The organism is Acidiferrobacterales bacterium (assembly GCA_028820695.1).
Lineage (GTDB): Bacteria > Pseudomonadota > Gammaproteobacteria > Arenicellales > JAJDZL01 > JAJDZL01.
Genome location: JAPPIB010000012.1, coordinates 1 through 41,989, shown reverse-complemented (window position 1 = coordinate 41,989; position 41,989 = coordinate 1). Strand labels below are relative to the sequence as shown.

The window sequence follows — 41,989 nt, the reverse complement described above, 5'->3', positions numbered from 1 at the left end:
AACTTTTGTAAAGTATTCATCGGAACTTTTGTAAAGTTTGTCGTCGGAAGTGACACCTGCCATGTTTTTTGAATCAACAACAAATTCATGGCCGTGATTCATCATTATTTCTGCGATTTCTGGGCATCTACCAGTCGCCCCTGATGACAATAGCTCACGAACAGTAATGTCAACAAACTTTACTACTTCTAACCTCAAATTTGTTTTTGGCTTTTCGCCAAACAACTCCGGGAAAATAACGGTAGCATTTGCCAGTCCATATGCATGCAGAAATAGGCTTTACACACAATCATCTCCTAGAGTTGTTGGTGAAATCCCAGCTTTTTTCAATTTTTTCCGAAGATAAAAACGACCAGTGACTTTAGGGGAAACAATAGTTCCAATAGTAAACTGCAAAAGGAACAAACTCAGAAAGAAAAGTACAACTCCGCAAACTACCCAAAAGAGAATGTCCATCACAAATTCCCCACTGTTTGAATCAAGATTTCATTACTTGATTGGATGATCGCTAACAACTTCGCCATGGTGGAGACGCCAACAACGAAGAAACTGCAATTGATGAATCAAACAATCAATAAGTTTAACCCAAAAAATTTGACTCGTGCTATTTCGCCGATGCAAAATCATATTAGCGATTGCGGTTGCATCCCACGCGTGAACTCCTATATAAAATCAACATTCCCCTCGAATTCTTCCATATACTTTTTCCAGCCTTCTTCAGGTTCAAATTTCTTGTCGAAAGGAAGAAGTGTTTCCATTGATGAAAATCCAGCCTTCCTCGCAGCTTTTTGTCCTTTCAAAAATTCGGTATATCCTAAGCGGTTAAATCTGTTCACTTTTAGAACTCTGTCAAATATATCGGACGGCAGGTGTTTTTGTGATTTCAATATTGCGATGTCTTCTATGGCCATGGTTTTGTTGTGTTCCAAGGAATCTCTTGCCATTTCGGATGAGGCACCATCAGTACCGAAACCTAATTTTGAATTGATGTCATGCAGTCTTAACAAATGTTCCGTGCACATAAGGTTTTGCTTGCTTATTTTGATATGTTCTCGTCTTAGTCTTTTTTGTATTTGGCCTTTGAACAACATCTTCACCTCCGACAATAGTGAGACTTGATAACGGACATGTAATTACAAAGCTGAATCGGGAAGAAATTCCAATTTGAACTCCGAAACTCGGAATCGCAATAAAAGCAAACCCTCATCATTTAGCACCTAAGACTTGTGGGTCCGCGATAGATATCTTATTCTACACGATCATGATTGGCGTCAGTCACTTTCCCCCCCCCCCTAATCGGCAGGGCTATTCGTTTATCTGATTGAGCCCATTATCTCCGTGTGAGTTGCGTTCTGGGAGAATTCGTGTAAAAAAGTTCACTCGGGACTGGACATTCGTTTGTCGTTCTGGCGAAATAAGGCTCATGAACCTTGTTTTGCCGGACAACCCACCTCAGCCTGAGCATGCGGGCATTGAGCTTATGCGGGTTGAGGTGCGTCCGACGGCGGATTTCGCCGAGCGCCGGCGGTGGGATGCGGTAAATTTCCCGACAAATCAGTAATAATCAACAATTCTCATTGACTTACTCAGATAATAAAATCGCCCTGGGAACCGCGTCAGTTGCTGTTAAAATTCCGCTGGAATCAAAAATTTTCGCCGCAACCGTCGGCATCCGCCAACTTCTGACCATGAGGACTTCGGTATGAGTATCGATTTTCGCAGCGACACCGTCACCAAACCGACTGAAGCAATGCGCAAGGCAATGTACCGCGCAGAGGTGGGCGATGATGTTTACGGCGAGGACTCGACGATCAACCGGCTGGAGGAGACCATGGCGGAGAGGTTTGGCATGGAAGCCGGGGTGTTCGTCACCAGCGGAACACAAGGGAATCTGCTTGCACTGATGGCGCATTGCTCCCGCGGAGACGAATACATTGTCGGGCAGTTGGCTCATACCTACAAATATGAAGGCGGCGGCGGTGCTGTGCTGGGAAGTATTCAGCCGCAACCGCTCGACTTTGCCGAGGACGGATCGATCGATCTGGAACTGGCGCGTCGCGCAATCAAGCCCGATGACGATCACTTTGCCAATACACGACTGTTCTGTCTTGAGAATACCCAGGCAGGCCGGGCGTTATCGATGGCGTATCTTGATGCTGCACAACAGTTTGTCCAATCGACCCGACTCGCTTTCCACCTGGACGGTGCGCGGGTCTTCAATGCCGCGATTTTTCACGACGTAGAGGTCGACAGGATCACGGGCAGATTTGATTCGGTTTCGTGCTGTTTCTCAAAGGGTCTCGGCGCACCGGTCGGCTCGATACTGTGTGGTGATCGGGAAACAATTCGGGCGGCACGACGATGGCGCAAGCTTGTCGGAGGAGGTCTGCGTCAAGGGGGTGTGATCGCAGCAGCTGCCCTGTATGCGGTAGAAAACCACGTTGAGCGATTGCGGGATGATCACGACAACGCGAGGTGGATCGCGCAGCAACTTTCCGAAGTTGATGGAATTGACGTGATCTTCCACCCGATGCAGACCAATATGGTCTTCGTCACAATCCGCGATGGCCGGGTACAGGAACTGGCCGAATTTCTTCGCGGCTGTGACATTATCGTCACTCCCGGCGAGCCCATGCGTCTGGTCACGCATCTTGATGTCGATCGCGACGCGGCAATCAGGCTGGTTGACGCGGTCAGGACTTTCATGAGCAAGTCGCACGTACAGACCACAACCTCAGTTTCCGCTCATGCTCCGTCCTACGGATTCAGCAACGACACATAAGATCTCAAACATCATGGTTGCACCGACAAGTGCGGTGTTGCCTGACGGATCAAAAGGCGGCGCAACTTCGACAACGTCCCCGCCGATCAGGTTGAGTCCCTCAAGTGCCCGGATCATCATCTGCGCTTCCAATGTGGTCAGCCCACCCACTTCAGGTGTTCCCGTGCCCGGCGCGTAGACCGGATCAAGTCCATCCACATCGAAACTGATGTAAGTCGGGCCATCCCCGACAATATCGCGTGCCTCTTCAATTATCGATTGCCACCCGCGTTGTGCGAATTCTTCCATATAGACGACGCGCATGCCGGTGTCGTGGCTGAACTTCCAGACATCCAGGTCATTGAGCGAACCGCGAATTCCGATCTGGACGGTTCTTTTCGGATCAAGGAGATTCTCCTCGACTGCTCTTCGGAACGGTGCGCCATGATGAAACTTGGATCCCAGATAGTCGTCTCCCGTATCGCAGTGTGCATCGAAATGTACCATACCGACAGGTGCCTGCTTGACGATCGCGCGGAAAATCGGCAATGTGACAGAGTGATCACCGCCGGCAGAAACCGGAACGATGCCCTTATCGTGTATACGCTGGAAATAGTCTTCGATCTCATCGAGACTTTCTTCAAGGTGAAACGGTTTCTGGATCCAGGCATCGCCGAGATCAGCAATCCGGCAAAGGTCATAAGGACAGATACCTGAAGACTGATTCATGCGTCGCATCAGACTGGATTGGTTTCGGATCTCCCGCGGTCCATGTCTGGCACCGGTCCGATTGGTGACACCGCCATCAAATGGCACTCCAACCAGTCCGATATCGACATCTTCCCAGTCTTCTGAATGGGGCGTGCGCATGAAGGTAGGGATTCCGGTGTAGCGGGGACGTTGAATCGGGTCGTTGAAGGCTTCATATTCAAACATGATTTGTTTCTCCTGTGTGGAAATGCTCCGATTGGCCAATGTTACTCAAATACAGGGCGAATTACACCGGCATGTCTTTTTGCGACCGTTTTCACTTGTGGTCTGAACCACGGATTCAACTGTCGTTTCTGTGCTTGTGCGAGATTGCAGTACTTCTCAATCAGCCAGCCCATTGCAACCTCCGCCGCTCGTCTTGATCCATCGTCAATCTTCAGTGCGAAGCCCAGTCCGTCGCACTGTGATGTCATGCCGGCGTATACACCCTCGGCACCGACTTTGACCAGTACCCGGCTCTCTGTCATTCTCGGCACGACAGTACAGAAGCGGTTCTCACCGCCGACAAGTTCCGGCAGTCGCCCCATTGCGCAACGAATCCGTGTTGCGGCAGTCCGGCGAATTTCCGAGCTGTAGTCGGAGACGGCCAGCCGGGCAAACGCCAGGGCCATGCCGCGCAGGGACATCCCGGTGACGGGAATGCCACAGCCATCCAGTCCGGCAGGTCTGCCGTGCAATGATTCCTCGCTCAGTTCCTCAAGAGTCTGAAGCACGTATTGCTGAACCGGGTGCTCGCGGGCGATATACCCCTTGACCGGTAAGTTGCAGTGAAGGGCGACCGAGATGAATCCTGCATGTTTACCCGAGCAGTTGTTGGTCAGGGCGGTTGGCTCGTATTGTTGCCGAATCATCTCGTTGCGTGTCTTGCGGTGAACTGGCTCATGAACGCCACATTCCAGATGAGTCTCATCCAATCCGAGATGCTCAAGCCAGTGTCTGACTGAATCAACGTGCGTGACCTGGCCGGAGTGTGAGGCGCAGGCCAGTGCGATGTGCTCGTCGCGCAGTGCATAACGTTCCAGCGCGCCGGACTCAACCAAAACCATTGCCTGCAGCGGTTTGATGGCTGAACGGGGATAGATCGGGCGGTTCACATCTCCGTATTCCGCGATGGTCTCCCCATCGGTGTTGACGACCGCGACGGCACCGCGATGAAAACTTTCCATCATCTCACCGCGTGTGACTTCGACCAGGATCGGGTTGGCTGATTGCATCAAACAGGATGCCTGCAAGGTTGGTTTCGCACTCGAAATATCCGATGGATTTTCGGTTATGATAGTGCGGACATTATAGAAGATGGAGCCGGTTGGAAATATGAGTGGGTTGATTGTCGAACACGATGCGGACCTTAAGATTCTGCAGCTGAATCGACCCGATCGCGCAAACGCGCTGAATGCAGATCTCGTACAGGCCTTGATCGACGAGATCGACCGATCCGCCTATGACGGAACGCGTACACTCGTCATCCGCGGTTCGGGTCGTTCCTTCTGCTCCGGATTTGATTTGGGGAACCTGGAGGAGGCGATTGACTCCGAGGTCGCTGACCGAATTGTCGATGTCGAGAAAATGCTGCAGGCTCTTTATCACGCACCCGTACTGACAGTAGCGCTGGTACAGTCCATGGCCTTCGGGGCCGGAGCGGATCTCGTTTGTTCCTGTCATGTGAGAATAGCCGAGCCAGGCAGTCGATTCTGCATGCCGGGACTGAATTTCGGAATCCTGCTCGGCACCCGACGTCTCAAATCCAGAATAGGGACTGACAACACAGTGAGTGTGCTGGTCAACACTCGGGTGTTTGATGCCGATCAGGCAATTCAGATGGGCTTTCTGACGCATGTCGCAAGCCGGGATACCTGGGAACAACACATTGAATCTGCAAGACTGGCTGGAAATGCGGTTGCCGCCAGCCATGTCCGGAGAATGCTGAATGTAGTTGCCGATGACACCCGACACGAAGATATGGCGGATCTCATCGATTCGGTGAGCGAGCCCGGGTTGGTTCAGCGCATAGTCGATTATCGCAACACAATGCGAAAACAATCAGGCAAGGCGTGAGGTGCACCGATGAAACACATCCGGGAATTTGTTGTCTACGTCGGTCCGCTTCGCTCCATGCTCTACCTGCTCATGCTGATTCTGTTTGTGTCGGCATTCTTTTCGATGGGCGGGACCCAAAAGTCTGGGTTCATGATGTTCCCGACACTGATCGCGCCGGCGATCGTTCCCATGCTGTTTTTTGTGAACTTGCTGGACGCGACGATGTGCAAGATCATGATGTCCGGAAAGGGTGAGACGCAACGCCGACGGTATCGTCACATGATCTGGTACGATCTGATCAGCCTGCTCGTGTTGTTTGCGGTCTGGTCCCCCTTTTATAAGAGACTTCTGCAGCTGTGAAGCCTTTCAGTCTGATGCGACGGGAATCGGCTTCGCCAGTGCGGTGATGATTTCCGTATTGCCGGTGTGATTGAACACCGACGGGGAGATGATGATCTTGCAGTCCCGACTCGATCCACCCAGGACAATCTGCTTGCGGTCCATGACCGCGCTGTCAACCCATAGTGGAAGGCTGTCGGGCAATCCGACAGCGGTCACACCACCCAGAGTCATTCCGGTGATCGCCTGTGTCTCAGCGGGCCCGGCAAATGAAACCTTTCGTGCCCCCAGTTTCTTTCTGATTGTGTGATTGACATCCAGTCTGCAGTGCGCAAGCACGACGCAGGCAGCAAATTTCGGCTCACCGGACTTTGACTTGACGAGGATGGTATTCGCGCAGTCCTCAAGCGCGTAGTCGTAGTGCCGGACGAAGATCGCCGTGTCTGCAAGTTCCGGGTCACAATCAATCAATTGATAAGGAACCTGCAGCGCATCAAGAGTGCGAACAAGCGCTTGCTTCTGCGTGTCGTTCATGATGCGGGACTTGATCGTTTCATCGCCATCCCCAGAAGAAGGATACCTGCAAGTATAAGCGGCAGTGACAGAATCTGTCCCATGGTGACCCAGTCGAGGAGAATGAATCCGAGCGGCGCGTCCGGCTCGCGGAAAAACTCCACTGTAAAGCGAAACAGTCCGTACCCGGCAAGAAAAATGCCGGTGACAGCACCCGCTGGTCGGGGCTTGGCAGAAAAGACCCACAATACAGCGAATAACACCAATCCCTCAAGCAGCGCTTCATACAGTTGCGATGGATGTCTCGGAAGCCGCTCCGGGTCGGCCGGGAACACAATTGCCCATGGGACATCTGTCGGGCGACCCCACAGCTCCTGGTTGATGAAATTAGCGATACGACCGAAAAACAGTCCGATGGCACACAGTGGGCTGGAAAAGTCAGCCACACGCAATATCGGCACATCAAATTTTCGACTGAAAATCCAGCCTCCTGCAAACGCACCGAGCAGACCACCGTGAAATGACATGCCGCCTTGCCAGATTTTCAGCATTTCCAGCGGATTTCCGATGTAGTAGCCAGGCTGATAGAACAGTCCATAACCGACTCTTCCACCAACAATCGCGCCGAGTGCGACAAAGAGCACAAGATCGATGACATTTTGCGATTTCAGATGTGCGCCCGGGAGTCCTGCGCGGATTTTACCCAGAATGACGGCTGCCAGAATCCCGACCGCGTATGCAACCCCATACCAGCGAATCTGTATGAATCCAAGGTCAATCGCAACCGGATCGATTTCCAGAAACCAGAACATAGGAATTTTTCCGATGAATATGCAACAATATGCCATTGATCCGGATTTTTTTCGGAATCAACTGACTTTCAGATTTTTAGTATACATTTGAATTCGAATCCCAGTTCCGAACTGAGTAGGAACCGGTGATGTCAAAAACTCTGGATACGACTCTTACAACCAGACCGCCGACCGATGAGCAGTAATGAACCCAAAGCCAATCGCCTGATCCACGAAACAAGTCCCTACCTGCTTCAGCACGCCCAAAACCCCGTCGATTGGTACCCTTGGGGTAACGAGGCCATCAACCGGGCGAGAGAGGAAGGTCGGCTGATCCTGCTGTCTGTAGGATATTCCGCCTGCCATTGGTGTCATGTCATGGAGCATGAATCCTTCGAGGATGAGAAAGTGGCCAAGTTCATGAATAAGAATTTTGTCTGCATCAAGGTGGACCGGGAAGAACGACCGGATCTCGACATCATTTACCAGACTGCCCACCAAATTTTCAACCAGCGGGCCGGAGGTTGGCCGCTGACTGCATTTCTCACACCCGATGAGCATGCTCCGGTTTTTGTGGGCACATACTTTCCGCCGACCGCGCGTTATGGGATGCCATCGTTTATGGATCTGCTGAAAAACATTGCCGAGCAATATCAGGAACGCAAGAACGTCATTGGCGAACATAACGACAGGATGAAAGAGGCACTGAACCGACTACGGCTGGTAGACGGGGACTTCGACTTGCCAGTGGATCACTCGATGCTGGTGACGGCGGTGAGAGACCTCTTCGCACAGTATGATCCCGTATTCGGCGGCTTCGGTGAGGCGCCGAAGTTCCCCCACACCACCCAGTTACAGATTTTGCTGATGTATTGGCAGACCAGCACCCGCGATTCGCGTTTTCTGGATCGTGCTCTGGATGTTACCGCCCATACCCTCGAAGCGATGGCGCAGGGTGGTCTGTACGATCATCTGGGCGGCGGATTCTATCGCTACTCGATTGATGCGCAGTGGGAGATCCCTCACTTTGAGAAGATGCTCTATGACAACGCACTGCTCATGCCGTTGTATGTGGACGCGGGAATTTGTGCCGGCAGGGATGATTTCCACAAAACCGTGATTCATACCGGATTGTGGGCGATTCGGGAGATGCAGTCCGAAACCGGTGGTTTTTATTCCTCGCTCGATGCCGATACGAAAGGAATGGAAGGACAGTTTTACGTATGGAAGACGGAACAGATCAAGGACATCCTCGCATACGAGGAGTTCAAGGCTGTGGATGTTCGTTTCGGATTGCGCGGGGAGCCGAATTTCGAAGACCGATGGCATCTGAGTATTTCCAATTCGCTGGACGTCATCGCCGACCGTGCCGACATTGCCCCGTCTGAGGTTCCATTGCTGCTCGACGCTGCAATCGCCAAGCTGTTTGCTGCGCGATCCGAGCGGACGCCCCCCGGTCTGGATGACAAGATACTGGCATCTTGGAATGGACTCATGATCAAGGCGATGGCCAATGCAGGTCGGATGATTGACCGGCCGGATTTCATCGAATCAGCACACAAGGCAGCCGGCTTTGTACGACGCTGCATGTGGAAAGATGGCAGACTTCTGGCCACGGCGAAAGACGACCAGGCCCGCCTGAATGCATATCTTGACGACTATGTGTTTCTTGCAGATGGGATATTGGAGTTGCTGCAGGCGCGCTGGAACACCGAAGAGTTTGAATTTGCCGTGGAGCTGATTGAGGTGGTATTGAAGCATTTCGTTGACAATGAATACGGCGCATTCTGCTTTACGTCAGACGATCACGAACGATTGATTTCCCGTACGATTCCAACCAACGATGATTCAACTCCGTCTTCGAATGGTGTCGCCGCTCTCACACTGATCAGATTGGGGCACATCACCGGAGAGCAACGTTATATCGAAGCCGCCGACAGGGCGCTGCGCGCAGTTCAGCCGTCCGCCCTTCACATGCCTTCCGCTTTTGGAGCGACTCTCATCGCCATTGAGGAACTGGTCAACCCATCCACCTTTATCGTCATCCGCGGCGCACAGGATGAGATCAGTCAGTGGGCGAGAACGTGTGCGAAGGTCGGGACTGTGAATCTGACTGTGTTTGCGATTCCTGACGATGCCGGTGAACTGCCCGGACTGCTGGCTGAGAAGAAACCTGCCGATAACTCGTCAGCCATTGCCTATGTCTGCAGCGGATTTCGATGTCTGGCGCCGATTGACTCACTGGACGCATTGATTGAGTCAATCCCGCGACGCGAACCGCGTCAGTGACCGGAGCTTGAGTTCAGCACCGATCCACGCCAGAGCAACATCCGCAGCTGAGCGTCGGCAAGGCTGACTGACCGGCGTATTGCAAGTCGAATTCAGCGGCTTGCAGCAATGCGGCGTACGAATGCCAAAATCAGAAACGCCACGGTCGCGACCGCCATCGTGACGATCAGTCCGTTTTCGTCCCATGCTGTCATCGCCGCCCCGCCCAACGCAGGTGAGATACCGCCACTGACACCCCACATCACTCCGAACGCGGCATTGCCTGCCGCCAGCTGCGCACCGCGAAACCGCTGGCCCATGATCGCCAATGCCACTGTATAGATGCCAGCTGTGGCGCCACCCCAGATCAGTAAAACCGGCCAGACGACGACCGGTGATTTGATCACAAGAGGCAGGGATAGTATCGAAACCAGCATCACACCGGCACAGGCGAATATAAGGTAGTAGCGGTTAATCCTGTCTGCGAGCGATCCGATCAGGGGTTGGGCAGCCATCGAACCGACCGCAATGACGGTCAGGAACATGGCCGCCCAATCAGTTGATACACCATTTTTTATGGAGTAAACCGGCAACAGCGTGACGATCGCCGCCTCCTCAAAGGACATCAAGGCTACCGCACCGACCAGGGTCGGCGCGAGAACGATGAATTTCAGAACATGAGAGACGCGTCCTCCGGAAAAGTCAGGCTCAGACCCCCGTGTCCACCGAAGTGGGATCAGGGCCAGGGCAATGACTGCGAACGCGACAACAAATGGAAGCTTGCCGTCGACTCCCAAGAACACGATAAACAACGGCGACAGTCCCAATGTTGCGCTGAAGGTGAACGTGTAAAGTCCCAGGATCCGTCCCCGTGTGCGATCTTCCGCAATCTCATTGATCCAGGTTTCCGATACGACAAACAGGACTGTCCCCGCCACTCCCATGATGAATCTGCAGACAAACCAGACATTGATATCATCGAACGCAGTCAGCATCGCGATCATCACCAGGTCGGTGCAGATCGCGATCAGCACAAGACGACCCACATTGATGGCACGTATGATCAGCGGAATCAGGGGTGAGGCGATGATTGAGGCAATGAACGGTACCATGCCCATGATTCCGATCACCAGGGGTGTATACTCCCGAGCCTCCAATTTGAGGCTGATCAGGGGATAGATATAACCGATACTCAGTCCGTAGACCGAGATGACCGAAATGATTGACAGCAGTACCCGCCGGTTGAATGGGTCCGGGATCAGATCATGAATGTAGTATCGCACTAGACTACGATCGCAACGCCGTTTCGCCTATCGTCGCCGAACCCCTCGGGTTGACCGGGACGATATCTGGCTGTGTGTACACCACCGAAAAACACATTTCGGCTGTCAAATCGCGTGTTTTGCGGATAGTTTTCAATGACCCTGTCTACCGCAGATGACTCAAACAGATCCTCATAAAAGGCTTCACGCTTGTGGTAGTGAAGCCGAGGCGCGCGCACTGCATCGGCAACCGGCATGTTGAAATCGATCAGATTGATCAGGACCTGCAGGATTGCAGCGGGAATCCTGTTCGAACCCCCACTTCCAGTCGCAATCAGATCTCCCTGCTGGGACAGTGCGACGGTCGGAGCCATCATGGAACTCAGTCGGGTATCAGCAGGCCATTGAGTCAGACCGGCCGGATTGACATCATGCTCCCCCAGCATATTGTTCATCATGATCGCAGTTCCGGGAATGAGCGTACCGCAGCCTTCGCCATTACTGACTGAGACAGCCGCCGCATTTTGATCGCGGTCAATAACTGATATGTGCGTTGTGCCTCTCGGAGCTTTTGCGTGGGAGCTTGAGACCTGCCTGAACATCGCGACGAGTTCAGGGTCAAATTCCGCATCACCGCTCATCGCGTTTTCATGCAGAGTATCACATGCGGCAAGTGTGTCCAGCAATGAAGCCAGGTGCTGTGATGCGCCGAATTCTATGGATTCGACATTAGTACTTCGCAGCCGCGACAAGCCAAGGGCAGTCAGTATTCCTCCACTTGAGGGTGCGGGATTGAGAAAAACGCGATGCCCCCTGTATTGGGTGGCAATTGGATGTCGAAGTTCGACTTGATAGTTGGCCAGGTCATCGTAGTCGACCAGTCCGCCGGCTTGAGCGGTGTCATGGATCGCGGTTGCAATCTCGCCCCGGTAAAATAGATCGTCCCCCTCAATTGCCAGCGTTTCAAGCAGGTCGGAGAGATCCGGGAATTCAATCGCCTCTCCACTCTCGATCGTGTTGCCGGGATTGCGCCGGCTTTCGTAAATCGGTTGCGCTGAGGTACTGAGAAAGATCGGAGTGAGCAGCCGGAATATGTATGCTTGCATATCATCGACAACGATGTTATCGCGCAACACGTCCAAAGCAGGTTGAATCAGCTCCGTCATTGGAATCGTGCAATAACGACGCGCGATCTCAAAGATTCCCTTGACGTAACCGGGCACTGCACTGGTTCCGCTGCCAATCAGGAATTCCTGCTGTGCACTGCCGAAATCGCAGAGGAACGATCGAGCGTCGAGATCCTCGAGAGTTTTTCGTTTGCGGGGTGTCTGCACAAAAAAGTCGTGTACAACGGGCGTTTCGTCATGTTTATGAGCCATCAGAAACCCACCACCGCCCAACGACGCGAGTGCCGGCTCGACAATACTCATGACATACATCGCACTGATGGCGGCGTCGAATGCATTTCCACCGCTGCGAAGAATCTCAGCGGCAGCGTTCGCTGTCTGTTCGTGTCCGGCAGCTACAATACTTGTGTTCATCGGTGGATCATGATCTTGAGACTGAATGAGAGTCTTGCATATTGGTTTGAGTCTGTGCCGTCGGGCATTCGCGCCACGGCTTAGCCGACCGTCGGCATAGGGTCGAGATCTGACGTTGCGAATGTGTTTTCGTTCATGAGTCGCGGCATTGATCGAGTGTATACAGATTGTCTGCCGATCTCAGTGGCGTTTGTGGCTGACACAAGCCTCACCCGTTCCCCATGGAAGTCAATCATGCATTTTCAGCCAAATAAAATCAACTATATTATTCGCTACTGTTGAACTTATACGAAACCGAAGCGAACAAATGACAGGTCATATCAAGATACCAGAAAGCGGAGAGAAAATCACATTGGAAAACGGGGCACTGAGTGTCCCCGAAAACCCAATTATAGGGTATGTGGAAGGTGACGGAATCGGCCCGGATATTACCAGGGCGTCAATGCGGGTGTGGGATGCAGCGATTGAGCTGGCCTACAGTGGAACCCGACAAATTCACTGGTGCGAACTGTTCATGGGTGAGAAGGCCGGAGAAATCTATGACGGGGATTATTTTCCCGACGAAACGCTCGACTCCATCCAGCAGCTGATGGTCGCGATCAAGGGTCCGCTTTCCACGCCGGTCGGCGGTGGTTTTCGTTCGCTGAATGTCTCACTTCGCCAGGCACTTGACTTGTACGCGTGCATCCGTCCCGTGAAGTATTTTGCAGGGGTTCCATCGCCGCTGCGAAAGCCTGAGGAGGTGGATGTCGTAATATTCAGGGAGAACACGGAAGACGTCTATTCGGGGATCGAGTTTCCCAGCGGTTCACCTGAGAACGAGAAGCTGGCCAAATTCCTCCGAGAAGAGATGGATGTCAGTTTTGAAAAAGGCGCGGGACTTGGCATCAAGCCGGTCAGTGAGGTTCGCACAAAGCGATTGGTCAGAAAAGCGATCGAATATGCAATCGCGGGTGAACGCAAGAGCGTCACACTGGTACACAAGGGCAACATCATGAAATACACCGAAGGTGCGTTTCGCTCCTGGGGTTACGAACTGGCTCGCGATGAATTTCCTGATCAGACGGTAACCGAAGATCAGGTTTGGGATGAATTCGATGGCGAGGTGCCAGAGGGCAAGATTGTCATCAAGGACCGCATCGCCGACATCATGTTCCAGTTGTTGCAACTGCGTCCGGCGGAGTTCGATGTGATTGCGACAACCAACTTGAACGGAGACTATCTTTCGGATGCCGTCGCGGCCGAAGTCGGTGGGATTGGAATTGCTCCTGGTGCGAATATCGCCGATCATGTCGCGGTGTTTGAGGCCACCCACGGAACCGCGCCGAAGTATGCGAATCAGGACAAGGTGAACCCATCATCCCTGTTGCTTTCGGGTGTCATGCTGCTTGAGTATATCGGTTGGCGGGAAGCCGCTGAGCTGATCAACACCGCCTATCCGAAAGTCATCGCCAACGGAACGGTCACTTACGATTTTGCCCGGCTGATGAGCAATGCGTCCGAAGTGTCGACCAGTCAATTTGCGACTGCATTGATTGACACGATGAAGGATTGATTCAATCTTTCGAGCGAAATTTCGTGTCGGCCGCGCGCCATAGATACCAACTGGCAACGCTGCGGTAGGGATTCCAGCGTTCACCGTGCAGTCTCAGCTGTTCGGGGCTCGGCATGTCATCCAAGCTGAACGCGACCTTGAAACCGCGTCGCACACCCAGGTCGTTATCGGGCAGAACATCGCTTCGACCCAGATTGAAGATCAGCAGCATCTGTACGGTCCACGGTCCGATACCGCGTACTGTTGTGTAGGCATCGATCAGTTCCGAGTCAGTCATATCCTGAACATCTGCAGGGGTCGGTAACAACCCTGCTTCTTCCTTCTGCGCCAGATCCCAGACGGCCCGAATCTTCGATTGCGAAAGGCCGCAGGCGCGCAACTGGTCAAAGGTGGTGTTGATCAGCTGTTTCGGTTGTGGAAACCGCGAGTCGTAAAGTGCCAGAACTCGATCCAGAATGGCTTTAGCTGCATGTCCGGAAAGCTGCTGGTACACGATGGACCGCAAAAGTGCCGAGAAAGGCGTCATATCCGACCGCAGTTCCAGTCGATAGGCGCCAATCTCCCGGGTCAGGTCATACAGTGCCTTGTCGACACTCCTGAAGTGTCGAATGGCAGCCGCCGGGTCGTAAGGGTACTGGACCGAGCGGTCGGCTGTCCAGACCATCAATTCTGGCTTCGGTCCGAGAGTTCCGGAACGAGTCGAATCTCGATTCGACGATTTGCCGCGCGACCGTCTTCAGTGTCGTTCGAAGCGACTGGCCGCAACGGACCGTAACCGACAACGCGGAGACTTTCTTCAGCAACACCCTGATCGATCAGGTAGTTGGCTGCCGCTGCCGCCCGGGCCGCCGACAGTTCCCAGTTGGTCGGGTAAATTCGGGCGAGACTGGCTGAGATCCGCTTGGTGTCTGTATGCCCTTCAATGCTGACAATCCTGCCCGGGAAATTCAGCAGTTGCTGTGAGATATTGGACAAGGCTGCAAGCCCGCGCTCATTCAGCCTGGTCGAACCCGACTCGTATACCAAATCCGACTCCAGGGTGATCGCGGAGTAATCTGAAATCAGCCTGTCCATCTGTGATTGCGTGTCCTCAAGTTCGTCTGACAGGGAAGCAACCCTTGCCTGTTGACCCGAAAGAAGTGCCTCGGTATCGGACTCAGTCGCACGAATCCCACTGCGTATGCGTCGCAAATGCTTACTGGCGTAACGCAAGCGAGTTCTCAGATATTCGATATCTGCACCGCTCTTGGCCAATTCCGTTGTCAGGCTCTGGATATTCTCCCGCAATGACATGTTATCGGCGGTGAGGGCGTCAATCTGCGCAAGCGAGTTTTCGTTTGCAGTGTGCAGGTCGGAGTTGCGTTCATTGACGGTTCCAAGATCGTCAGTCAGGGTCTGTACCTGTCCACTCAGCTGCGAATTCTCACTGAGCAGTTTATCCGCACCCGCACCCGCAATCTCCAATTCCGCAGTCAGAACCATCACTTCTGCAATCAAGTCGTCGATTTCTGTGGTGTCATTGGCGTTCTCGGACCCGGCATCGGCGGCAGAGGATTGCGATTCGGTGGACTGCCCGCTCGTGCTTTCAGCTTCTGTCGTACTTACATTGACGTCATCAGTTTCGGTAGAGAGAATCTGCACTTGCTCTTTAAGATTGGCGATGGTGCGTTTGAGTTGCGTCACCAATTGCTGCGATTCGCTCGACTGCTGACTGGAACCCGTATCGGAAGTTTCAGTGGCACCAGCCATCTCGCTCGATTGCTGACTGGAACCCGTGTTAGAAGTTTCAGTGGCACCAGCCATCTCGCTCGATTGCTGACCGGAACCCGTGTCAGAAGTTTCAGCGGCAACGGCAATTGCTTCGGAATCCTGCACTTTCGCCAAAAAGGCCTGCAGCTGAGACTTGGCCTCATCGCTTTCGATGTTTGCCTGATCCAGCAACTGGATAAACTGGGCGATTTCGCCTGAAGTTTCGCTGATCTCGACTTTCAGATTGTCATTCAATGTACGCAGTGCGGTGTTCTCCTCAATCAGTCCCTGATGTGCGAGGCCCAGATCGTCGATCTGTTTGTTGAGCCCGGCAATCTGATCCTCAACGTCGGAATCGGATTGACCAACGACTGCAGTACCAATCTTGGGCGCTCCACCATTTGTATTGGAATTGTAGACCCAGCTGACGACAGCGAGTACGGCCATCGCGATGGCGATAATCCAGGGGAGATTGTTCGTTCGCACGGTCAGCTCCTCAAATGAATGATTGACAGGGAAAGTAGCGATGAAGTCCTGCCGGAGACAGGTTCCAATTCGAAAATGAAGACAATATGATTGCAGAGATCAATGATCAAAACGCAATTATATATCTGATTCAACCGCGACCCTGTGTTGTATTCAGGTGACTTCCCAGGCGGACATACAGGATTTCCCAAAGTCGTCCCATACCTCGACGACATCGGTTCTTTGCCGGTAGCCGGTCAGGGTCTTTTGACTGCAGGCTCCAGAAATGACGGACTTCAGCGCCATCAGGCTTACCTGATGTGCGACGATCAGCACTTGTGGGGCGGTCTGCGACGCACGAAGCTCACCGAGAAATTCCCCAACACGTTTCTGAACCTGCCCGAACGATTCACCACCGGGTGCAGGTGTGCGAAAATTCCCGCGCCGCCAAAGTTCATACTCCTTTTTGCCGACTTCCTGTTGAACCTCGTCTTCGAGTCGTCCATCGTATTCCCCAAGATCAATTTCGATCAGCCGATCATCAACCACGACACAGGACGAATCAGAAGCGATCAGTCTCGCCGTCTCCTGTGCACGCGACAGGGGAGAACTGAAGACGAGATCGGTGTGGACACGCCTTGCGTGAAGTGAATTGCGTACTGCATCGGCGAGCGATCGGCCTTCCGGACTCAGGGGTATGTCGACACGTCCTTGCCAGCGGCGATACCGGTTATAATCGGTTGGTCCGTGCCTGATCAGATAAAGTTCCACTCCGGAATTACGATACTGTGACAGAGTGAGCCGAATCCAGGCGCTCGGAAAATCCAAAGAACATCCGTAGAAATCCGTCCAATCAAATTTAAACCAAATGAAAAAAGTATTTCTTCTCGCAATCGTCGCAGGGCTTATTTTAGTTTATTTCCTGTTTGATCTCGGGCAGTACCTGAACCTGGAATATTTTGCTCAGCAACAGGAAAAAATCCTGGCGTATCGAGATTCATTCCCGGTCCGGGCAGCCATTATATTTTTCGTTCTCTATGTCCTTGTGACCGGGCTTTCGTTGCCGGGCGCAGCGATTGCCACGCTGATCGGCGGTGCAATCTTCGGACTTGTTTGGGGTACCGTCCTGATCTCCTTTGCCTCTGTCATCGGAGCTTCGTGTGCCTTTCTGATTTCGCGCCACGTTCTCAGGGACTCGATTCAGAACCGATACCGCGAACGATTACAGACCATCAACAAGGGGATTGAGAAGGACGGTGCGGTTTACCTGTTCACATTGCGGATGGTTCCGCTATTCCCGTTTTTTGTGATCAATCTGGTCATGGGGCTGACTCCGATGCGCCTGGCGACCTATTTTGTTGTCAGCCAGATCGGGATGCTGCCCGGAACGATTGTCTACGTCAATGCCGGCACCCAGCTCGCCAAGGTCGATTCGGTCGCGTCCATTCTTTCACCGGCCCTGATCGCTTCATTTGCATTGCTTGGCATTTTCCCTCTGATCGCAAAATTCATCATTAACACCCTGAAGACCCGTAAGGCACTCGGCAATTTCAGAAAACCGAAAGATTTCGATTTCAATACAGTTGTCATTGGCGCCGGGTCTGCAGGACTTGTGGCCGCTTACATCGCCGCCGCAGTCAAGGCCAAGGTGGCCCTGATCGAAAAAGGAAAAATGGGCGGTGACTGCCTGAATACCGGATGTGTTCCCTCCAAGGCTATTATCCGAACCGCGAAGTTCCTGTCCCATGTACAGCGCAGTCAGGAGTTCGGTGTGCACACAGCCAGTGCCGAATATGATTTCAAGGAAGTGATGGAACGAGTCCGCGGAATTATTGGTGTGATTGAGCATCACGATTCCGTCGAACGATACACGGGACTGGGCGTTGACTGTTTCTCGGGCCATGCCTACATCGAGTCCCCGTATTGTGTGGATGTGGAAGGTCAGAAACTGACCACCCGAAGCATTGTGGTCGCTTCGGGTGCCGAGCCGGCTGTCCCAGCGTTGCCTGGAATCGATGACATTCCATACTACACGTCGGATACGATCTGGGAGATAGAACAGTTGCCCCGGCGACTGCTGGTATTGGGTGGCGGACCGATCGGCTGTGAGTTGTCCCAGGCGTTCGCCAGACTCGGTTCTGAAGTCACCCAGGTTCAAAGACTCGATCGCATCATGCCCCGGGAAGATCCGGAATTTTCTGAAATGGTTCTGGCGCAGTTCAGGCACGAAGGCATTGATGTCAGACTGCAGCACACGGCCAAGCAGTTCGATTCCCATGGCGAATCGATGTCGCTGATCTGTGACCACGCCGACAAGGAAGTTCGGATTGAGTTCGACGTGCTGCTGATTGCAGTCGGCCGGCGCGCCCGGGTCAAGGGATTTGGACTGGAGGAACTGGGGATCGATCTGAGCGACCACGGCACGATTGAAGTCAACGAGTTTCTTGAGACCAATATTCCGAACATCTACGCGATCGGCGATGTGGCCGGCCCATATCAATTCACCCATTTCGGCTCCTATCAGGCAACGTCAGCCGCCTCAAACGCGCTGCTGCGACCATTTTTTCGCCGCCGAATCGATTATTCAGTGATACCTTGGGCAACATTTACCGAACCGGAAGTCGCACGGGTCGGACTGAATGAGCAGGAAGCGAAGGAGAAAAACATCGATTACGAAGTGACTGTTTACGACTTCAAGGATCTGTCACGGGCGATTGCCGACAGTGAGGCGAGCGGACTTGTCAAGGTGCTGACACCTCCCGGGAAAGACCGTATTCTGGGTGTCACGATTGCGGGCGAACATGCAGGTGATCTGATACACGAGTTCGTGTTGGCGATGCAGAACCGGTTGGGACTTGGCAAGATTCTCGGTACCATTCACATCTATCCGACACTCGCTGAGTCGGCGCGGTTTGCGGCCGGAAACTGGAAACGCAATCAGGTTTCAGAACGTACGATGCGGTTGCTCAGGGGATTCAACAATTGGCGTAGAAAATAAAGTTCGTCCGCATCGGATCATTTCGATGACCTCAGGTGCGCGTCGTTGTCGAAAATGGTGTAAAGCCGGTAGTAATATCCCTCAAGATTCATCAGTTCCTGGTGAGTTCCGGTTTCGACGACTCTGCCCTCGTTGAGGACGATGATGCGATCAACGTTCTCAATGGATGAGAGTCGATGCGCAATGATGATGACGGTACGACCCGTACCCAATGCTCCAAGAGCCTGGCGCACCTCGAATTCGGATTTTGTATCGAGCGATGAGGTGGCCTCGTCAAGTATCAGAATTTTCGCATCCTTGATAAAGGCTCTTGCAATGGCGAGGCGTTGCTTCTGTCCCCCGGAAAGTCGAACGCCTCTTTCGCCAATCAGGGTATTGAACCCCTGCGGCAGCTTTTCTATGAATTCCAGCGCGTAAGCATTGCGGGCAGCCTCCCGAATTTTCTCCTCTGTAGCATTGGAGATGTCACCATAGGCGATATTTGCCGCGACCGTGTCATCGAACAGGAATATGTCCTGACTGACGAAGGCGATGTTCTTGCGAATCTCTGAAAGTTTGTACTCCCTGACATCGATACCATCGATCAGAACCTGGCCACTTTGGATTTCATACATGCGGGGAATGAGTGAAGTGAGGGTACTTTTTCCGGCACCCGAGGCGCCAACCAGCGCAATCGTCTCGTGCGGCTTGATTTCGAAAGTCACGTCGTCAAGCGATTTGGTCTCGATTCCAGAGTATTGGAATGTGATGTTCCTGAATTCAGTCCGACCCTGTACGTCTTCCTTGTCGAGGTTGCCGAGCCCGATCTCGACTTCCGGTTTCTGATCAAGCAGAAAGAAAACACGCTCGGATGCCGCCAGGCCGCGCTGTAACAGGTCATTGACAGTCAATAGTCGCTTCATCGCAGTCGAGATCAGCGCGAGCGCAGCCATGAATGAAACAAATCCACCGACGGTGAGCGGGTCATGCAGATCTCGTGTCAGGCTGAAGTAGACGGTGCCGGCGATGACGATTGTCGTAATGAATTCAGCCATGGGCACGGTGAACTCGTTGGCGATCGCCTGCTTGAACTTGAGCCGCCGTACCTGATTGGCAACATTGCGCAATTCTTTGGACTCATGCTGTTCCATCTGATTGAGTTTGACCAGACGGTGATTCGCGGTGACTTCCTGCAGACGTTGCAGGAAGGTTGCGTTCATTTGCATGGTTCTGCGGTGGACGTAGCGCAGGCGCGAGGCGATGAATCTCACGAGCAGGGATATGAGTGGCGTTGCGATCACGATGATCAGGCTCAATGCCCAATCAAGAATGAAAATCCAGATCAACAGCCCAATGATGGTCAGTGATTCCCGCACCACGGTGATGAGTACATTCGACGCAGCTTGCGTCAGTTCATTCACATCCGACGTGATTCGCGAGATGATCTGTGCGGCAGGGTTGTTGTCGTAAAACGTCGTTGGAAGCGCTACCAGCCGATTGGCCAACTCGCTCTGAATGTCGTAGACCACCCGTCCGACCACCCAGTTGGTGCATATGCCGTTCATATAACCTGCGATTCCGCGGACCGCGAACAGCATGATCAGAATCACCGGAGTCCAAAAAATGTACTTGGGATTTCGGTCAACAAAACTTCCGTCGAGCAACGGTTTCATAAACATGGCCACGCCCGGCGTGGTCGCTGCGAACAGTGCCACGAAGGCGAATCCCATGAAGAAGTACAGCTTGTAGACCATCACGTACTTCAGGAGGCGGCGATACAGCCGCAGGTCCCTTAGGATGGAAATCTTGTCTGACTTGCCGGCCACGCTTCAGTCTAGCCTGTCAGGCGGGGATCGATGGAACTTCAAGAACGACAGGCAAAATGTACAATACACCCGCGTAACATTGAGATGGCTGAAATTGTTCACGTCGAGTCTTCGGGTGTTGCCTTATCGTGGTCGGACCGATACTCGCACAAGAATCGTCGATCCTGCTATCACAAAAAATTTATTATATAATCTGCGCTTTCTCAGGACACATGCGCACGCAGCGGCTTGCTGCGCGAGCAGTCGCAAGTTCATCTGGATTCATTATGAAAACTATTTCTGCAAAAGCCAGCACTATCGAGCGAGAATGGTTTCTGGTTGATGCCTCCGACAAGGTATTGGGTCGTCTGGCTTCAGAAATCGCCAAACGCCTGCGCGGCAAACACAAACCGATTTATACACCACATGTCGATACCGGTGACTATGTGGTTGTCATCAACGCGGAGAAAGTTGTCCTGACGGGCAACAAGGAAAACGCTAAAGTCTATCATCGTCACTCGGGGCGCCCCGGTGGGCTGAAAACTGTTCCTGTCAGCACCATGCGTGAACAGCACCCGACTCGAATCATCGAGACGGCGGTTCGCGGCATGATGCCCAAGGGACCGCTTGGCAGGGCCATGATGTCGAAACTGAAAGTCTATGCGGGCTCCAACCAACCACATGACGCGCAATCACCGAAACCCCTCAATTTATAGGGAAACATTGTATGGCTACTACACAGACATCTGAAGTCTATTACGGAACAGGTCGAAGGAAGTCTTCCACCGCCCGGGTCTATCTGCAAAAAGGCAGTGGAAACATCATTGCGAACCAGAAGCCGATTGAACAGTATTTTGGCCGCGAGACGGCCCGTATGGTTATCCGCCAGCCACTGGTTCACTTGGATATGCTGAACTCTGTAGATGTTACGGTCAATGTCCGGGGCGGCGGTCAGAGCGGCCAGGCCGGCGCGATCCAGCTTGGTATCGCACGCGCTTTGGTGGATTACAATGAATCCAATCGAGCAGCGCTTCGGAAGGGAGGGTTCCTCACTCGGGACGCTCGCGAAGTTGAACGAAAGAAAGTCGGTTTGCACAAGGCAAGAAAGCGACCTCAATACTCGAAACGATAAGCGGTTTCTTTCACCCGGTAGCCACTTGGGGTTCTATTACTGGGGAATCGTCTAACGGCAGGACAACGGACTCTGACTCCGTCAATCCAGGTTCGAATCCTGGTTCCCCAGCCAGAATTCCGACCTGCAAGCTCATTCTCGTATGCCGTACCCGCGTCTGAGCAGAATCATGCACAGCGTGAACAGGGTCACGATGCAAGTGCCGATTACTGAAAATGAAGCCAGCAGTCCGACATCGCTGGAACCCAGAAAAGCAAAGCGGGCAACGTTGATGACATACAGAATCGGATTTGCCAGCGAGACAATCTGCCAGAATTCAGGCAGCATCTGAACTGAATAGAACACGCCGCCAAGATAGATCAGTGGCGTGAGCACGAAGTTCGGGATGATGGAGATGTCGTCAAACTTTCGGGCGAACATTCCATTGATCATGCCACCCAGCGAGAATACCAGCGCGGTCAATACGAATATGACGATCGCAATGACCGGCGAGACGATATCGACGGTGGCAAACAGCGCGGATACCGCCAATACGATCATTCCAACCAGTATCCCCCTGACCATCCCGCCAACCAGATAGCCGATGAGAATGACGTAGTTCGGTACGGGAGACACCATGATCTCCTCAATATATCGTTGAAACTTCGCGGAGAAGAACGACGATGCGACGTTGGTGTAGGCACCGGTGATCACAGACATCAGAACCAGCCCCGGTACAATGAAATCAATGTAGCTATGGCCTTGCATCGGGCCGATCCTTGGTCCGATCAGGTTGCCGAAAATCAGAAAGTAAAGACAAGTGGTGATGACGGGCGGGATAAGAGTCTGGGTCCAGATTCTCATGAACCGGGCGACTTCCTTGCGTGTCAGCGTTTGAAGCGCGACACTGCTGTACTTGAAAGACCTATTCACGCGGTTGTTCCCACTGCAAGGCGTCAGCTTCCGTCTTGAGCAGTTCTATGAACAGTGTTTCAAGACGATTTGACTTGTTCTGTATGCTGACGACATCAATCCCGGTCTGAGCCAATCTCTCGAAAATCGGATTGATCTGATTGCCTTTGTGGATGTCCAGCTCGATGGTTCGTTCGTCGATCAGACGCATCGATTCATTGATTCGGTCGGGCAACTGATTGATCGGTTGCTGGATGTGGAGTACATAGGTTTCCTGCTGCAAGTGCCTGAAGAGGGATTTCATGTCGATGTCGAGTATGATCTCTCCCAGTTCTATGACGCCAACGTGCCTGCACAGACGTTCGGCTTCTTCAAGGTAATGTGTTGTCAGGATTATGGTGATGCCGTCCCGGTTGATTTTCTCCATGTAGTCCCACATGAGCAGCCTTGCCTCGAAGTCGATACCAGCCGTAGGTTCGTCGAGAATCAGCAACCGTGGCTCGTGCATCAGGGCCCTTGCGATCATCAACCTGCGTTTCATACCGCCTGAAAGTTTACGGGAGATGGTATGGCGATAACTCCAAAGTCCGAGTACGGAAAGGTACTTCTCAGCCTGCTTCTGCGCGAGTGACCGTTTCACACCGTAGTAACCGGCATGGTTGATCACGATGTTCCACGGTGTTTCGAACTGACTGAAGTTGATCTCCTGCGGTACCAGACCAATGTTCGACTTGGCGCTTTGGAAATCCTTGTCGATGTCGGTTCCGAAAACATGGACCTTGCCCGAAGACTTGTTGACGAGCGAGCAGGTAATTCCAATCGTCGTCGACTTTCCGGCACCGTTGCGACCGAGCAACGCATAGAAATCCCCCTGCTTTACGCTGAAGGAGACGTTCTTCAATGCTTCCCTGCCGTTCTTATAGGTTTTGCAAAGATTGTGTACAGACAGTGCGTTGTCCGAACCGACTGAGTGTTTCACGGGAGAATAACGGTTTTGATAAGATCAGATTGAACGGGAGTCAGCCCGGACTTTTACCGGACAACAGTGATGTGCCAGCGACGGCGCGTTCGCATCTTGAATGAAGGTATTTGAACACCAGTCACCTTGATCTGCCATATTTTTTTTAAGCTGTGTCTCGTTTACTGATCCGCAACCAGGATGATAATGATCGGTCGTCCTTTTTCGCTAACTCGCGCCACTTGTGCATTTCTTCCGGCAAGGCCCGAAAACCAATTATGGTTTCATGACGTCGCTTGTGCTTCACTTGTCGTCTCAAGCGTTGGTTTTTTGCTGCAGTACAAGTCAATGCACTACATTGTAATATAGCCCCTTATGCTGCACGGTCGTCTGCCAAGCCACACACATCCTCGATATCGACGGGCAAAGCTGTCTCAAGTCCACATCAGGCAACCTGGGCAGGGTGAGCGCTTGCTGGATAGATGCGGGCTGATGCTGAGATTTCAGCCGCGCAAGACTGATCGCACCCTAGACCTTGTTTCTTCTCCAGGCGTTCGAGCAGACGCGGCATCAGCTCAATGATTTCAGTGAATGAATCGATGCTCGTACTATAATACTCAGCAGCAGGCGAAGAATATATGTTTGATCTCCGGTCAGATACCGAACCAGTATGAACAGCACATCAACTCTTGACATTTCCGACAGTGCCGCCGAGCGCGTTGGGATCCTGATGTCAGAATCCGACATCGGGTTGCGAGTCTATGTCGAAGGCGGTGGTTGCTCTGGATTTCAGTACGGGTTTCAGTTGGAGACCGAGCAGCAGGATGATGACTTCGTCATTGAGCAAAAAGGGATTACCATGCTGATCGATTCCCTAAGTATCCAATATCTGATGGGTGCCGAAGTCGACTATCTCGATGATCTGATGGGTGCCAGGTTTCTGATCAACAACCCCAACGCCACCACCACGTGTGGGTGCGGTTCGTCGTTTTCGATGTAAGGGTTAACCAGCTCGGTTGAGCCTGGTTGCCGCTGACTCCCATCAAGTCATGTTTGAGTCGACTGCTCTTTTGTTGGGCAGTACCGGAATCTTCAGTTTCTTCGTCGGTGTCCTGATCGGAATATGTGGTGTCGGCGGAATACTGATCATTCCATTCCTTGTCTATGTCGCCGGTATCGATATCCATACCGTCATTCCCGCCTGCATGGCCGGATTTGCGTTTGCCGCCATCTTCGCGGTCTATGCATATGCCCGTCGGGGCTCCATCCGATGGGATAAGGCAATTTACCTGATTGCAGGGGCGGCGCCCGGATCTTATCTTGGCGCCATCACGTTGCAGGTGATTTCGTCTGTCGTCCTTGAGATCATTGTCGCGGCGCTGGTAATTGTGTCGGGTATCAGGGCCTTGGGCCGAGATGCCTCAAAATCCGCCGGATCCGGAATCGAGAAAACTGCCGGCAGTGTACTTGTCCTAGTGGGGTTTTTGGTGGGATACGGCTCTTCGATCAGCGGTACGGGTGGTCCTTTATTGCTCGTTCCAACACTGCTTCTGCTCGATTTTCCGGTTTTGGCAGCTGTGGGCCTGAGCATGGCGATACAGATTCCCATCAGCCCGTTCGCTACTTTGGGCCATGTGATTCACGGTTCGGTGAACTGGCCGCTCGCGATTCCAATCGGCATCGGAGTGTCAGCGGGGATCACCCTGGGCGCAGTCATCGCACATCGAATCACACCATTGACGATGGAGCGGACGGTTGCAACAGTCATGCTGATCAGCGGTGGACTGATTGTGATCAAGCTGCTGGCATAGAGCCGGAGTTGTCGGCGGCTACAGAATCTGCAAGGACTTTGTTTCAGAAGCTGAAAAGGTGAGGGAAATTTCCTCCCTGAAGGTTCCCGCTTCCCAGATTCTCAGTCTGTATTCACCCGGTACTATATCCGTCCAGCGAATGGCGGTGGGCTCGCGGACCAGCGTATAGTAAGGATTGGATGGAACGAACACCCACCCGTGCATGAACGGATGAAGGTCGCATCGCACATTCAGCATTCCGGTGGCCTTGATGATTTTTCGAACGGTGACACTTCTAAGCGGTGTCGCGATATTGAAGACCGTATCGTTGCCATCAATGACATGAGTGTTGTGAAGCATCTCGTCTCGGTTTTCGATTTCAATGGTACTGCCTGGCGAAATGATCTGAAAAGTTGGTATAAACTGATTATCTTCAATGATGATCCGGCTGATGTTGTCACTTTCCGGAACCGGAGTAAGAGGAGGAGGCCGTTGTTCAAGGTAGACCACCACAGGTGAGACCTCGACCGAGTCAAGGTGTATTTCCACTTGGGCTCGACTTGGGTCTGTTGTCACGGTCGAGACATTGAACTGCGAACGAGAAACGAAAATACTGATTACAAGCACAATGGCAATCATCGCGAAGATCACGAGTTTGCGTGCTCGCAACCATTCCCCACTGCGTTGGCTTTGTCTGTCACGGTCCTGCCTGAGTGCGCGACGACGGGCCAGAGCCTGTTTGGTGCGCTGAATGATGAGACGAGACAGAAGCCGTAGCATGAGTCCGGTAGTTGCGAGTCGAAATGAACTTGCTGACAATTACATTCAATGGAGTATACCAATGAAGCAGTGTCAGGGAAAATCAGACTCGGAGGCCGGCCATGATTGACTCGGGCGTTCCATTCTATCTCGCTCAGAATCACGAGGTGGAGGTGTTCAGGTCTGCTTACCGCAGGCAACTGGCCGTGTTGCTGAAAGGACCGACTGGATGCGGCAAGACTCGGTTTGTCCGGCACATGGCGGCAACACTCGGCCGCCCGTTGTATACGGTTGCATGTCACGATGAGCTTTCGGCAACCGATCTGCTCGGTCGGTATCTGATCAGGAATGACGAGACAGTCTGGCACGATGGCCCCCTGACGCAGGCGGTTCGGGACGGTGGCATATGCTATCTGGATGAAGTCGTTGAGGCGCGCAAGGATACGACGGTGATTCTTCACCCGTTGTGTGACGACAGGCGTACGATCTATCTTGAGAAGACCGCTGAAGTAATCAGTGCGCCACCGCAGTTCATGCTGGTTGTCTCATTCAATCCCGGTTATCAGAATCTATTCAAGAACCTCAAACAGAGCACGCGACAAAGGTTTGTGTCACTGACGTTTGATTTTCCGCCAATGAAGCAGGAAGTCGAGATCGTAGTCACTGAGACCGGGGTCAGCGCCGACATCGCGGAAAAGCTGGTGAAACTTGGCCGGCAATTGCGTACGGTTGAGGGGCATGACATCGAGGAGACAGCTTCAACCCGTCTGCTGGTGCATGCGGCGCACATGATTCAGGACAATCTCAATCACCGCACCGCGTGCGAAGTTGCACTGGTCGATTCGCTTACCGATGATCCTGTCATTCGGGAAGGACTGATGGAGATGGTGAATGCCTACTTCGCTTAGGAGCAATTATTTTGCTGACGGCATATCGGTGTTGTGGTATGGATTGCTCTTTGGTCTGGCCGGTCGGCTGCGCCATCCTCAGGATGCGGTGAAGGGTCAGGATCTGTGGCAGGGACTGGATCTTTATTTTCACGCGATGGGAGGTGACCTCCAGCGAACAGCGAGTTCGGGTGATCGATTGAACCCGTCGGTTCGTATGACCACACATGGCGGAGTCGATCTGCAGGCTTGGTCAGAGCCGGGAGTACTGTGCCTGCCGAAGCGGATCAACCGTTATCCTGACCGTCAGCTCAATCGCGATCTGTATTATTGGCTGGCAGCTGTATTGGCTTTCAACGAGTGTTGTCCGGGAATCGAATCACTGCCGCCGGGCGTACGCCACTTGCTGCAGGGCGCAGCGACCTCGGCAAGATTACTGACTGCCTTTCCAAGTCTGAACGAGCGCTATCGCAAACTTTGCGAGCATGAACTTGAGTTGCGCAGGGCAGCCTATCCCGACCCATCAGAGAAAACACGCAACCCGTCGCTGGTGCTCGAGTCTGCCATTCGGCGAGAACTTGGCGCCGATGTCAATCATATACACAGGTCACTGTCTGACATGATCGATCAGGCTAAATCAGATCGTACAGTTGTTGCAGATTCGCAATGGCTGGGCAAGACCGTTCCCTATCTGCCGGTACCGCTGTGGAGCCATCGAACACCCCAGGTTGAGAGATTTCGGCTGCCATTTCTGAAAAATACCAGGAAACATCGCGAAGACGCGTTGGAACAGCCTCAGAAAAAAGCCATTTTTGACGTTGACTATATGCCGCAGCCCGAGTCAGGCCTCGCTGCCATCCGCGACCACTACACCTACCCGGAATGGAACTGCCTCGCCCGTACCTACAGGCGGGACTGGTGCCGGCTGTTCGAACACAGACCGAAAGGCGGTTATCACGCCGAGTTGGACTCGCAGTTTTCTGAATTGGTCAACCGTGTACGGAGAAGGTTTTCGTTGTTGCGGCAGGAATCGCAGTGGAGTCGATTCCTTGAGGACGGAGAGGAGCTTGACATCGATTCTTACGTGACGTGCGCGGCTGACAGAATCGGGTGCGGTATGCTGGAGTCAGCCTATTACCGACAGAAAATCCATCAGTATCGGGATATTTCTGTCATAGTCTTGATGGATGCCTCGCGTTCCACCGAGGCATGGGTCGGCGAAAGCCGGGTGATTGATATCGCCAAGCAATCCATGGCTGTACTGGCGCAGGTTTTCGATTCGGTTGCTGACGATTTTGCACTCTACGCATTTTCAAGTGACAGTCGATTGCGGGTTCGTTGCGATCGCATCAAGGCCTTTGAAGACACGTACGATGAGTCTGCCCGACGCAATATATTGGAAGTCAAACCGCAGAACTATACCCGAATGGGACCGGTTATCAGACACCTCGGTGCAAAGTTGCATGCTCAAAAATCCAGACAGAAACTGCTGATTGTCCTCAGTGATGGAAAACCCCACGATCCGACTGACCAGTACGAGGGGCGATATGCGCTGGAGGATACGCGTAAAGCGTTGATCGAGCAAAAGTCCAAAAGTGTGATGAGTTTCGGATTGACAATTGACCAATCCGCACCGCGTTATCTCAGTCATCTGTTCGGCCCTGGACAATACGCGATCTACTCACACTTGCATTCGCTGCCTGATGTCCTGCCGCAGATGTACGCACGACTGACCGATTTGAGATTGCAGTGAATATCCAGGGCCTGCCACGCAATCCATCGCTCCGTCCTGATTCACATGAAGTCGGGACTTATAATTCCGCTGTGAATACAAGCAACCGAACAATTCACCTGTGTTGCCGGCTTGTACGGGAATCGATCAGGAAAGTGGGGACCGAAGTGACAGACAATCTGAAACGCACTGCCTTTGTGCTGATGGTCATTGCGACGTTGCTATTCACGCCATATCAACTGTTGCGGGCACAGGGAGTTGTCATGTTGGTTGGCGATGTGCTGCCCTTGAAAAATCAGGTCGTTTGGCGCAATCTTGTCAGGATCGCTGAGAGAAAATCCGGCGAAAATGTGATTATTGCCGCAGCACACTCCCGCCCGAAACTGTATGGTGGATTTACCGGGCGTGCCTTCCAGCGTTATGGCGCGTCATCACAGCTGCTTCCAATTGCGGAAGTGTTTCAGGAATTCTCAACAGACTATCGGTTTGCCGCCGAGGATCGGATTGTGACAGACCAGGTTCGCGATTCAAGTTCGATATTTTTCGTCGGCGGTTTGCCTCAGCGGTTGTCAAGAATCATGTTCAGCGGCGAGGACACCGCACCCAGTGATCTCGCTTCGGCGGTACGGGAAGCACATGCAGCCGGCAGCATGGTGATTGGCGGTATTCCCGGTGCGACCGTGCTCTCTACTGAGACCGATCCGATTGAAGTGCTGAACCACGGTCGAATCGGAGCCGATCATCTGGTCAAGGGCCTGAATCTGGTCGATCCACAATGGTTCGTGGATCAACATTATTTCGGTAATGGGAGATTTGCCACTGGGCTTGTTGCCATGCATCAGACTGGTGCCAGGTTCGGCATAGGAGTTGGATTGGATACTGCGGCTGTGTTGCACAGCGATATCGTCGAGGTGCTCGGAAACCGCGGTGTCATGATTGTCGACTTGTCGGATGCGGAATTCAGCGATGCCAGACACGGTGTCACCATTCGACGTGTTCAACTCAGTTATCTTGAAAACGGGGATCGGTTTGAAATGCAGGATATGAACACAATACCATATCAGGAGAAACTGAACGGATTCGAGATGCTCCCGCATGTGAACGCGAGTGAGAGTGTCGTTGATGATCGTTTTGTCTCGTCACAGGAGGTTTTCACACGGGGTGAGATCGTGCGGTTGATGGTTGAGTCGCTTGAGGCAAAAACCGGACAGTCGCTGGGTTATGCCTTGCATCATGACAGCCGTGATGGATTCCAATTTCGATTCTATACCGGACCGGACAGCAAGGGATGGTGGCCAACCGACGATAGCGGTGACCATTACACGCTCAGTAAAATCTATCTTGACATAGAGCCATTGAGCCAGGACTGATCGGTGGAATTGAAGGGGAGCTGACATGAGCAGGCATAAACACGCACTTCCACCGAAGCAGATGGAAATCCGGGTCAAGGCACTGGAATCGCTTCTGGTGGAAAAGGGCCTTGTCGACCCACAGGCATTGGATGAGCTGGTCGATGTATATGAGCATCGTGTGGGACCTCACAATGGTGCCAGGGTTGTCGCCAGGGCGTGGTGTGATCCGGCCTATCGGGACCGGTTGCTGAGTGATGCGACCGCGGCGATCGCTGAGTTCGGTTTTGAAGGACGCCAGGGCGAGGACATGATTGCGCTGGAAAACACACCGACCATCCATAACATGGTGGTGTGTACACTGTGCTCATGTTACCCGTGGCCGGTACTGGGCTTGCCACCGGTTTGGTATAAGTCTCCGCCGTATCGGGCAAGAGCGGTGTCTGAACCTCGAACTGTACTTGAGGAGTTTGGGGTCAGATTGGAAGAGCATGTCGAAATCCGGGTCTGGGACAGTACCGCAGAAGTGCGCTATCTCGTGATCCCCATGCGACCGAAGGGAACTCAGCATCTCACTGAGGCCGAATTGGCGAGTCTCGTCACCCGCGACTCCATGATCGGCACGGACGTGATACACAGTCCGCAGTCTAGTCAATGAAAGGCGCGCACGACCTTGGTGGCAGGTCAGGATTCGGACCTGTCAATCCTGAGCAGGATGAACCTGTTTTCCATCACGAGTGGGAGAAAAGGGCGTTTGCGCTGACCCTTGCTGCCGGATTCCTGGGCAAATGGAATCTCGACATGTCGCGCTATGCCCGGGAACGCATGGAGGACGATCATTATCTTGAGTCGAGTTACTATGAAAAGTGGATCTACGGTCTGCAGACCCTTCTGGTAGAAAATGGTATCTTGACCCGCGGGGAAATTGACAGGCGGATGCGTCAGATTGCCTCAGATGGAGACTCCGAGCGGACATGTTGAAGGGTAAAGATGTCTGGGACACGCTTCATCGGGGCAGCAGTACTCGAATGCTGTCGCGGTCAGCGGGGAAATTATCGATTGGCACCAAGGTCAGGGCGAAAACCCTGAATTATCCCGGTCACACTCGTTTGCCGGAATTTGCAAAAGGACGCGAGGGCGTCATCGCGTCTGATCAGGGGACTTTCATTTTTCCCGACGCCCATGCGAAAGGCGACAAGCGTCCGCAACGGCTTTACAGCGTTCGATTCGAGGGCGATGAGTTGTGGGGCGCTGAGGCTTCGCAGTCGCCGACCGCTGTCTATGTGGACCTTTTCGAGTCCTATCTGGAGACAGTATGAACATTCACAAAGAAAGTATCAAGCAGTATCTGCCGGATGCACAGGACCCGATATTCGAGGCACCATGGATGGCACGTGCCTTCGCACTCACCGTGAGTCTTCATCATCGAGGTGTATTCACCTGGCCGCAATGGAGTGAACATCTTGCAGATGCGATCAGATCGACGTACGGCGACGAGGGTGTCGGCTACTATGAAATCTGGCTGCAAGCCCTGGAAAATCTGTTACGCGATCAAGCGGTGTTGGACTCGACGGATTACACCGATGAAATCAAACGGATTCAGGATACGCTTGCCACATCTGACCACTGATCTGCAGTTCCGGTCGGCAACCGACCCGATCCGGCCATTATTCGCAATTCATGCCCTGCGTTCGGGCAGATCAATTGTCTCAGCGATTGAGTATTGTCGGTCCGGCACTATTTGTTGACTTCATCATTTCGATCGATTCGACCGAGTTGAGCACAAAGATTGCCACAATCGCAAAGACAGCGAGCAGAATGATGGGGAGGATGATGCGAAGAAAAAAGCCCATTGTCAGCACGGTTCGACTGCTGAATACCTGTCAGCAACTCGAATTTCTGGATTCATTTTCGATCGGAATAATACTGTAAAACGACAATCAAGGAGAGAATTTCCTGATGCAATTTCTGCAACCAGACCGGTTGGCAGTCAGCCAGGGTCACGTACCGTTCAAGGCACTGGCCTCATCAAATCGTCCGATTTGAACTCCGAAACCCGGGTCAGTAATCTTCCAGATTACCGTGCTTGTCGCGGCTTTGTTTCGCAGCACTGTAGTAACGACGCCACGCCAGCGCAATGAGCACGAAGAACGGAAGCAAGATACAGGCAAGAAAGACGAAATACAGGAACCACGGCACACCCAGTGACATCTGCACATAGACGTATGGGCTGATCTGCCCGGCTGCAGGTGGGCAGAGCACAAGCGCTGCCAAAAGCGCCAGCGTAGAAAAACATGCTTTGCGAGCCGGCTTCACTAACCTTCCTTCGCGTTCAGTATCTTGTCAATTTCCAGGGACAGCAGACCAAGCTCAGTCTGACCTGGGAACACTGAACGGACTGTCCCTGCACCATCCACCAGATAAGTCCATGGTTCACCGGTTACGCCCCACTCAACCCAGACCGAGGTGTCCCGGTATCCATCAACGTGCACGAATGCGAAGCGCTCACCGTACTGTTCGGCCATGACTGCGACCCGGGTGATCTGATCGACACACATCGTGCAGTGTTGAGGGGTGCCGAAGACGATAAGAAATGGTTTGCTTTCGCTGACCAGGTCGGCCACTTTCCACTTGTATAGCGGTACCTTGGTGTCCATGGACGAAATCTCATACCACTTGTCCGGGTCAGACACCGTCAGATTATTGCTTTTGGGAACCTGATCGCCGACACCCAGTTTTGCCTGTACCCCGGGCCTATCACTGCAACCGACTGATATGGAGAGTATCAGTGAAATCGCAAAAACGGAATAAAGTTTTCGAATCATCATTGTCTGGTTGGATTATACTTTCCGACTAACGGTATTGTGACTGTTTAGAGAACATTATGCAAGAACTTCCACTGCTGACAATACTCGCCCTGACCATCTTCGGGTTGGGGGGTGCCATCGCGCTCGCGATTGTCCCCTGGGCGTGCATTGGAACAGGATTGTACAATCAAAATAAGGAATACCAGTCGGGTCCGTCCGAAAACGAATCATAATCGATTCGTGTTTCGAGTATTTCACTTAGCACCATTACTGTTGACCTTGAGCGCAAGCAGATAGGTTGCCAGAAATTCAAGATCCTCTTCGGATAGGTGGTCGTAGGGCGGCATCTTGAGTCGATATTTCTTTTTGCTGACCCCGGGCCACGGTGACTTCATATATCTGATAAGCCAGTCTCTGTCTCGTTTGCTGCCAACGCCATCCAGACTCGGGCCGTACGATGCCCCATTGCCAAATATTTCGTGACAGGACAGACACCCTTCGCGACGATAGATATTTTCGCCCCTGAGGGAGTCCGCCGTTTGCTCGTATAGGAATTGCACCGGCGGCGGCTTAAGGTAAATGATGCTCCCCACAACGACAGCAAACGCAACGATCAGGACAGATCCGGCAATGACAATCCATTCACCTGCTGTGAATCTCATCGCGGTGTCCGAAGTGGTCAGTTGTAACGGTCGTCGTCGCCTTCGGTAAATATCTGGTCTTTGATATTCTCGTCGAACTGATTGTTTTTGTACGCCCAGTAAATGACGATGACAATGGCGATCAGCATAATCAGTCCGGTTGCCGCCCAGATAAACGGGATCAGAGTTTCAGGGTTCAAGACAAGTACCTTTTTCAGTTCAGGTTGTAAATTTCAGGAATCAGACACAATGGGCTTGATCGGATAGTTGGGTGAATTCGGGTTTGCACGCAGGCCCGACAGAAACGCAGCCAACTTGGTCCGCTGGTCCGCCTCCAGAAGTCTGAAATCCGGTCCGAGATTTCCATGGTGGGCTGTGCCGGGCACAAGCGTTTCCGGATCTGTCAGATACTGATGCAGCCATTCGCGTGTTCTGCGCGTACCCACACCATCCAGCACGGGCGCGACGCCAACCTCACCGGTTCCCATCGCCCTGTGACAGCTGTTGCATCCCATCTTTCGGTACACAAGATGTCCCTGCAGACCGACTTCATCAAACTCATAGTAGTTTTTTGGCGGCGGACGATCTTCTGCAGTAAATTGCCGATATCCTTTTCCAACCGCGGCGATGACGACGATGATCGCAAATCCAAACATGATTTTTTCGCCGAGTTTCACAGCATCTCCGGTATGTCACAACAGATTGCTAAAACACGATATGAAACAGCAACTCAAGCGCCGCGTAGACCACCACCAATGCGATTCCAACGACACCCAGGGAGATTACGATTTTCTCAACCCGCTTGAGCTTCGTCAGCGGTCCCAGCACAAAACGTGACATGATGACGTAGACGAATACGCCGACTACAATCAACGCAAATATCAGTGCCGATATTTGATCTGTAAATCCCACCGAAAGCAGGCTGGAAACTTATGACTGCGAATCTCCGTCGCTGTTGTCTTTGCCGCCGCGTTCTCGCCACTTCTGGATATTGATATACCAGATGACACCTGCGATGCATGTGAGGACCACGATGATCTGAAACAGCACCATGTAGTAACCCCAATCCCACCAGGGTTGCTTGCCCGTAGCGCTGACGAAAGTTGTCGTCACCGAATCGTAACGTTGGCCAAATCCCGGCCATGGCATGGTCCACAGGAAAGCCTGAAATACAGTGACACCGACGATCAGGACGAGCCACCAGGGTATCTTGCCGTTCCCTTCCTTTATACCGTCATATTCTTCGTCGCCGAAGCGACCAAAAACTTCACCTCGATCTTCTAGTTCGTTTCGGTCTGCCATCTTCTGCAGTCTCCCATTCAACTTATTTCAGTGTTTCCAGATAAGCGATGATTGCATCGAGTTCGTGATCAGTCAGGTGTTTGAACGCAGGCATGATCGAACCCGGCGTAACCGCTCTCGGGTCACGGTGATGGACATAATGCCAGGCTTTCACACGATTCCGACTTGCGATGTGAAGCAGGTCCGGTGCCTTGCGGTCCGAGCCGAAAAGACTGGGTGCCTCGCCCTGAACATCACCGGCAACCGGCGGCTCACCGAAGTACGCCCAATCTTGTGTTTGCTCCGGCAACAGGGTATGACACCACCAGCAACCTTCCCGAATGAAAATTTTCTTGCCCTTTCCAGCCAACGTCGGAGCGTCATCCCCCCTCATCCAGGGATCGTGGATGGTCCACGCGCTGTGCCCGAGCATTTTTTCCTTTTCAATGGCCAGTTCCGTTTTCGGAATCTCGTTCATGTAGGTCGAACCGCCGACAATCGTAATCGCGACAGATGAAAAAATCACCAAGACTACAAATACTGCACCAGCTACATATTTCGGCATGACTGATATCCTCTAACGTCTGTGTTTAACTGGTTGCCGGGACAGGCGCTGCCTGGCCACCGGTCGATTCCGGAACAACTTTCTCACCATACTTCGCGGTCATCCACATGTTGTATAGAAAGATCGGCTGGGCGAATATGATCAGGGCTCCGAACAATACCCGACCCACCATGTACGGATGCGTTGCAATGACTGATTCGATGTAGGGGATTTCATACACCTTGGCTGCACCCTGCACCAGTCCGGCTGCAGTCAGTACCGACCAGAATCCAAGAAATCCGATTGCCATCATCCAGAAGTGCAGCCTGGCGAGCTTCTCGCTGTAAAGTTTCCGCTTGAGCAGTTTCGGCAAGCCGTAGTAGATCGCACCGATCTCGATGAAACTCGAGAATCCCAGCAATGCAAGATGGGCATGGGCGACGATCCAGTGCGTGCCGTGAATGTACCAGTTCAGCGAGCGTGTCTGCTGAAAAGCGCCCTGGATGTTCAACGGAATCGCGAACAACACACCAGTCAGTGCCCACTGCAACGGAATGTTCTTGGTGTACATCCACCATTTGTCCTTCATCGTCATCAGCATGTTCACCACAAATGCCAATGCGGGAATCATGATCAGCACGCCGGAAACGGAAGCGAAAGACTTCAGCCATTCCGGTATCGGCGCCCCCATCAGGTGATGCGCGCCGGGTGTTGAATAAAATGCTGCAATGGACCAGAAGTGCAGGTGGCCGATCTTGTGGCTATACAGTGTATTGCCTGAAATTTTCGGAATGATGTAATAGGCGATCGCTGCCGACACCGGCGTGATCCATAGTCCAAGAATGTTGTGTGCGTGCCACCAGGTCATGTACGCTTCGGCGAGTCCAGTGACCGGGAACAGGTCCGGAACAGCACCGATGAAGTAACTCAGGATGATGAACAGCAAGGCGGCTCCGAAAAACCACATCGTCACGTAAAGGCCCTGGGTCTGTCGGCTCAGCATTGTGAGCCAGATATTGACTGCGAGAGGAGTGAAAACAAACAACAGCACGTAAACGTCAAGCGGCCAGATCAGGTCCTGATACTCCCGGCCGGAAGTCATGCCGTTGATCAGGGTGAAGAACACAGCCACCATTCCGATGTTCCACGCCCAGCAATTCCAGGTTCCGAGTTTCTCACTCCACAGCTTGGTCTTGCATAGCGCGGGTGCCATGTAGCACATCGCGCCGGCGAATGCCATCGATATCCATCCAAATATCACAAAATGCACATGTACCGGTCTCACCCGGCCGAAGTGCAACCAGGGAATGTCATTCGGAAAGACATCCGGCCATGCCAGTCTCATTGAGGTGATCAGGGCCAGAAACACTCCGATATTGAACATGACGATTGATGAGAAAAAGAAATGCTTTGCTGCAGTTCCTTCAGCATAATCGTTTCGTGTGAGTATGTTAGTTGCCATTATTAGTTTCTCCGATTGCAGGTGTGACCGACAAAGGGGATCACTTGCCCTGCTTGATCATCATTCTATTCATGTACCAGAAAGACAGTGCCGAAATCACACCGGTTCCGATTGAGATTGCGAAACCCCAGACCAGAAGACCGGTCCACTCCTCGTGACTTCGCATTCCGATCAGGGGCAGGAAAGCCAGCTGAAAGACAGTACCGAGTCCGACACCGACAATGAATCCGTTGTACAGAAAATTGAGTAACCGATGCATCAATGACCTCCGTTACGCTTGAAAACTGTCAGAAAGATGTTTGTTATGAAAAGCCAATAGCCGAACCCCATCAGGATTGCGGTTGTGATGATGGCGATATGGTGAATGCTGCCGACCGTGTCCAGCGCCTGCTGGTAGGTCATTCCATCGAGCACCATGTTGCCCTCGATGATGCCGAACACGACCAGGGAACTGAAAAATCCGAGCACACCGATCACGGAAAACCAAAACGATGTGATGGAAAGCGTACGACTGTAGATCGGCCGGTGAATGAGTCTTGGCAGAATGTAATAGAAGATGCCCATGATCGCCAAGGTGACACCGCCTACGAGGTTGATATGCGCATGCGCCAACGGGTCGATCATGTGACCGGCAGGACCGGTCGCGCGAATCCACAGCGCGAACTCAGGCAATGTCTGCAAAACGCCCTGAACCGTACCGATCAGCAGATTGACTACGGACATGACCATGAACTTCACGATCAGCAACGAGTCGGTATCTATCGCTGTTTCCCGGACGGGTGTATCAACCATGACGTCTGCTGTAATACTCATTGACTAGTGATGTTTGTATTTTATTGCGAGATATTTGATGTACTTGATGATCTGTCGGCGTTGGACCGGGCTCAGACGCTCACCCCACCCCTGCATCGCAGAGCCGCGAACGCCATCGCGTATGGCCTCGTCAATCTGCACATCAGTTCTTGATTCGAGGATATCGACCACAAGGTTGCTTGGTTTCGGCACCATTCGGTAACTGTACTCACCGCTGCCGGTACCGTTCGAACCGTGACACAGCGCGCACAGCTGGATGTAGTAACTGCGTCCGCGCTCAAGTTCCGCAAGACTTGCGTTCTTAGGGACCAGCTGGTAGTCGATGGGTTCATGAACCGCGATTCCAATCTGTACACGATCTTCCGGGAACAGTACAACTGCACTCGAGGCAAGGCCTACGGCGAGTATCAGACCTGTCGAAATCCAGATTGCCGATGGTGACACGTTCAATCATAATCCTATGCGTTGGGTGTGTTTCATTGGGTGTCCAACCGGGCCATCTTGGTTTCTTGCATGGTCATTATTTCATTGCGTGCCGTTTCAATATCGAACTCAGGGCGCAATGAAATTACGTACCACACCAACTGCCATCGCTGATCCTCATCCAGAAAGTCAGCAAAGGAAGGCATCGGAGTGCCGTCCAGGCCTGTTGTGAATGTCTGATAGATTCCCCTTGGATCACTTGATCCGACAAACTGTGATGCGTCGGTAAAGTCTCTTGGAACGATCGGCAGTCCCGCATCGTCCTCCAATCCGGGGGCTGAAGGTCCGTCGCCCTTGCCGCCAGGCCCATGACACTGTTCGCACTGCATCAGTTCGTATACTTTCTTGCCAGCTTCGACCATGGCGATATCCGGCATCGGCGGATCGCTGATTTCTATCGGGTCTTCCTGCCACTCGGCCTCTTCTTCCCAGCGGTCGGAGAAATTCTTGATGTAGGCAATGACGGCCCAGCGGTCGCGTTCAGGAAGAAACTTGAACGCCGGCATGTCCTGCTCAAGCACAAGACCGCGCGAGATAGACCGGAACAAGTCGGCATCGGTGGGCAACGAGCCGCTTGGCGTTGATCTGAGTTTGTAAACCGCTTCGGTGAAATCGCGCGGTTTGCGGGGCAGCTGATGTTCTCCGGCATATTGTTCGCCGAGTTCCCACACGGCACCGTTGCCGTCGCCGTTGACTCCGTGACAGCCTATGCACAAGCCTCGGAACACCCACTCGCCGTGTTCAATCAGCCGGGGAGTGACTGGAATCCCGTCGCTTGCAGGTTCAACATTTCCGGTGGCAGCGGAGTAATCAAATAGGGCACGTCCGGTCGTTACCTCTACCTCACCGGCTTTTCCGCCCGCGGGTTGCAACGACAGGGCTATCAGGGAGCTTGCTCCGACTATGACGACAAGTGAGGCGGTTGCGAGTAGTTTTTTCACGGAAAGACAACTCCTTTGTGAACAAAAGTTGAAATCGGCGCTTTAAGAGTAATGTCGGTCAAATGCAAGAGGGTGCGAGACAATTCAAAATCAAATTGCCGCCGCACCCCCGATTTTCACTTAATCCTCCCAAGAATCAGAAACGATTCTCCGGAAGTGCAAGCATTACCGATCAGTGGCGTCCCGGGTCCAGAACGGAGCCGCGATTTGACCAATACATGTATGCTTCCAGAGCTTTCATCGCTTCACCATCCGGATCGATCTTCTCACCCTCGTTGGGTTTCTCGATGCACCAGTTGATCATGTCGCGCAAAGTTGCGAATTCGCTCATTTGCTCCTGGAACTTCGGAAACTCGTGAGGATGCACGTCCGATGAGAAGGGATGACACATGGCGCAAGCCATACCCGTGCTCGACAGATTGAGTCCGGGTTCGGTTCCGCCGTGGAACAGATTGTCACCTCGGATGACCTGTTCCATGAAAGCATCCGTGAATGCCTGCAGTGTTTCTGCATCATGTGCGACTTTATGCGCTGAAGCGCGATTCACCATAAAGGCAAAAGCCAGCGATACACACACAACCGCAGTTACGAGGGCAAGTAGCCCCTTGGTTTTAGTGCTTAGCATGAAATTTCCCTCCATGTTGAATTAGTCGCCGGTCCAGCCGCGATCCGCGATTCTGGGTGACAATACCTGATTTTGGTTGTCTCCAGTACCGGAGTCTGCGCGGGTGGTTCCGAAGACCTGTTCACGCCACATCATGTACTCATTGTCCATGAAGCCGTCCGCCATGGCAAGACTGCCCCAGCCGACACCATCGAAATGGTCGCCAGGATCAACCCGCAACATGGGTTTCGTGATTTCCGGCACACCTTGCGGTGCATACGGCCATGGCCAGGAAGTGGCTAGCATTCCGATGCTGCGCATACCACCGATCTCATTGTAGAGTGGCTGATGAACGTGACCATGAACATTGGTTACATTCTGCCACGGTCCAATGATTTCGTGAACCTGACGCCAATCCCGAATCCAGAAATTCCATGGCGCGTAGCATTCCCAAAGTGGTGTGTGCGAGAAAATTATCACCGGCGCATCTTTCGGCCAGTCGGACAGGGTGCTGGAGAGCCACTGACGGTTTTTGCTTCCCAGACCGGACCAAGGTCCGGCTTGTGATCCGTCAAGCGCTTCCATGTGTCCCATTCGCTCTTTCGCGGTCATGCCCCTGGCTGACCAGTAGTCAGGCGCGTTGCCAACCGTGTCAAGCCCGATAATCAGGACTCCCTTGTGCTCAAATGACCAAGGTGATTCGCCGAAATGGTTGTTCCAGGCCTCACCCAAGTCAAGATACCAGTCATGTTCGCCCGGTATGAAGTGTTTCTGAATGGTTACTTCCTTCAGCAACTCCGCACCGAGTTCGAGTTCGACCGGATCACCGCGTTGGGCAAGGTCGCCTCCAAAAATCATGAAGTCGAACTTATCGCCCATTGCTTGAACCTCACCGAATGCACGCGTCGCCTTGTCAATGAATCGCTGATTCAGTGTCTGGGGATACAGATGTGTATCTGACACCCACGCGAAACTGAACGATTCACCAGCGGCATTTGCGACTTCCATGGAAGAAAGGGTTTGGAAAAACCCGACCGCACTGCCTGTGGCTACCGCACCTCCGGTCAACAGCGACTTGTGCAGGAAAGTCCGTCGAGTCAGATCGACATTTCCTCCCACTACTCTATCGCTATCACCTTGTTTCTTTTCTGGCATAAACTCCTCCTGCTAAATAGCATGGCTACAGAAAATCTATATATTCTTATAGTTGTCATTGTCATATTAACGAACGAACCGAAAACGATCTCAACTGAATCAGAAATCTGCTTCAGCTGCCGAGTTCGATCGATAATTCTGTTGTCTCACCCGCTTTGATGGTAATTGGTGTTTCTGTCTCTCCGATCTGCTCCTGCCATACAACGAGCGTGTAGTCGCCGGGCGGGACGTCAGCGATGCTGTAGGCGCCATCACTGCCGGTTTGCATGAAGTATGGATTCGGTACGACAACGACCCAGCCGAGCATCCAGCCGTGTGCATCACAATCGGTGCGCACCGGTCCTACACGCTTAAGGATTTTCGTGACTTTGGCGTTCTCGAATGGCAATGCGACGTTGAAAGCGGTTGCTTTGCCGTAGTAGCCGTGTGTGTTGTGCAAGACCGGGTCGGAATTCAGGATATCGACCTTGCCGCGACGGGCGACCTGCACATGAGGTTCAAAAATGCATGCGATGTTATTGATGACGGGGCGTCCCATGTCGGGCCAGGCCTTGCCGGATGCGACATCCTTGAGAAACACGACCGCATCCTGTACAACTCCACCGTCGCCGACGACCACCTGGGGAATCTTGCGCGACTTGCCGCACACTTCTTTGTCTTTCGTGGGCAGAACGGTTCGATTCTTGATCACTCCGTTATAGGTGATTGTGCCTTGAACAGCACCACCGTTCGCGACAGCTTCTTCTTTATACTTGGCTGCATTTGCGGTGGTTGAGAAAACAAGTGCCAAGGTGAAGGCAAGTATGACTTTCAAATTCTGACGCATCCTCATATCCTCTAGATTCGTTCTTGTAAACTTTTGGTATTACCAGAGGCGTTTTCGTTGGAGCGTAATTCCGTTGCTCTGCGTAGCGGATTATCGCATC

The 41,989-nt window shown here is 52.7% G+C and carries 49 protein-coding genes and 1 tRNA gene; 19 read left to right on the top strand and 31 right to left on the bottom strand.

Going from position 1 to position 41,989, the window contains the following annotated elements; genetic code table 11:
• The coding region (locus OXI60_01795) for a hypothetical protein (protein MDE0308552.1) at window positions 1–198 on the bottom strand (198 nt) is incomplete at its 3' end.
• A gap of 464 nt (window positions 199–662) precedes the next feature.
• Complete coding sequence (locus tag OXI60_01790; GenBank protein ID MDE0308551.1) at window positions 663–1,091, bottom strand: hypothetical protein; 429 nt, start codon at window positions 1,089–1,091, stop codon at window positions 663–665.
• A gap of 611 nt (window positions 1,092–1,702) precedes the next feature.
• Between OXI60_01790 and ltaE the strand changes: the two genes are divergently transcribed.
• A complete protein-coding gene (ltaE, locus tag OXI60_01785; protein MDE0308550.1) occupies window positions 1,703–2,782 on the top strand; it encodes a low-specificity L-threonine aldolase in 1,080 nt (359 codons plus the stop codon).
• Here the strand turns inward: ltaE and speB are convergent.
• Both speB and OXI60_01775 read right to left on the bottom strand, forming a co-directional pair.
• Window positions 2,735–3,697 carry an agmatinase gene (speB, locus tag OXI60_01780; GenBank protein MDE0308549.1) on the bottom strand — a complete coding sequence of 321 codons (963 nt, stop codon included), beginning with the start codon at window positions 3,695–3,697 and terminating at the stop codon, window positions 2,735–2,737. The two genes, ltaE and speB, sit on opposite strands and share 48 nt — an antisense overlap.
• A gap of 41 nt (window positions 3,698–3,738) precedes the next feature.
• On the bottom strand, window positions 3,739–4,746 hold the full coding sequence (locus OXI60_01775) for an asparaginase (GenBank protein ID MDE0308548.1): 1,008 nt from the start codon (window positions 4,744–4,746) through the stop codon (window positions 3,739–3,741).
• Between the two features lie 100 nt (window positions 4,747–4,846).
• Between OXI60_01775 and OXI60_01770 the strand changes: the two genes are divergently transcribed.
• Together OXI60_01770 and OXI60_01765 are read left to right on the top strand one after the other, a co-directional pair.
• Window positions 4,847–5,587 (top strand): enoyl-CoA hydratase/isomerase family protein, encoded by a 741-nt coding sequence (locus tag OXI60_01770; protein MDE0308547.1) that lies wholly within the window; start codon window positions 4,847–4,849, stop codon window positions 5,585–5,587.
• Between the two features lie 9 nt (window positions 5,588–5,596).
• On the top strand, window positions 5,597–5,929 hold the full coding sequence (locus OXI60_01765) for a hypothetical protein (protein ID MDE0308546.1): 333 nt from the start codon (window positions 5,597–5,599) through the stop codon (window positions 5,927–5,929).
• A 6-nt stretch (window positions 5,930–5,935) separates the two neighbouring features.
• On the opposite strand, the gene OXI60_01760 is transcribed toward OXI60_01765, so the two are convergent.
• Window positions 5,936–6,442, bottom strand: a complete 507-nt coding sequence (locus OXI60_01760) for a hypothetical protein (protein MDE0308545.1) — start codon at window positions 6,440–6,442, stop codon at window positions 5,936–5,938.
• Window positions 6,439–7,233 (bottom strand): prolipoprotein diacylglyceryl transferase, encoded by a 795-nt coding sequence (gene lgt / locus OXI60_01755; GenBank protein MDE0308544.1) that lies wholly within the window; start codon window positions 7,231–7,233, stop codon window positions 6,439–6,441. The genes OXI60_01760 and lgt overlap by 4 nt, the downstream gene beginning before the upstream one ends.
• A 174-nt stretch (window positions 7,234–7,407) precedes the next feature.
• Between lgt and OXI60_01750 the strand changes: the two genes are divergently transcribed.
• Window positions 7,408–9,501 carry a thioredoxin domain-containing protein gene (locus OXI60_01750; GenBank protein MDE0308543.1) on the top strand — a complete coding sequence of 698 codons (2,094 nt, stop codon included), beginning with the start codon at window positions 7,408–7,410 and terminating at the stop codon, window positions 9,499–9,501.
• Between the two features lie 92 nt (window positions 9,502–9,593).
• Here the strand turns inward: OXI60_01750 and OXI60_01745 are convergent, their stop codons facing one another.
• Window positions 9,594–10,763 carry an MFS transporter gene (locus OXI60_01745; GenBank protein ID MDE0308542.1) on the bottom strand — a complete coding sequence of 390 codons (1,170 nt, stop codon included), beginning with the start codon at window positions 10,761–10,763 and terminating at the stop codon, window positions 9,594–9,596.
• Window positions 10,763–12,283, bottom strand: coding sequence for a gamma-glutamyltransferase (locus OXI60_01740; GenBank protein ID MDE0308541.1), 1,521 nt, complete (start codon window positions 12,281–12,283; stop codon window positions 10,763–10,765). Before OXI60_01740 ends, OXI60_01745 begins: the two co-directional genes overlap by 1 nt.
• 307 nt (window positions 12,284–12,590) lie before the next feature.
• Between OXI60_01740 and icd the strand changes: the two genes are divergently transcribed.
• Window positions 12,591–13,838, top strand: coding sequence for an isocitrate dehydrogenase (NADP(+)) (icd, locus tag OXI60_01735; protein MDE0308540.1), 1,248 nt, complete (start codon window positions 12,591–12,593; stop codon window positions 13,836–13,838).
• 1 nt (window position 13,839) lies between these two features.
• Here the strand turns inward: icd and OXI60_01730 are convergent, their stop codons facing one another.
• The 3 genes from OXI60_01730 to OXI60_01720 all read right to left on the bottom strand — a co-directional run bounded on the left by OXI60_01730 (window position 13,840) and on the right by OXI60_01720 (window position 16,823).
• Window positions 13,840–14,502: a hypothetical protein gene (locus OXI60_01730; protein MDE0308539.1), complete on the bottom strand. Its 663-nt coding sequence runs from the start codon at window positions 14,500–14,502 to the stop codon at window positions 13,840–13,842.
• Window positions 14,502–16,073, bottom strand: a complete 1,572-nt coding sequence (locus tag OXI60_01725; protein ID MDE0308538.1) for an OmpA family protein — start codon at window positions 16,071–16,073, stop codon at window positions 14,502–14,504. The genes OXI60_01730 and OXI60_01725 overlap by 1 nt, the downstream gene beginning before the upstream one ends.
• A gap of 153 nt (window positions 16,074–16,226) precedes the next feature.
• On the bottom strand, window positions 16,227–16,823 hold the full coding sequence (locus tag OXI60_01720) for a histidine phosphatase family protein (GenBank protein MDE0308537.1): 597 nt from the start codon (window positions 16,821–16,823) through the stop codon (window positions 16,227–16,229).
• Between the two features lie 97 nt (window positions 16,824–16,920).
• Between OXI60_01720 and OXI60_01715 the strand changes: the two genes are divergently transcribed.
• On the top strand, window positions 16,921–19,050 hold the full coding sequence (locus tag OXI60_01715) for an FAD-dependent oxidoreductase (GenBank protein ID MDE0308536.1): 2,130 nt from the start codon (window positions 16,921–16,923) through the stop codon (window positions 19,048–19,050).
• Window positions 19,051–19,067: 17 nt separating this feature from the next.
• On the opposite strand, the gene msbA is transcribed toward OXI60_01715, so the two are convergent.
• Window positions 19,068–20,855 (bottom strand): lipid A export permease/ATP-binding protein MsbA, encoded by a 1,788-nt coding sequence (msbA, locus tag OXI60_01710; GenBank protein MDE0308535.1) that lies wholly within the window; start codon window positions 20,853–20,855, stop codon window positions 19,068–19,070.
• 266 nt (window positions 20,856–21,121) lie between these two features.
• On the opposite strand from msbA, the gene rplM reads away from it, so the two are divergent.
• The 3 genes from rplM to OXI60_01695 all read left to right on the top strand — a co-directional run bounded on the left by rplM (window position 21,122) and on the right by OXI60_01695 (window position 22,080).
• Window positions 21,122–21,550 carry a 50S ribosomal protein L13 gene (rplM, locus tag OXI60_01705; protein ID MDE0308534.1) on the top strand — a complete coding sequence of 143 codons (429 nt, stop codon included), beginning with the start codon at window positions 21,122–21,124 and terminating at the stop codon, window positions 21,548–21,550.
• Window positions 21,551–21,561: 11 nt separating this feature from the next.
• A complete protein-coding gene (gene rpsI / locus OXI60_01700) occupies window positions 21,562–21,966 on the top strand; it encodes a 30S ribosomal protein S9 (GenBank protein ID MDE0308533.1) in 405 nt (134 codons plus the stop codon).
• Between the two features lie 40 nt (window positions 21,967–22,006).
• Window positions 22,007–22,080 (top strand) — tRNA-Gln (locus OXI60_01695).
• Window positions 22,081–22,098: 18 nt separating this feature from the next.
• On the opposite strand, the gene OXI60_01690 is transcribed toward OXI60_01695, so the two are convergent.
• Together OXI60_01690 and OXI60_01685 are read right to left on the bottom strand one after the other, a co-directional pair.
• Window positions 22,099–22,878 carry an ABC transporter permease gene (locus tag OXI60_01690; protein MDE0308532.1) on the bottom strand — a complete coding sequence of 260 codons (780 nt, stop codon included), beginning with the start codon at window positions 22,876–22,878 and terminating at the stop codon, window positions 22,099–22,101.
• Window positions 22,871–23,836, bottom strand: a complete 966-nt coding sequence (locus OXI60_01685; protein ID MDE0308531.1) for an ABC transporter ATP-binding protein — start codon at window positions 23,834–23,836, stop codon at window positions 22,871–22,873. The genes OXI60_01690 and OXI60_01685 overlap by 8 nt, the downstream gene beginning before the upstream one ends.
• A gap of 649 nt (window positions 23,837–24,485) precedes the next feature.
• On the opposite strand from OXI60_01685, the gene erpA reads away from it, so the two are divergent.
• A complete protein-coding gene (gene erpA, locus OXI60_01680) occupies window positions 24,486–24,815 on the top strand; it encodes an iron-sulfur cluster insertion protein ErpA (protein MDE0308530.1) in 330 nt (109 codons plus the stop codon).
• A gap of 49 nt (window positions 24,816–24,864) precedes the next feature.
• Window positions 24,865–25,626, top strand: a complete 762-nt coding sequence (locus OXI60_01675; protein ID MDE0308529.1) for a sulfite exporter TauE/SafE family protein — start codon at window positions 24,865–24,867, stop codon at window positions 25,624–25,626.
• An 18-nt stretch (window positions 25,627–25,644) separates the two neighbouring features.
• Here the strand turns inward: OXI60_01675 and OXI60_01670 are convergent, their stop codons facing one another.
• Entirely contained in the window at window positions 25,645–26,424 is a 780-nt protein-coding gene (locus OXI60_01670) for a hypothetical protein (GenBank protein ID MDE0308528.1), read from the bottom strand.
• Window positions 26,425–26,486: 62 nt separating this feature from the next.
• Between OXI60_01670 and OXI60_01665 the strand changes: the two genes are divergently transcribed.
• From OXI60_01665 to OXI60_01635, 7 genes are all read left to right on the top strand, one after another.
• Window positions 26,487–27,272, top strand: coding sequence for a CbbQ/NirQ/NorQ/GpvN family protein (locus tag OXI60_01665; GenBank protein MDE0308527.1), 786 nt, complete (start codon window positions 26,487–26,489; stop codon window positions 27,270–27,272).
• Entirely contained in the window at window positions 27,256–29,004 is a 1,749-nt protein-coding gene (locus OXI60_01660; protein MDE0308526.1) for a VWA domain-containing protein, read from the top strand. The genes OXI60_01665 and OXI60_01660 overlap by 17 nt, the downstream gene beginning before the upstream one ends.
• A gap of 146 nt (window positions 29,005–29,150) precedes the next feature.
• Window positions 29,151–30,353 carry a hypothetical protein gene (locus OXI60_01655; protein ID MDE0308525.1) on the top strand — a complete coding sequence of 401 codons (1,203 nt, stop codon included), beginning with the start codon at window positions 29,151–29,153 and terminating at the stop codon, window positions 30,351–30,353.
• A 25-nt stretch (window positions 30,354–30,378) separates the two neighbouring features.
• The gene (nthA, locus tag OXI60_01650; GenBank protein ID MDE0308524.1) at window positions 30,379–30,990 is read left to right on the top strand and encodes a nitrile hydratase subunit alpha; all 612 of its coding nucleotides are present in this window, start codon (window positions 30,379–30,381) and stop codon (window positions 30,988–30,990) included.
• Window positions 30,987–31,313 carry a nitrile hydratase subunit beta gene (locus OXI60_01645; GenBank protein ID MDE0308523.1) on the top strand — a complete coding sequence of 109 codons (327 nt, stop codon included), beginning with the start codon at window positions 30,987–30,989 and terminating at the stop codon, window positions 31,311–31,313. Before nthA ends, OXI60_01645 begins: the two co-directional genes overlap by 4 nt.
• On the top strand, window positions 31,307–31,651 hold the full coding sequence (locus OXI60_01640; protein ID MDE0308522.1) for a nitrile hydratase subunit beta: 345 nt from the start codon (window positions 31,307–31,309) through the stop codon (window positions 31,649–31,651). The genes OXI60_01645 and OXI60_01640 overlap by 7 nt, the downstream gene beginning before the upstream one ends.
• Window positions 31,648–31,962 (top strand): nitrile hydratase accessory protein, encoded by a 315-nt coding sequence (locus OXI60_01635; protein ID MDE0308521.1) that lies wholly within the window; start codon window positions 31,648–31,650, stop codon window positions 31,960–31,962. The genes OXI60_01640 and OXI60_01635 overlap by 4 nt, the downstream gene beginning before the upstream one ends.
• Before the next feature lie 431 nt (window positions 31,963–32,393).
• On the opposite strand, the gene OXI60_01630 is transcribed toward OXI60_01635, so the two are convergent.
• Together OXI60_01630 and OXI60_01625 are read right to left on the bottom strand one after the other, a co-directional pair.
• Window positions 32,394–32,648, bottom strand: coding sequence for a hypothetical protein (locus OXI60_01630; protein MDE0308520.1), 255 nt, complete (start codon window positions 32,646–32,648; stop codon window positions 32,394–32,396).
• Window positions 32,648–33,160 carry a hypothetical protein gene (locus OXI60_01625; protein ID MDE0308519.1) on the bottom strand — a complete coding sequence of 171 codons (513 nt, stop codon included), beginning with the start codon at window positions 33,158–33,160 and terminating at the stop codon, window positions 32,648–32,650. The genes OXI60_01630 and OXI60_01625 overlap by 1 nt, the downstream gene beginning before the upstream one ends.
• Before the next feature lie 56 nt (window positions 33,161–33,216).
• Between OXI60_01625 and OXI60_01620 the strand changes: the two genes are divergently transcribed.
• A complete protein-coding gene (locus OXI60_01620) occupies window positions 33,217–33,372 on the top strand; it encodes a hypothetical protein (protein MDE0308518.1) in 156 nt (51 codons plus the stop codon).
• A gap of 21 nt (window positions 33,373–33,393) precedes the next feature.
• On the opposite strand, the gene OXI60_01615 is transcribed toward OXI60_01620, so the two are convergent.
• The 14 genes from OXI60_01615 to OXI60_01550 form a co-directional block, all read right to left on the bottom strand.
• A complete protein-coding gene (locus OXI60_01615; GenBank protein ID MDE0308517.1) occupies window positions 33,394–33,801 on the bottom strand; it encodes a c-type cytochrome in 408 nt (135 codons plus the stop codon).
• 17 nt (window positions 33,802–33,818) lie between these two features.
• Window positions 33,819–33,980, bottom strand: coding sequence for a hypothetical protein (locus OXI60_01610; protein ID MDE0308516.1), 162 nt, complete (start codon window positions 33,978–33,980; stop codon window positions 33,819–33,821).
• Between the two features lie 33 nt (window positions 33,981–34,013).
• The gene (locus OXI60_01605) at window positions 34,014–34,457 is read right to left on the bottom strand and encodes a cytochrome c (protein ID MDE0308515.1); all 444 of its coding nucleotides are present in this window, start codon (window positions 34,455–34,457) and stop codon (window positions 34,014–34,016) included.
• Between the two features lie 28 nt (window positions 34,458–34,485).
• A complete protein-coding gene (locus OXI60_01600; GenBank protein ID MDE0308514.1) occupies window positions 34,486–34,692 on the bottom strand; it encodes a hypothetical protein in 207 nt (68 codons plus the stop codon).
• 18 nt (window positions 34,693–34,710) lie between these two features.
• Entirely contained in the window at window positions 34,711–35,082 is a 372-nt protein-coding gene (locus tag OXI60_01595; protein MDE0308513.1) for a hypothetical protein, read from the bottom strand.
• Between the two features lie 22 nt (window positions 35,083–35,104).
• Window positions 35,105–35,626 carry a cbb3-type cytochrome c oxidase subunit II gene (locus OXI60_01590; protein MDE0308512.1) on the bottom strand — a complete coding sequence of 174 codons (522 nt, stop codon included), beginning with the start codon at window positions 35,624–35,626 and terminating at the stop codon, window positions 35,105–35,107.
• A 25-nt stretch (window positions 35,627–35,651) separates the two neighbouring features.
• Window positions 35,652–37,067 carry a cbb3-type cytochrome c oxidase subunit I gene (locus tag OXI60_01585; GenBank protein ID MDE0308511.1) on the bottom strand — a complete coding sequence of 472 codons (1,416 nt, stop codon included), beginning with the start codon at window positions 37,065–37,067 and terminating at the stop codon, window positions 35,652–35,654.
• Window positions 37,068–37,107: 40 nt separating this feature from the next.
• The gene (locus OXI60_01580) at window positions 37,108–37,326 is read right to left on the bottom strand and encodes a hypothetical protein (GenBank protein MDE0308510.1); all 219 of its coding nucleotides are present in this window, start codon (window positions 37,324–37,326) and stop codon (window positions 37,108–37,110) included.
• Window positions 37,326–37,880: a cbb3-type cytochrome c oxidase subunit I gene (locus OXI60_01575; protein ID MDE0308509.1), complete on the bottom strand. Its 555-nt coding sequence runs from the start codon at window positions 37,878–37,880 to the stop codon at window positions 37,326–37,328. Before OXI60_01575 ends, OXI60_01580 begins: the two co-directional genes overlap by 1 nt.
• Before the next feature lie 3 nt (window positions 37,881–37,883).
• A complete protein-coding gene (locus tag OXI60_01570; GenBank protein ID MDE0308508.1) occupies window positions 37,884–38,324 on the bottom strand; it encodes a cytochrome c in 441 nt (146 codons plus the stop codon).
• Window positions 38,325–38,356: 32 nt separating this feature from the next.
• A complete protein-coding gene (locus OXI60_01565) occupies window positions 38,357–39,304 on the bottom strand; it encodes a c-type cytochrome (protein ID MDE0308507.1) in 948 nt (315 codons plus the stop codon).
• 172 nt (window positions 39,305–39,476) lie between these two features.
• Window positions 39,477–39,929, bottom strand: coding sequence for a hypothetical protein (locus tag OXI60_01560; GenBank protein MDE0308506.1), 453 nt, complete (start codon window positions 39,927–39,929; stop codon window positions 39,477–39,479).
• Window positions 39,930–39,950: 21 nt separating this feature from the next.
• A complete protein-coding gene (locus OXI60_01555; protein ID MDE0308505.1) occupies window positions 39,951–41,063 on the bottom strand; it encodes a metallophosphoesterase in 1,113 nt (370 codons plus the stop codon).
• A gap of 112 nt (window positions 41,064–41,175) precedes the next feature.
• Entirely contained in the window at window positions 41,176–41,889 is a 714-nt protein-coding gene (locus OXI60_01550; protein ID MDE0308504.1) for a carboxypeptidase regulatory-like domain-containing protein, read from the bottom strand.
• Window positions 41,890–41,989 lie beyond the last annotated feature (100 nt).

What these genes read in the sequence shown, in the direction of transcription:
- OXI60_01555 (MDE0308505.1), bottom strand. Translation starts at nt 41,063, where the DNA reads ATGCCAGAAAAGAAACAAGGTGATAGCGATAGAGTAGTGGGAGGAAAT.
- OXI60_01660 (MDE0308526.1), top strand. Translation starts at nt 27,256, where the DNA reads ATGCCTACTTCGCTTAGGAGCAATTATTTTGCTGACGGCATATCGGTG.
- OXI60_01580 (MDE0308510.1), bottom strand. Translation starts at nt 37,326, where the DNA reads ATGCATCGGTTACTCAATTTTCTGTACAACGGATTCATTGTCGGTGTC.
- OXI60_01715 (MDE0308536.1), top strand. Translation starts at nt 16,921, where the DNA reads ATGAAAAAAGTATTTCTTCTCGCAATCGTCGCAGGGCTTATTTTAGTT.
- OXI60_01625 (MDE0308519.1), bottom strand. Translation starts at nt 33,160, where the DNA reads ATGATGATTCGAAAACTTTATTCCGTTTTTGCGATTTCACTGATACTC.
- OXI60_01640 (MDE0308522.1), top strand. Translation starts at nt 31,307, where the DNA reads ATGTTGAAGGGTAAAGATGTCTGGGACACGCTTCATCGGGGCAGCAGT.
- OXI60_01665 (MDE0308527.1), top strand. Translation starts at nt 26,487, where the DNA reads ATGATTGACTCGGGCGTTCCATTCTATCTCGCTCAGAATCACGAGGTG.
- OXI60_01595 (MDE0308513.1), bottom strand. Translation starts at nt 35,082, where the DNA reads ATGGCAGACCGAAACGAACTAGAAGATCGAGGTGAAGTTTTTGGTCGC.
- OXI60_01560 (MDE0308506.1), bottom strand. Translation starts at nt 39,929, where the DNA reads ATGCTAAGCACTAAAACCAAGGGGCTACTTGCCCTCGTAACTGCGGTT.
- OXI60_01615 (MDE0308517.1), bottom strand. Translation starts at nt 33,801, where the DNA reads ATGAGATTCACAGCAGGTGAATGGATTGTCATTGCCGGATCTGTCCTG.
- OXI60_01675 (MDE0308529.1), top strand. Translation starts at nt 24,865, where the DNA reads ATGTTTGAGTCGACTGCTCTTTTGTTGGGCAGTACCGGAATCTTCAGT.
- nthA (MDE0308524.1), top strand. Translation starts at nt 30,379, where the DNA reads ATGAGCAGGCATAAACACGCACTTCCACCGAAGCAGATGGAAATCCGG.
- OXI60_01775 (MDE0308548.1), bottom strand. Translation starts at nt 4,746, where the DNA reads ATGCAATCAGCCAACCCGATCCTGGTCGAAGTCACACGCGGTGAGATG.
- rpsI (MDE0308533.1), top strand. Translation starts at nt 21,562, where the DNA reads ATGGCTACTACACAGACATCTGAAGTCTATTACGGAACAGGTCGAAGG.
- speB (MDE0308549.1), bottom strand. Translation starts at nt 3,697, where the DNA reads ATGTTTGAATATGAAGCCTTCAACGACCCGATTCAACGTCCCCGCTAC.
- OXI60_01740 (MDE0308541.1), bottom strand. Translation starts at nt 12,283, where the DNA reads ATGAACACAAGTATTGTAGCTGCCGGACACGAACAGACAGCGAACGCT.
- OXI60_01590 (MDE0308512.1), bottom strand. Translation starts at nt 35,626, where the DNA reads ATGCCGAAATATGTAGCTGGTGCAGTATTTGTAGTCTTGGTGATTTTT.
- OXI60_01575 (MDE0308509.1), bottom strand. Translation starts at nt 37,880, where the DNA reads ATGAGTATTACAGCAGACGTCATGGTTGATACACCCGTCCGGGAAACA.
- OXI60_01730 (MDE0308539.1), bottom strand. Translation starts at nt 14,502, where the DNA reads ATGGTCTGGACAGCCGACCGCTCGGTCCAGTACCCTTACGACCCGGCG.
- OXI60_01760 (MDE0308545.1), bottom strand. Translation starts at nt 6,442, where the DNA reads ATGAACGACACGCAGAAGCAAGCGCTTGTTCGCACTCTTGATGCGCTG.
- OXI60_01550 (MDE0308504.1), bottom strand. Translation starts at nt 41,889, where the DNA reads ATGCGTCAGAATTTGAAAGTCATACTTGCCTTCACCTTGGCACTTGTT.
- OXI60_01620 (MDE0308518.1), top strand. Translation starts at nt 33,217, where the DNA reads ATGCAAGAACTTCCACTGCTGACAATACTCGCCCTGACCATCTTCGGG.
- OXI60_01750 (MDE0308543.1), top strand. Translation starts at nt 7,408, where the DNA reads ATGAGCAGTAATGAACCCAAAGCCAATCGCCTGATCCACGAAACAAGT.
- erpA (MDE0308530.1), top strand. Translation starts at nt 24,486, where the DNA reads ATGAACAGCACATCAACTCTTGACATTTCCGACAGTGCCGCCGAGCGC.
- OXI60_01790 (MDE0308551.1), bottom strand. Translation starts at nt 1,091, where the DNA reads ATGTTGTTCAAAGGCCAAATACAAAAAAGACTAAGACGAGAACATATC.
- OXI60_01645 (MDE0308523.1), top strand. Translation starts at nt 30,987, where the DNA reads ATGAAAGGCGCGCACGACCTTGGTGGCAGGTCAGGATTCGGACCTGTC.
- icd (MDE0308540.1), top strand. Translation starts at nt 12,591, where the DNA reads ATGACAGGTCATATCAAGATACCAGAAAGCGGAGAGAAAATCACATTG.
- rplM (MDE0308534.1), top strand. Translation starts at nt 21,122, where the DNA reads ATGAAAACTATTTCTGCAAAAGCCAGCACTATCGAGCGAGAATGGTTT.
- OXI60_01635 (MDE0308521.1), top strand. Translation starts at nt 31,648, where the DNA reads ATGAACATTCACAAAGAAAGTATCAAGCAGTATCTGCCGGATGCACAG.
- OXI60_01765 (MDE0308546.1), top strand. Translation starts at nt 5,597, where the DNA reads ATGAAACACATCCGGGAATTTGTTGTCTACGTCGGTCCGCTTCGCTCC.
- lgt (MDE0308544.1), bottom strand. Translation starts at nt 7,233, where the DNA reads ATGTTCTGGTTTCTGGAAATCGATCCGGTTGCGATTGACCTTGGATTC.
- OXI60_01770 (MDE0308547.1), top strand. Translation starts at nt 4,847, where the DNA reads ATGAGTGGGTTGATTGTCGAACACGATGCGGACCTTAAGATTCTGCAG.
- ltaE (MDE0308550.1), top strand. Translation starts at nt 1,703, where the DNA reads ATGAGTATCGATTTTCGCAGCGACACCGTCACCAAACCGACTGAAGCA.
- OXI60_01585 (MDE0308511.1), bottom strand. Translation starts at nt 37,067, where the DNA reads ATGGCAACTAACATACTCACACGAAACGATTATGCTGAAGGAACTGCA.